The sequence below is a fragment of the Bifidobacterium ramosum genome (assembly GCF_009299505.1).
GTDB classification, from domain to species: domain Bacteria; phylum Actinomycetota; class Actinomycetes; order Actinomycetales; family Bifidobacteriaceae; genus Bifidobacterium; species Bifidobacterium ramosum.
Genome location: NZ_WBSM01000015.1, coordinates 1 through 43,524 on the forward strand (window position 1 = coordinate 1; position 43,524 = coordinate 43,524).

At 61.0% G+C, this 43,524-nt stretch carries 33 protein-coding genes and 1 pseudogene; 21 read left to right on the plus strand and 13 right to left on the minus strand.

What is annotated here, in order from left to right; translation table 11 throughout:
- Positions 1-114: 114 nt before the first annotated feature.
- A pseudogene (locus DSM100688_RS10920) lies at positions 115-630 on the plus strand (carbohydrate ABC transporter permease); the annotation flags it as partial.
- Positions 627-1,454 (plus strand): carbohydrate ABC transporter permease, encoded by an 828-nt coding sequence (locus tag DSM100688_RS10925; protein ID WP_152359130.1) that lies wholly within the window; start codon positions 627-629, stop codon positions 1,452-1,454. The pseudogene DSM100688_RS10920 and the gene DSM100688_RS10925, both read left to right, overlap by 4 nt.
- A gap of 145 nt (positions 1,455-1,599) precedes the next feature.
- On the opposite strand, the gene DSM100688_RS10930 is transcribed toward DSM100688_RS10925, so the two are convergent.
- Both DSM100688_RS10930 and DSM100688_RS10935 read right to left on the minus strand, forming a co-directional pair.
- On the minus strand, positions 1,600-2,793 hold the full coding sequence (locus DSM100688_RS10930) for a pyridoxal phosphate-dependent aminotransferase (protein ID WP_152359131.1): 1,194 nt from the start codon (positions 2,791-2,793) through the stop codon (positions 1,600-1,602).
- Positions 2,794-2,918: 125 nt separating this feature from the next.
- Positions 2,919-4,553, minus strand: a complete 1,635-nt coding sequence (locus DSM100688_RS10935; RefSeq protein ID WP_152359132.1) for a peptide ABC transporter substrate-binding protein — start codon at positions 4,551-4,553, stop codon at positions 2,919-2,921.
- 199 nt (positions 4,554-4,752) lie between these two features.
- Here DSM100688_RS10935 and DSM100688_RS10940 point away from each other — a divergent pair, with 199 nt between their 5' ends.
- The 6 genes from DSM100688_RS10940 to DSM100688_RS12160 all read left to right on the plus strand — a co-directional run bounded on the left by DSM100688_RS10940 (position 4,753) and on the right by DSM100688_RS12160 (position 10,865).
- The gene (locus DSM100688_RS10940; RefSeq protein ID WP_163146976.1) at positions 4,753-5,919 is read left to right on the plus strand and encodes a M24 family metallopeptidase; all 1,167 of its coding nucleotides are present in this window, start codon (positions 4,753-4,755) and stop codon (positions 5,917-5,919) included.
- 49 nt (positions 5,920-5,968) lie between these two features.
- Positions 5,969-7,327 carry a M20/M25/M40 family metallo-hydrolase gene (locus DSM100688_RS10945; protein WP_163146975.1) on the plus strand — a complete coding sequence of 453 codons (1,359 nt, stop codon included), beginning with the start codon at positions 5,969-5,971 and terminating at the stop codon, positions 7,325-7,327.
- A 23-nt stretch (positions 7,328-7,350) separates the two neighbouring features.
- Positions 7,351-7,905: an Lrp/AsnC family transcriptional regulator gene (locus DSM100688_RS10950; RefSeq protein WP_152359135.1), complete on the plus strand. Its 555-nt coding sequence runs from the start codon at positions 7,351-7,353 to the stop codon at positions 7,903-7,905.
- Positions 7,906-8,132: 227 nt separating this feature from the next.
- On the plus strand, positions 8,133-8,531 hold the full coding sequence (locus DSM100688_RS10955; protein ID WP_152359136.1) for a helix-turn-helix domain-containing protein: 399 nt from the start codon (positions 8,133-8,135) through the stop codon (positions 8,529-8,531).
- A 12-nt stretch (positions 8,532-8,543) separates the two neighbouring features.
- The gene (locus tag DSM100688_RS10960) at positions 8,544-9,095 is read left to right on the plus strand and encodes a PIN domain-containing protein (RefSeq protein WP_152359137.1); all 552 of its coding nucleotides are present in this window, start codon (positions 8,544-8,546) and stop codon (positions 9,093-9,095) included.
- A gap of 339 nt (positions 9,096-9,434) precedes the next feature.
- Complete coding sequence (locus tag DSM100688_RS12160; protein ID WP_420837506.1) at positions 9,435-10,865, plus strand: MFS transporter; 1,431 nt, start codon at positions 9,435-9,437, stop codon at positions 10,863-10,865.
- Between the two features lie 228 nt (positions 10,866-11,093).
- Here DSM100688_RS12160 and DSM100688_RS10975 read toward each other — a convergent pair whose 3' ends face one another.
- Positions 11,094-11,333 carry a hypothetical protein gene (locus DSM100688_RS10975; RefSeq protein ID WP_152359138.1) on the minus strand — a complete coding sequence of 80 codons (240 nt, stop codon included), beginning with the start codon at positions 11,331-11,333 and terminating at the stop codon, positions 11,094-11,096.
- A 176-nt stretch (positions 11,334-11,509) separates the two neighbouring features.
- On the opposite strand from DSM100688_RS10975, the gene DSM100688_RS10980 reads away from it, so the two are divergent.
- From DSM100688_RS10980 to DSM100688_RS11000, 5 genes are all read left to right on the plus strand, one after another.
- Positions 11,510-12,304, plus strand: coding sequence for a rhomboid family intramembrane serine protease (locus DSM100688_RS10980; protein ID WP_152359139.1), 795 nt, complete (start codon positions 11,510-11,512; stop codon positions 12,302-12,304).
- A gap of 1,152 nt (positions 12,305-13,456) precedes the next feature.
- On the plus strand, positions 13,457-14,551 hold the full coding sequence (locus DSM100688_RS10985; RefSeq protein WP_152359140.1) for an ABC transporter ATP-binding protein: 1,095 nt from the start codon (positions 13,457-13,459) through the stop codon (positions 14,549-14,551).
- Between the two features lie 82 nt (positions 14,552-14,633).
- Positions 14,634-14,930, plus strand: coding sequence for a transcriptional regulator (locus DSM100688_RS10990; RefSeq protein ID WP_240811862.1), 297 nt, complete (start codon positions 14,634-14,636; stop codon positions 14,928-14,930).
- A 611-nt stretch (positions 14,931-15,541) separates the two neighbouring features.
- Entirely contained in the window at positions 15,542-16,546 is a 1,005-nt protein-coding gene (locus DSM100688_RS10995) for a CPBP family intramembrane glutamic endopeptidase (protein WP_152359141.1), read from the plus strand.
- Positions 16,547-16,616: 70 nt separating this feature from the next.
- A complete protein-coding gene (locus DSM100688_RS11000; protein WP_152359142.1) occupies positions 16,617-17,990 on the plus strand; it encodes a THUMP-like domain-containing protein in 1,374 nt (457 codons plus the stop codon).
- A 322-nt stretch (positions 17,991-18,312) separates the two neighbouring features.
- Here DSM100688_RS11000 and crgA read toward each other — a convergent pair whose 3' ends face one another.
- The gene (gene crgA, locus DSM100688_RS11005) at positions 18,313-18,780 is read right to left on the minus strand and encodes a cell division protein CrgA (protein ID WP_152359143.1); all 468 of its coding nucleotides are present in this window, start codon (positions 18,778-18,780) and stop codon (positions 18,313-18,315) included.
- Positions 18,781-18,889: 109 nt separating this feature from the next.
- On the opposite strand from crgA, the gene DSM100688_RS11010 reads away from it, so the two are divergent.
- The 3 genes from DSM100688_RS11010 to DSM100688_RS11020 all read left to right on the plus strand — a co-directional run bounded on the left by DSM100688_RS11010 (position 18,890) and on the right by DSM100688_RS11020 (position 21,545).
- Positions 18,890-19,681, plus strand: coding sequence for a DUF881 domain-containing protein (locus DSM100688_RS11010; RefSeq protein ID WP_152359144.1), 792 nt, complete (start codon positions 18,890-18,892; stop codon positions 19,679-19,681).
- An 86-nt stretch (positions 19,682-19,767) separates the two neighbouring features.
- Positions 19,768-20,817 (plus strand): class E sortase, encoded by a 1,050-nt coding sequence (locus DSM100688_RS11015; protein WP_204316749.1) that lies wholly within the window; start codon positions 19,768-19,770, stop codon positions 20,815-20,817.
- Between the two features lie 83 nt (positions 20,818-20,900).
- On the plus strand, positions 20,901-21,545 hold the full coding sequence (locus DSM100688_RS11020) for an anthranilate synthase component II (RefSeq protein WP_152359159.1): 645 nt from the start codon (positions 20,901-20,903) through the stop codon (positions 21,543-21,545).
- 433 nt (positions 21,546-21,978) lie between these two features.
- On the opposite strand, the gene pknB is transcribed toward DSM100688_RS11020, so the two are convergent.
- From pknB to DSM100688_RS11055, 7 genes are read right to left on the minus strand one after another with little or no spacing between them, the layout of a single operon-like run.
- Entirely contained in the window at positions 21,979-24,225 is a 2,247-nt protein-coding gene (gene pknB, locus DSM100688_RS11025) for a Stk1 family PASTA domain-containing Ser/Thr kinase (protein WP_152359146.1), read from the minus strand.
- Positions 24,222-25,211 carry a serine/threonine-protein kinase gene (locus DSM100688_RS11030; RefSeq protein ID WP_152359147.1) on the minus strand — a complete coding sequence of 330 codons (990 nt, stop codon included), beginning with the start codon at positions 25,209-25,211 and terminating at the stop codon, positions 24,222-24,224. The genes pknB and DSM100688_RS11030 overlap by 4 nt, the downstream gene beginning before the upstream one ends.
- Positions 25,208-26,674 (minus strand): peptidoglycan D,D-transpeptidase FtsI family protein, encoded by a 1,467-nt coding sequence (locus DSM100688_RS11035; RefSeq protein WP_152359148.1) that lies wholly within the window; start codon positions 26,672-26,674, stop codon positions 25,208-25,210. Before DSM100688_RS11035 ends, DSM100688_RS11030 begins: the two co-directional genes overlap by 4 nt.
- Complete coding sequence (locus DSM100688_RS11040; protein WP_152359149.1) at positions 26,671-28,056, minus strand: FtsW/RodA/SpoVE family cell cycle protein; 1,386 nt, start codon at positions 28,054-28,056, stop codon at positions 26,671-26,673. The genes DSM100688_RS11035 and DSM100688_RS11040 overlap by 4 nt, the downstream gene beginning before the upstream one ends.
- Positions 28,053-29,714, minus strand: a complete 1,662-nt coding sequence (locus DSM100688_RS11045; RefSeq protein WP_152359150.1) for a protein phosphatase 2C domain-containing protein — start codon at positions 29,712-29,714, stop codon at positions 28,053-28,055. The genes DSM100688_RS11040 and DSM100688_RS11045 overlap by 4 nt, the downstream gene beginning before the upstream one ends.
- An 8-nt stretch (positions 29,715-29,722) precedes the next feature.
- Complete coding sequence (locus DSM100688_RS11050; RefSeq protein WP_152359151.1) at positions 29,723-30,256, minus strand: FHA domain-containing protein FhaB/FipA; 534 nt, start codon at positions 30,254-30,256, stop codon at positions 29,723-29,725.
- An 18-nt stretch (positions 30,257-30,274) separates the two neighbouring features.
- The gene (locus DSM100688_RS11055; RefSeq protein ID WP_152359152.1) at positions 30,275-30,976 is read right to left on the minus strand and encodes an FhaA domain-containing protein; all 702 of its coding nucleotides are present in this window, start codon (positions 30,974-30,976) and stop codon (positions 30,275-30,277) included.
- A gap of 550 nt (positions 30,977-31,526) precedes the next feature.
- Between DSM100688_RS11055 and DSM100688_RS11060 the strand changes: the two genes are divergently transcribed.
- From DSM100688_RS11060 to ilvA, 5 genes are all read left to right on the plus strand, one after another.
- On the plus strand, positions 31,527-33,992 hold the full coding sequence (locus DSM100688_RS11060; RefSeq protein ID WP_152359153.1) for a prolyl oligopeptidase family serine peptidase: 2,466 nt from the start codon (positions 31,527-31,529) through the stop codon (positions 33,990-33,992).
- Between the two features lie 224 nt (positions 33,993-34,216).
- Positions 34,217-37,006, plus strand: coding sequence for a YhgE/Pip domain-containing protein (locus DSM100688_RS11065; protein WP_152359160.1), 2,790 nt, complete (start codon positions 34,217-34,219; stop codon positions 37,004-37,006).
- On the plus strand, positions 37,003-39,357 hold the full coding sequence (locus tag DSM100688_RS11070) for a YhgE/Pip domain-containing protein (protein WP_152359154.1): 2,355 nt from the start codon (positions 37,003-37,005) through the stop codon (positions 39,355-39,357). The genes DSM100688_RS11065 and DSM100688_RS11070 overlap by 4 nt, the downstream gene beginning before the upstream one ends.
- 285 nt (positions 39,358-39,642) lie before the next feature.
- Complete coding sequence (locus DSM100688_RS11075; RefSeq protein ID WP_152359155.1) at positions 39,643-40,704, plus strand: alpha/beta fold hydrolase; 1,062 nt, start codon at positions 39,643-39,645, stop codon at positions 40,702-40,704.
- Between the two features lie 182 nt (positions 40,705-40,886).
- Positions 40,887-42,152 (plus strand): threonine ammonia-lyase, encoded by a 1,266-nt coding sequence (ilvA, locus tag DSM100688_RS11080; protein WP_152359156.1) that lies wholly within the window; start codon positions 40,887-40,889, stop codon positions 42,150-42,152.
- A gap of 152 nt (positions 42,153-42,304) precedes the next feature.
- On the opposite strand, the gene DSM100688_RS11085 is transcribed toward ilvA, so the two are convergent.
- Both DSM100688_RS11085 and DSM100688_RS11965 read right to left on the minus strand, forming a co-directional pair.
- On the minus strand, positions 42,305-43,060 hold the full coding sequence (locus DSM100688_RS11085) for an SIR2 family NAD-dependent protein deacylase (protein ID WP_152359157.1): 756 nt from the start codon (positions 43,058-43,060) through the stop codon (positions 42,305-42,307).
- A 282-nt stretch (positions 43,061-43,342) separates the two neighbouring features.
- On the minus strand, positions 43,343-43,524 hold a 182-nt coding region (locus DSM100688_RS11965), incomplete at its 5' end, for a hypothetical protein (RefSeq protein ID WP_205730653.1).

Consider the following 43,524-nt stretch of genomic DNA (forward strand, 5'->3'; position numbering starts at 1 on the left):
GCTCCGGCCAAGAAACAAACCGACAGTTGAATGACACCGACATGACGCATGTGTCAACCATGCCCCAGGACATACCGTCAACCATGCCCCGACACATGCGTCATTTAGGCCCCGAGACATTACATTTCCCCATTGAAGACAGGTATCGCTAATTCCGTTTTAACGATATTTGGATTAAAGCCGCTCGCGTGGTTGGCGGATGACAATCTGGCCCGTTGGTGCGTTATCATCGTGGCGGTCTGGGCTCAGGTCGGTTGGCATGCGACGCTGTATTTGGCATATATGCAGGCAATTCCGGCCGATCTCTATGAACAGGCTTTGGTGGACGGTGCGAATAGTCGTCAGCGTTTCATCCACATCACGCTACCGCAACTGACTCCGGCGATGACGGTTTCCATCTTCCTGCTCATGAATGGTGGATTAAAGGTATACGATCTTCCGTACACGCTAACCCAAGGTGGGCCGGGATACGCCACCAACACGATTACGCAATCCATTATCCTGCGAGGTATTGGCCAGTCCGAGTATGGTGTCGGGTCTGCATTGTCCGTATTGTTCACCGTTGCAACATTGATCATTTTGGTGCTGCAAATGAACATTTCTCAGCAAGTCGATAGGAGGTTCTCATGAATCGGGATTCACTGGCTAGAAAAGCGGTTCGGTCTATCTTGGTGCTGGCTCTGGCGTGCGTCTGCGCAGTGCCGTTATATTACGTGTTGGTTAGCGCATTCAAAGACAAGGTCGAGATGATGCGTAATCCTTTAGGACTGCCGTCTCATCTCAATCTCGACAATTTCATTCAGGCGTTTCAAAGTGACACTTTGGGAACGGCTTTTCTTAACACAATAATCGTTACGGTATTTGGGGTCATTATCCAAGTACTGATTGGGTCACTTGCTGCATATGGCATGACTCTTCACAAGAATGTGTTTACGGTCGTCATGGGTTTGGTGCTGGTCGTCGCGTTTGCCGTGCCGGCTCAGGCGGTGATGTTGCCGCAGTACCGAATGGAAGCGTCGCTGGGTCTTGTCGATACGTTGCTGGGCGTCATCGTGCTCTATGCCGGGGGATGCGTCTTCTGTTATTTCCTGATTATCGGATATATGACCAAGTTGCCTCGCGAATTGTTGGAAGCTGCTCGTATCGATGGAGCTGGTGCGTTCCGCACGTACTGGAGTGTGGTTCTACCTCTTACCCGACCCATTCTCGCCACTGTTGTGATTTTTCAGGCTCTGGGATCGTGGAATGACTTCCTAACTCCGAGCGTGTACTTGTCGACTCCGGACAAACGAACTCTGGTACTGGAGATCTATGCGGCGGCCTCGACTTACTCCACTAACTGGCCGCTGTTCATGGCCACGACGGTAATTGCTTTGACTCCAGCAGTTATCTTCTTCGTCTGCTGCCAGAAGTACATTGCGGCAGGTCTGGTTGCTGGAGCAGTGAAAGGATGACATGTCGCGGATGGGCCATTCATTGCGAAGTGCTTGTTTCACGTGGAACAGTGCAACTGGGCGTATGACTGATCCGAACTTCTGAAGGCTATTGGAGCCTGACTGCCGCCAGGCTCCAATAGGATGTCGTTTGTGCTGCTGATCGTCAGGCGATGCCTTTTATGGTTGCCAATTTGCGCAAGCTTGTGTCCATGCGTCGCAATGCCTCGTCATATAGCGCTTCGCTTGGCACGGCACCGTACATCACTCGCAGAAAACCTTCGCCAAGCGGGGTGAACCATGTGCCAAGGCCTACGCCCACTTGTGCGTCTTTAATCAGCCAATCACGTACTTCCTCGCTGGTGCCCAATCGACTGACGTTCATCCAAAAGTAGAAACCGCCTTCCGGCAACGGACATGATATGCCGGGAATGTCATCCAGTATGCGTTGCCCACGTTCTCGACGTGACCTCATGAGTTCCACCCAGTCGTTAGCATATTGCGGATCATTGAATGCGGCGGCGGCGCCGATTTGGGCGAAGGTGTTGGTTGGGCCGTGCATGTTGAAAATGGCGGGCTTGAGAATGGGAAACAGTTCTTTTGGCACCACCATGTACGCCACGCGATACCCTGTGAGGCCCATGTCCTTGGAGGTGCCGAACACGCTGATGGTGCGTTCGCGCATGCCGTCAAGCGTGGCGAACGTTACGTATTCTTTGTCGTATACCTGTCGCTCGAAATCCTGATCAACGACGGCGATGAGATTGTGCCGCTCGAGGATATCGGCCAGGCCGAGTAACTCTTCGCGATCGTAGACCGTTCCTGTCGGATTGTTGGGATTGGTCAGCACGATGCATCGAGTATGTTCAGTGATGCGTGATTCGATGGCATCGAGATCCAGATGAAAACCGGTTTCTTCGCGTACGGGAACAGGTACGTTGATGGCTCCGATCTGCAGGACGTCGTTGATGTTCTCGGAGAATCCCGGCTCGATGTTCAGCACCTCATCCCCCTGATTTGGCGTAACGCAGATGCGTATGCCGAGGTACAGTCCCATGGCGGAACTGGGAACTACCAGCAGTTCGGTTTCGGGGTCAACGTCGAGTCCGTTGAACGTCTTGAGCTTATGAACCAACGCCTCACGCAGTTCCGGTTCGGCATATCCATTGGCGAGGGAATAATGTGTCCGTCCTTCGTCCAGAGCATGCTTCGTGGCGTCGATGACGTGTGAAGGGAGGCATGGTTCCGGGAAAAAGAGATCGGCTCCGGTAAGGAGAATCTTCCGCTCCGGATCCATGGAGTCATAGGGTGTGAAGTCGGGGGAGACGATATGTCGCCATGACGGGTCGATGTTGAGCATGGTGTTTCCTTGAATGGCAATACGGTGGACGGTGAATGTTGGATATCAACAGACTGCCGTCATGGTCATATCCATGACGGCAGTGGAAGAGGATTTCGCCTTGCGGAAGAAAGGTTGTCTATCGACTACTTCTGCTTGGTGATCTGATAGTACATTGGCACGGAATCCCAGCCGAAGGTGACGTTGCTGACCTTCGAGGCCCAGACGCCGTCGACGTTCTGATACCACAGCGGCACTGCCGGCAGGTCCTCAAGCAGGATTTCTTCTGCCTGCTGGAACTTCTTGATAGCATCATCGGAAGAGGTGGATGCAGCTCCCTCGTCGATCAGTGCATCGAACTTCGGGTTGCTGTATCCCTCAAGGTCGCTGCTGGCGCCGGTGCGGTAGTTTTCATTGAGGAAGTTGAACAGCGACGGCCAATCCGCCTGCCAGCCGGCTCGAATGGCGCCCTTCAGCTTGCTGTCGAGGCGATCTTCGAGTGATGCGGAGAAGGTTGGATAGGGGTCGCCCTGCGCCTTGATACCCAATGTGTTCTTGATGGAATTGCACACCGCATCGACCCATGTCTTGTGTCCGCCATCTGAGTTGTAGGCAATGTAGAACGTCTCATCCCCGTAGTCGGAGATCTCGTTGGCCTGCTTCCATAGTTCCTGCGCCTTCTCCTTGTTGTAGGTCAGCACTTCACTACCTTTGAGAGATTTGGTGTATCCGTCGACGGCCGGTGAGGAGAAGTCCGTGGCTGCAGTACGGGTATTGTTAAATATCTTCTTGACGATGGTGTCGCGGTTGATCGCATAGGAAATGGCCTTACGGCGTAACGCTCCTTCTTCGCCGCTCCAGTGCTTGAGATAGTAGGGGATGCTGATCGACTGGAAAATAGCGGCTGGCTGGTTGACGCTATGATCGGGGAAATCCTTGGCGACGCTGGTGATAGCCGAGTCCGGGATGGTGTCGAGCACGTCAAGGTTGTCGGATTGCACGTCGGCGTAAGCGGAGTTCAAAGAAGTGTACAGCGTGAAGGTGATGCCGCCGTTCTTGGGCTTGCGTACACCCTTGTAATCGGGGTTGGCGACCAATTCGATCTTGGAATCATGCTGCCATGCATTGTCTCCGGCCATCTTGTATGGACCGTTGCCGATCGGATGTTCTCCGAATGATTTCATGTCTTTGAAAGCGACGGAGGGAACCGGGGCGAATGCCACATATCCTAGGCGCATCAGGAAGTCGGATTCCGGCTTGTTCAGTGTGACGGTGAAAGTAAGATCATCCTTCTTCTCTAAACCGGTAAGGTCGGAGTCTGTGGAGTCGGAATAGCCTTTGATATTGCTGAAGTAGGAAGCCGCTTGCAGGCCGTTGCTGAGTTTTGCCGTATAGTTCCATGCGTTGATAAACGAATCGGACGTCATCTTCTCGCCGTTGGTGAAAGTCCAGCCGTCCTTGAGCGTGATGGTCCATACGGTACTGTCATCGTTGGGAGTGATCGATTTTGCCGCATCGAGTACGGGCTTGCCGTCCTTGTCGTAGGTGACCAAGCCGGCGAACAGTTGGGTGGCGACCTTCGCGCCGCCGGATTCCACCGATTGCATTGGCGTCAGGGGATTCAGTGGTTCGGAACCGTTGGTCGTGATGACCGCGGTCTTGTCATATGACTCCGATGACGTGGTCTTGGTGTTGCTGGACGATGCCCCGCATCCGGACATTGCCAGAGTGAGTGCGGCGATCAGGGCCGTTGCCTTCGCCGCCTTGCTGATCCTGTTCATGTCCCTTCCTTTCTCTGATTGCGGACATGTGATAACCATATTCGAAAAATGCTATTCATTTGTTAACTAATATTGAAATTATGTTACGCATATGAAATATCATTATGATGATCGTGTCATGTTTGTAAGGAATAATGGAGATATGGCTTGCAAGGTGGAATGCGAACCACGGACACGGACCTTCCGAAAGGAGCATCGTATGGCAAAGGCGTTCATCATATACGCAAGCACGGCGTCGGCGGATATGCACCATCTCATCGCACATGACGTGCATGATCCGTTCATGTATATTCATACCGATGGAGGCGCGAATTATGTAGCGTGCAGCACGTTGGAAAGCGCGCGCATGCGCGATGTGCCCGGCGTGACCGTTATGCCATTGGAAAGCCTTGGCTTTGACGATTTCAAAGCGAAAGAGCCCGATGAAACCACCGCCGAACTTGATTGCTATGCTGAGGCTCTGCGACAAACAGGAGTGACTTCCGCTCTGATTCCTCCGACCTTCCCCACGCAAGCTGCCGATTTCCTACGGGCAAGAGGGGTCACTCTGACCGTGGATGAGGCGTTCTTCTCCGATGCCCGACGCTGCAAGACGCAATCCGAGTTGGAAAGCATCATGCGGGCTCAGCGAGCGGCAGAGGAGGCGACCGCCTACGTGTCTGATGCACTGTACCGCTCGGATGTTGCTGAGGACGGCGGACTGATTCTCGATGACAAGCCGCTGACCTGCGAGCATTTGCAGTATCTCGTTCGTCTGGCATATCTGAAGCATGGTTGCGACGACGGCGGCACTATTGTCGCACACGGTCCGCAAACATGCATCGGCCATTGCGCCGGCTTCGGACAAGTGTATGTCGGCGAGCCTGTCACCGTGGATATCGATCCGCGCGACCTTGCTCGCGGCTGCACCACCGATATGACGCGCACCTTCGTCAAGGGTGAAGTCAATGACGAACTGAAGTTCTACTATCGCCTGGTCAAAGAATCATATGACCGCACTCTCGCGGCGATCCGGCCGGGCATTGCCACGGCGGAGCTGCATCGTATTTCCTGCCAGCCGATGATTGAAGCGGGGCAGCCCACTCAGCTGACCAAAAAGCCCGGCGAATCATTGGTCGAAGGATACTTCCACTCGCTGGGCCACGGCGTCGGGCTGGAGGTGCACGAACCGCCATCGCTGAACCAGACCCCCGGCGAATTGGTTGAAGGTGATGTCATCGCCATTGAGCCGGGGTGTTATCGCCAAGGCTTCGGCGGTGTGCGACTGGAAAGTCTGGTGTTGGTGACGAAGGATGGCGGCAAACTGCTTGCTGATTATCCGTATGAGCTTACGCCTCAGCCGCTTGACGCCAAATACCAAGACTGAGCAGATGTGGAAGGTCCATCGAAAGGACCATTACAGAAAGGCGGATCTCATGACGATGGATCCACGCATTCTCGAGCAACGTGACAGCATCGTGGATCGATGGCGAACGATTTGCCGGTTCGCATCCACCGCGGATAACCTGCCGGAAATCCACCGCGCTGCGCGATGGCTGGAATCCCAGCTGCAGCCGCTCTTCAGTGAGGTTGGAACAATTCCGGTCGAAGGATACGGTCCGGTGGTATACGGCATTGAACGTGGCCGATCAGCGAAAACGCTCATGCTGTACAACCATTACGATGTGCAGCATGCTGGCGACGAGAAGCAGTGGATTCATCCGCCATACGAAGCGCAGATACATGACGGTGTCCTGTATGCCCGCGGCGCTTGCGATGATAAGGCCGATGTGGCAGGTCGCCTCGACTCCTTTCGATTGTGGAAACAGGAACATGGAGGAGTGCTTCCCTATACGGTGATCTATTTCGCCGACCCATGCGAGGAGATCGGCTCACCGGGATTGGAGAACGTACTGCGCGACCATGCTGAACTATTCCGATCTGACGCATGTCTCTGGGAAAGCTATTTGCGGGAAGAAGATGGCAGTCCGTCCATCGGATTCGGATGCCGTGGCTCGTTGAGCGTGCGCATTAGCGTGCGAGCGCTCAAGGATGGTATCCATCCGTCGTATGGCACGGTTGTGCGTTCGGCTCCTTTGGAGGTCATGAAGATCGTTGCCGGTCTGACGACGGATGATGGATTAGTCGCCGTGAAAGGCATGCGTGATCTTGCGATCAAGGCATCGCCTGAAGCCTTGCGGCGGGTTCGGCGCATCGGTGTGCCCAGTGAATCACTGCGTCTGAATGAATCCACCGATCCGAATCCGCAAGCTGATATGGATGAGCTGCGTCGTCGATTCATTTTTGAACCGGGAATGAGTTTGGCCGCGTACGATTTGGATTCCAGTAGTGTACGAAGCATTCCTCCGGAATGCTCGGCGCGAGTGCGGTTCAGTTTGGTGCCCGGCATGGATCCGAAACAGTGTCTTGCGCTGATTCGAGCACATGTGGCGCAGCGAAATCCCGATGCTGTCGTGGAAATGATCGATAGCATCGAACCGGCATATTCATCCCCCGATTCCTGTTTCGGTCAGTCAATCACAGAGGCCGCGCAATCCGCGTACGGTAAACCTCCGGTCATATACGACATCATGACTGGAGCCGGACCGGGCGCGATGTTCCTTAAATATCTGGGGGCTCCCATCGCGTCTCCGACAGGTACGCTGCGTCCGGACGGCAATATGCATGGCTACAATGAGCACGGAGCAGTTGAAGATTTTCTGACGCATGCCAACTTTACGTTGACATTGCTTAGAGAGTTGGAATCGCACGGATTTGGTCGTGGCGATCAGTAGTGTAGACACCAGATAGGGGCGGTATGACAGAGCAGACGAACGGAGATGGTGAGTCTTCAGCATTGGATATTCATGGTCTGTTGGAAGTGGATTATCCTCCGGCGACATTAGACGATACCGATCGTCGTCTGCTCATGCTGATGAATGAGGATTCATCGCGATCACAACGCTCTCTTGCCGGAGAACTCGGTATCTCTGCTCCCACTGTCGCTGAACGTATACAGCGACTGCAACGACTGCATGTCATCGAGCGGAAAGGGATCATCGCCAATCATTCTGCACTGGGTTATCCCATTCTTGTCGTCATGCCGATGAGCATCGAGCAGGATGCCAACCCTGCGCGTATCGTTACCGCCCTACGCGAGATCCCGCTGTTGACGGAGTTGCTGCTGCTGACCGGCAGTTACGACATGATGGCGCGGTTTATGGTGCGTGACCATAAACAGCTGCAATGGCTGTTGCTTGAGCGTGTATGGTCGATCCCGGGATTGCGACACGTTGAGACGATGATCAGTCTGGGATCGTTGTGCAGTCGTGACCAACTTGATGTTGCGCTTGGTGATGGAGTCGATAACTAAGTGACTGAGCCGTTGGAAGCTTGACGATGCCGTGCGTATGCCATCGAATCCAAGGTGCTAACCGTCAAAGATATTCCGGCATCCTCAAATTCAGTTCTTTCGAGGGGTCGCAGAACATTGCCGATGTGTTTGAATGCGATGTTCAATAGTGATTACTCTGATCACTTTGATCACTCTGTCCATTTTGACCACTTTATGATATCATGTAGAGGTCGAAAGGAACCATCATGAACATCGCGACAACCGCAACCACGACCAAAGGTGTAGCGCAGCTGTCCGACGGCAAGGGCAACGTGCTTGAACTGACCCCGGAGGAATACGAGCGTGCGCGTGAGGCCGTACTGAACGTCGCAGGGCAGGCTGCTGAGCACATCACCACCGGAGACGCGGCTAAGATCCTCGGCGTATCCCGTAGGACCGTCATGCGTATCCTTGATGGTGGCCTTATTCCGTACACCCGTCTCGGAAGCAAGACCTACCGGTATATGAAGCTCGATGACGTGCTGGAATACAAGAAACGTAGTGAACACGAGCGGAAGGCGGCCATGGACGAGATCCACGAGATCATGGACTCCGCAGACGTGTCCGACAAGGCGATCGCCGAATATCTCGCCCGGTTCAAATGAGCGGGGTGACGGGTGAAGGCATTCATCGACGCGAACGTATTCGTTTCCAAATGGATCTGTGATGTGACCCTCTCGGTGGCGGAGTCATCCCTTTGTGAATTGTCCTGGAGTTCGAAGGTGCTCGACGAGGCAAGGGAGCCTCTGAAACGTCTTCAGAAACTTGATGACATGACGGTTGACCGATACTATCGAGCGATGAACAGGGCTTTCCCGCAAGCCAACGTCGATGGGTGGGAGCCGCTGGAGCAATCAATCGTGCTTCCCGACCTGGATGACAGGCACGTCGTCGCGGCGGCGATGCAAGCGGGCGTGGATGTGATCGTCACATTCAACCTCAAGGACTTTCCTTTGGACGCACTTGCCGAGTTTGGGTTGCGCGCGGTGTCGCCGGACATGTTTCTTGTTTCCATCATTGATGGACATCCCGAGGAGACATTGCGTGTCATGAACGCGCTGGTCTCTTCGAAGAAGCGGCCTCCGCGTACCATGCAGGAGGAGATCCAACACCTCAGGGCCACCGGAGCGCCGCTGTTCGCCTCAAGACTCGAGGAATTCTTGAGCTGAATGGTGGAGTTGACGGACATACAGCCGATATGTCCGGTCGAATCGGCTGTATGTCCGTTGGGATGGATGGGCTGGGATGAAATGCGGCTCTCGTGTTGCGGAATTTTGCGGGGGGGGGGCTAGTATCGGGGCGGGCTTGATGAGCGGCTGTGCCGGCGGTGCCGGCGAGTCCGTTTCCTCGGTGTCTGCTGCAGCGGAGGTTGGCGTGGGAACGTCGCCGCCGAGGATGCTGAGGAATACCGAGGATGTCGGACGGTGCCGGAAACCGTCATATGACGTGACGCCGTGCGACGTCGCGGATAACGGAATGATGAGGGGGACATCATGCGTGGGCTGGCGATGCTAAGCGTAGCGTTGCGATGGGCGTTGGTCGGCATGACGCTGTCGATGCTGAGCAACGCGATTTTCGAAGGATCGGTGATCCCGTCCATTCTGCTCGTCGGCTTGCCCGCATGGGTGATCGCATTCCGCAGGACATTCGGCCTGATCATCGATTTCGCGTCGCCAGTCGCCGCGTGGATTGTACAATGTTGCGGCTCGTTCCGTTCGCTCGCCACCGCTGAGGGCGTCGAAGGCGCGCTCTGCCTCGCGGTCGCAGTCGTGCCAAGCGGCTGGCCGTACTGGAAATGGCTGTTGTTGGCCCTGTCCTGTCTGCTGCTCATGACCGGTCAGATCATCGACGTGGCCGGCGAAGTCTTTGAAGTGGATGCGGCGGCCGGTGACGACGATATGCTCGTGCGATACAGCGGATACGTCGGCGTGATCTCCAGCGTTGCCGGCACGCTGCTCGGTCAGGTCGCCGGATCGGCCATCGCGAACGCGTCGATCACGGCGATGCTGCTGACGTCCGCTGCGCTGTCGTTCGGCTGCGCGCTGACGCGATTCCGTACGCGCGATCTCATGCCGTCCAGTACGTTGCGCACAGCGGAGACAGTCGACGAGACGGCCGATGCGAACGCTGACGCAGACGACGTCATCGATGACGCCGGCACAGTCGCGGCGCCATCCGATACGTCCGATACGTCCGACGCGTCCGAGGATCCCTCCATCAAGGCCTCCACGTCGCCCGATCAGACCGACTGCTGCGGTCACGTTGAGCATGATCACGCCGATCGCAACGATGATGAGCGCGACCATCACACACATCACACATCCACCGAACGATCCGGCCAATCCGACGAACAAACCACGCGCCCGGCGACGTCACGGCCACGCCCATCGTCATTGACGACTACCAAACTGTTCGTCGCATCGTTACTGCTCGCACTCATCCCGTCATTGTGGACCAGCTACGCGCTGCTCGGCCTCGGCGCCACATACGGCGGCGACGCATTGACGATCCTGTATGCGTGCGGCGGCATCGGCAGCATCATCGGATCGTTCGTCTACATGCGCGGTTCGCATCGTCTCGGCATGCGTCGCATCGCTACGATCGGCATCGCCGCAACGGCCGTCAGCCTGATCATCGTGCTGATCCCGGCGCTGCCGGCCGCATGCGTAACCTGGCTGATCAACGGATTCGGCTACGGACTGCTGGCGCAGGCCGTGATCGTGTCGCGGCAGCTTCTGTTGCATGGCAACGATCTCGCCCGGTTCAGCGGACGGTCACGGTTCGCGTTCGCGATCGGCAGTGCGGTCGGTACGTGGGGAGGCTGGCTCGGCAGCGCGCACTGGCGGCTGCTTGCGGCGATCGCACTGGTACTGTGCGCCGGTTTCGTACCGCTGCTGCGCGCCATGCCGCACACGACCACGTCGTCGCATCGCGCATAGAGCAAGTGCAGCCAGGCGATCCGTCAACAAACGCAACGATCCCGTGCCGCCAACGTAATCAATACGTACACGGCACGGGATCCTCATATCACATCACCGATTCGACATCACAGACATCATGGAATGCACAAGCGACGCAACGCAACCGTCGTTCGTTGTCGTCCGTCGTCACCTATCCGCCGTCGCCGGATCATCGAATCGTCAACGCATCGGTATCAATACGGGAAATCAGGCCTCCGCAGCCGCGGCCGGCGCGGCCTCCTCGGCCTTCTCCGCCTCGTCATCGGCCTTGGCGGCGTCCTTGTTCAGACCAAGATCGACCGGCGACGAGCTGTTCTCCCACGGCTCCTCCCACGGATCGTAATCCGGGTTCTGCTGCTTGTAGATGTACAGGCCCACCAGGCCGGCGAGCAGAGCGCCGAACAGCAGCGCAAAGAACTTCCAACCGTTAGAAGACTTGTTCTCCATGACGGCTCCTTTCCCAATCGTGCGGCCGGCTTGCCCATCCAAGCCAACTCTGCTCTCCATCTTAGAACGCGGAATGTGACGATTGGGTGGATTTACACGGCCTTGGCCGCAAAGTCGCCGCCCGTGCGCCGGGCTCGTTGGCCGCTTGTCGGTCGATTGCCGGTAGAGTGAGACGCATGGCATATCACGGTTTCAGTCTGTTCCCCGGTTCCCCGACGCTGCGCGAACTGTTCGACAAACGCACGATCCGCTACCATTGGCGCGACAACGGACCGGTGATCACCACCGTGATTCTGCTGGCGTGCGTCGCCGTATGGGTCGTCGAGCTGCTGCTCGCGCTCGTATGGCCGGGCGGCCTGAGCGCGTTGCTTGAATTCGGCATGTTCCAGCCGATGCTCGCCACACGCCATCCGTGGACGTTCGTCACGTCGATGTTCCTGCACCAGCCGACGTCGATCCTGCACATCCTGTTCAACATGCTCACGCTGTGGTCGGTGGCGCCGGTGCTGGAACGCATGATGGGGCATTGGCCGTTCTTGGCGCTGTACATGCTGTCGGGCATTGGCGGTGGGCTCGGCATGATGGCGTGGGGTGTGATCTGGCCGGGCGGCGCGGGATGGCTGAGCGCGGCGTATGGTGCGTCGGGCGCGCTGTTCGGGTTGTTCGCGGCGATGCTGATCGTGTACCGTCGCGTCGGTGCGGATATCAGTTCGATGCTGGTGTGGATGGTGATCAACTTCGCGATGCCCGTGGTGGTGCGGGGGATCGCATGGCAGGCGCACGTCGGCGGGTTCCTGATCGGTGCGCTGTTCACGTGGCTGTTGGTGTCACCGAAACCGCGGTGGTCGCGCGGCAAGAGTCTGGCGTATCGGACGACGGTGTACGGTGTGGCCGTGTTCGTGCTGATGGTGGTGCTGGTCGCGGTGTGTGATTTGCGCAATCCGATGGTGATGGGGTTCCTGTTCGGGTGATGTGAGCGGCCGGGCGGGTGTGGGCTGCTTGGCTTGTCGCGTTGTCTGGCGCGTTTTGTGATGACGGACATACCGCCGATTGTGATGGCGCGATCGGCTGTATGTCCGTTTTTTGATGATTTGTTGGTGGGGTTGCAGGAGCGTGGGAGGGACTGCGGGGTCGCGGGACCATGGGGATGGGGCTGTGGGACTGCGAGACCGGTGGAACTGCGGTCCATCTCCGTGTTCCCTTGTCTGCTCGAGTTGTCCCTCTGTCCGCAGTCTCTCTCCTTAGCCCCGCTTTATCTTCTCAACGGACATACAGCCGATTTCGTGGGGTAAATCGGCTGTATGTCCGTTAAGGGGAGGGGAGGTGGGACATGGAGGAAAGCGATCGATAGTCGTCGTTTCGCTCCGACGGACATACAGTCGATTGAGAGTATGTAATCGGCTGTATGTCCGTTGAGATAGGGGTGGCATGAGAATGGGGAGGGGCGAGCGACGGCTGCGCGGTGAGCAGCAGGTACGTGACGGGTGTGCAGGAATTACACACATGTAGTTTTCCACAAAATGTGGAAAACAATGTGGATAACTTGGGTATAACTTCGAACAAACGGTGGATAAGTTGTGGCGGAAAACTGTGCGGTTATCCACAATCCTTGAAATTCCAACGTTTGTGGATTGTGGATAATGTGCACAACCAGTTATCCACATATCAACACATGCAGTTATGCACAAAATGTGGATAACTATGGGGATAACTGGTGGATAAGTGTCGAACCTGAGTGGATAACCGCCTACGTATGGTGGATAGTCTGTGGATAAGTTGTGGATAACTCCGAAAAACATTGGAATTGCAACATTCTCGTCGGTGGATAACTTGTTCCGCATATTGGAATATCGGAGCGTGCCAAAAGCGCGCAACGTATGAAGCGACGATCCGTTACTCGTTCTTGACTTTCCGTCGAGGAAAGTGTTATCCTTTCCATAACGGAAACAATCATGGTGATGCGCAACCCGTGAACGCTTCCGGACCGGTCAATCAATCGCACGATCGAACCGCACCGACACGCGGTACCGATCGTTCCTCTGCACACGAAACCCGTCCCGTTCGCATCTAGTTCACCGTATCCGCCGTCGCCCGTCGCCGGTGCCGAGCATAAGGAAGCCATCATGAACCGCAATACCCAGTCTCAAACCGCCGTTCCGGTCGCGCAACAAACCGAACTTCGGCAATCCAATCAATCCAACCGATCCCGGCAATCCGCCGCGGATGCGCTCTCCTTCCTCACCGCAGACCGTGAAGCCACAGCCGATCGTTACACGCTCCCCTTCTCCTTCGACCTGGTCATGTGCGTGTTCCTGGCTCTGATGCTCGCGATGTTCTGGTTGCTGCGCAATGACATATTCGTCTCCGATGACTTCGTGTTCGCGCTCACCATCGGAGGCATGATCGTTGCGCTGGCCGCGTCGGTCGTCGCGCTCATGCTCATATGGCGCAAACGCGGCGTCCACGCCGTCATCTGGCCGCCGACCCGTCTGACGGCGGTGTATATGGTGCTTGAATTCATCCTGGGGATCGTTACGGTCGGCGTCCTCGTGATCGCGCCGCTCGCCCACTGGCAGGCCGCGCTCGTCATCGTCGCCACCGCGCTCGTCACGCTGCTGCTCGAACGGCTGACCTACCGTGAGATCCGCCGTTACATCATCGCCGGCGGCTCCATGTCGCCGTACCTGCTGGAGCACAACCATCGGCGCTACGGTGCGAACGGGGAACTGTGGACCATGGCGCGATTCCGCGCGCTTCCCGACGACGAACGGCGGGCGGCCGCGCAACTGGTCGTCATGCCGCTGTGGTTCTATCCCTTCGTGGCCGCAGGGGTGGTGGCCGTGATCTGGGCCATCGGCGACGTTGCGGTAATGGTCTCGGCCGGGGCCTTCTCGTGGCATCATGCGATTGAAGCCGCATTCCTGGCATCGTGCGCGGGCGTGATGTTTGAGCGCGTCGTGCAATATGTACGCGACAACAATATGGACACCCGCATGCGGCCGCCGACCCGAGTTTGCTGGGCGCTGGCGATCGCCATGTGTGCGATGTGCCTCGTGCCCGTGTATACATGCGGATTCGTGGTCGGATACACGCTGCGACATGCGGAGGTGCCGGTGGGGGACCTGTTCATTCACGGCGCGGTGTTCGTGGTGCTGTTCTCGGTGCTCGGGTGGGTGTATGACCGCAAACAGCGCGACGCGATCGCGGCCGGAGTGTGATCGGCATGACCGGTATGATAAGGGTTCCGCGCCTGGGATGTCCGGGCGGGAACGACTATGAGCCGCGGAAAGGAGGTGCATCGTGAGCGAACCGCAGTTCAACGAGGTGATCCATGCGCCGATGCGCCTGCGCATCTGCGGCATGCTGCACAGTGCGGGCGAGATCGAGTTTGCGGCGATCCGCGACATGCTCGGTGTGAGCGACGCCGTGTGCTCCAAACATCTGAAGGTCTTGGCGGAGAACGGCTACGTCACCCTCGACAAGCGTCCGAGCAACCGCAACGGCCATGACATCACTTGGGTGTCGCTTACCGATGAAGGTGCCGAGGCCTTCGCCTCCCACATCGCTGCCCTCCAGCTCATCGCTGGTATGGCGTGACGTGGTGGACGGTACAGTTTGCCGATCGAGAGGCTGAATCCGCGATTCGTCGGGATCGGTTTGCCGATCGAGAGACGAGCGCTTGCATCATCGGCACCTTCACCGACCACATGTATACCCCCGAACCGGATGATCCGGATGGTGACGCAACGGAGATTCGCCTCTCAATCGTCAAACTGACCGGTACGCGGGCCCGAACCAGCCTCTCGATCGTCATACTCCTGGCAAGCGTATGAAATCGAAAAGGCTTTCTCCACACTCAGAGGCAGATTTCCCCGTCGTGCAGGGGTCTTTCTTCAAAGTGAGAGGCAGTCGCTCTGTGCGTTCGGCCCTGTTGGGGATACGGACAGGCTCGTACGGGGGCATCTGAATCGGTGTTGCACGGGAACGCTGCCTCTCAGTTCGGAGAAAGACCTGCGCAACGTTCACAATCTGCCTCTCAGTTTCAAGAAAACCCTGCATCACGGGTTCTTGGTGCCGCAAATCCCACGACCGGCCTTCCCACACGCCTCATTCGCCATCCGCCCTCAACAGGTGTTGACACCAGCACATCCCACGCGCATCCGCGCCGCATACTGAAACCGCACCCTCACTGCAAAGGAGCCACTCCCATGACCGAAGCAACCACCACCCATGCCAACGACATCAATCGCCCAACCATCCTTACCGCCCGCGAACGCCGTTCCCGCATGCGCGCCTTCGTCGGTCGCAACGCCGGCCTCGTACTGGTCTACATTCTGGTGCTCAACCTTCCCGCCGTGCCGGCCGGCATAGTGTCAGCGATATCCGCCGCATCCTCGCCGGTCGGCCCGGTGCCGCATCTCGACGGCACCATGGTCGCCATCGCCCAATGCGTCGGCATGGTCGCCGCGCTGGCTGTCCTGCTCGTCATTCGTCGCGCGCAAGTCACCGATCGAGCCTTTTGGCTCGGCGCCCCGGATCGCCGCCGTATGACTCCCGGCCGTTTCGCCGCGTTCGTGGCGATCGTCGCCACCATCGGCGGGGTGACGGAAGTCGGTACGGCCGCGTTGCAGTCGTGCTTCGCCCTGTTCGGCATCTCGCTCACTTCGGCCTCCGTGAATGCCATCAACGCCACGATGAACGAATCATCGCTCATGATCGTTGCAGTGGTGGCGCTCGCGCCGGTCATCGAGGAGGTGCTGTTCCGAGGCATGGTGATGGGCGGTTTGCGTGCGCGCGGCAAGATATTCGCGATTGTCACCACGGCTGTGCTGTTCGGGCTGATGCATGGGGATCTGCTGCAGGGATTGTTCGCGGCGTTGGGCGGTGTGCTGCTCGGTTATGTCGCGATGGAGTATTCGCTGGTGTGGGCCATGGCGCTGCACTTCGTGAATAACGGAGTGCTGAGTGTTGGCCTGACGCAGGTGATCGGACTGCTGCCGGATGCGGCGCAGGATCCGGTGTATTATGGGTTCCTTACGGTGACTTCGCTGATCGGATTGGGAGTGCTGTGGCTCCGCCGTACCGAGATCCGCGACTATATTACGGCGAATCGGTCCCCGCGCGGCAGCTATGTTGGATGGACGTCGGCGCGGTTTTTGCTCATGGTGCTGTTCTGCGTCATCGGTTCTTCTGCTGGTTTCTCACTGATGTGACAGTGATATGCGGTGGATGGACGTGTGCCGGAAGGGCGGGCAATCCCGGGCGGCGGATACGCTGGGACGCATGCTGATGTCGCCTGAAACCGCCCGATTCGTGTCCGAACATCGTCGTGATAATGTGCGCGATCTGGCGTTGCACGCCAAGCGCGCGGATGGGTTGGATCTACCGTTTGCGCTCGACCAGATCGCGGGATGGCAGACGGCGCGAGGCAAACTGCCGGAATGGGCGGCGTGCGAGGGGATCGTGTATCCTCCGCATATTTCGATGGAACAGTGCTCGTCCGAGTTTACCGCGCGGTATAAGGCGGAGGTCGCGCGGCGCATCGCGGGGGAGTCGGAACCGCAAGGGCTCCCCTCCGTATGGGGAACTGTCGGCGATAGCCGACTGAGGGGAGAGGAGGGACGTCCCGTTGCTCCCCTCATTCAGTCTGCGACTGACAGTTCCCCTCGGAGAGGGGAGCCAGGGCGGCCGGCCGCTTCCGCCACTCAATTGGTCGACCTGACCGGCGGATTCGGCGTGGACTTCTCGTATATGGCCCGGGAGTTCGCGCAGGCGACGTATGTGGAACGGCAGGAGCATTTGTGCGAGCTTGCCGAGCATAATATGCGGGCTCTGGGATTGCATAACGTGACGGTCGTCAACGGCGATGCGGAGATGATGCTGCGCGACGAGACCGCCACGTTGATCTTCGTCGATCCGGCACGTCGTGACGAGCACGGCGGGCGTACGATCGCCATCGAGGACTGCACGCCGGACGTGCTCGCGTTGCGTGATCGGCTGCTCGCCGCTGCGCCGCACGTTATGATCAAACTGTCGCCGATGCTCGACTGGCGTAAGGCCGTGGCGGACTTCCACGGTGCGGTCAGCGAGGTGCATATCGTCTCTACCGGTAACGAGTGCAAGGAACTGTTGCTCGTTCTTGATCGTCGCATCAATACGATAGTCCACGTATACTGCGTCAACGACGCCGACCGACTGGACTACGACTACGATCCGGCAGACACTGCATCGTCCTCAGCGACCGCCCGTTCCCTCGGCCTCGCGCCGCTGCCGGAGCCCATCACCTACCTGTACGAGCCGAACGCGTCGATCATGAAGGCCGGCTGTTTCGCCCTCGTCGAAGAGCGCTACGGACTCACGCAGATCGGCCCGAACAGCCACCTCTTCATCACCGGCGCGTCCCGGCCGATCGCCAATTTCCCGGGTCGTCGGTTCTCCGTCGACGCCGTTACCACGATGGGCAAAAAGGAGCTGAAAACCACGCTCGCCGGTCTCACCAAGGCCAACGTTGCCGTACGCAACTTCCCGCTCACCGTCGCTCAGTTGCGCAGCAAGCTCAAACTGTCCGACGGCGGCGACACGTACCTGTTCGCCACCACGCTCGCCGGTTCCAAGCACGTCATCCTGCGCTGTTCCCGACTTCCGGCTGGTGACTGACGGCTGACTAACGACCGTCACTCACGCGAGACCGTAACTCAGCACTAACTCACACTTCTCATTGAGTTACGGTCGTCTACGCTCCGTAAAACGACCGTAACTCAACATGAGTGACATGATCTTGTTGAGTTACGGTCGTTCGGAGGGCGTATGGAGACCGTAACTCAATGAGAGATGCGTGATATTGCTGAGTTACGGCCTGCGACGGCAAACGACGACGAACGACAGAACGACGAACGACACCGGAAACGAACAACGGGAGCCTGCAGAAGGCTCCCGTTGCGAAGAGTGATGCCATGACAGGATGGCACGAGGGGAAAACTCACCGCCACCACATGGTCATGATGAAGCCGACCATGATGATCGCAAACGCGATGAGCAGGTTCCACGCGCCGATGTTCGGAATCGGGTAGTTGGTGGTCAGGTAGTACACCACGGCCCAGATCAGGCCGATGATCATGAGCGTGCAGAACAGCGGCACGAACCAGCGCGGATTCGACTTGGTGCCCTTGATCGTCTCCTCGACGCGCTTCGTGTTCTCCGCCTGACGCGCCATCATGCGCTGCATCTGCGGGGTGAGCGACTTCTTGTCGGCGGTGGCGTTGAGCACGGCCTCCACCTGATCCATCGGAACGCCGTAATCCTCGTCGTCCTTGTCATCCGTGGCGGTTGCGGCGGCCTGACCGTCGGCATCGGCGCCGGCAACGGTCTTGGTGTCAGCGGCCGCGGTCTCGTCCTGCCAGTCCTTCTGTTCTTCCGCGTCGTTCTCGTGCGGCTGTGTATCTGCCATCAGCGTAGTCTCCTTTAATTTAGGCTAAAAGTCATCATAGTGGTTAGACTCGAAACTGGCGAATATACCGCCGGATAGTAGCTGGAAGTGCGACAGTGCGGAGGAAGTCATGGCGAGACACACCGGCAAGCACGGCGCGAAGCGTTCGTCGTGGCTGAGCGGCGTCGCCGTGTTCCTTGTGGTCGCGCTCAGCGGCTTTCTGCTGGCGACCAATGTGCGCGTCAATCGCACCACGTCGGTGTCGTCGGATACGGCCGATCTGATCGAGCAGCGCGTCGAACGCGTCAATCAGTTGCAGGATGATGTGAAGCAGCTCAGCTCGCAGGTCGACACGTTGAAGAACTTCGCCAGCGACGACGGCAATGGCTCGGCCGACGGCACGACGACCAACAGCAACGGCAATGAGGATGCTGGCTCGGGCACGATGCTCAGTGCCGTTTCGGGCGCGGGCGTCACGGTCACGCTCAACGACTCGCCGCTGTGGGAGAGCATGGTTGACAACTCCGGTTCCGCCGCGAACATCAACGATTACGTGATTCATCAGGAGGATATCGAGTCCGTGGTGAACGCGCTGTGGGCGGGCGGCGCGAGGTCGATGATGATTCAGGATCAGCGCGTGCTGTTCAACTCCGCGGTGATCTGCCAAGGCAACGTGCTGCTGCTGCAGGGCCGTAAGTATTCGCCGCCGTACACGGTGTCGGCGATCGGCCCGACGGATGCCATGATGCGGTCGCTGGAAACCTCCAAGGCCATGAAGGTCTTTCAGGAGTATGTCAGCGCGTTCGGCATCGGGTATAAGGTCGAAGCCAAGGACAATCTTGAATTTCCGGAAACCGCGGCGCTTTTGCAGTCGCTGAAGTACTCAAGCGTCGTCGAGACGCAGAAATCGGACGAACAGTGAGACATGCGAATACTGTGAATCAGAATGGCGGCTTTGGATCCGATCGTCGGCAAGGCGGCTCAGCAACCACCGCGCGCCGCGGCTGGCTGTGGCAGGCGCTAGGCATCGTCGCGGAACTGCTGCTGACCGCCGCCGCGATCTGCGCGCTGTACATCGTGTGGCAGATGTGGTGGACCGGCGTGCAGGCCGAGCACACGCAGATGGAGACGCGGCAGTCGGTGAACTGGTCGTCGCCGGCCAACGGCGATACCACGAAGATCGCGAAGGCACAGCAGGGCGAGCCGCCGGTCGAACCGGAGTCCGCGAACGAAGGCGATCTCATCGCCACCGTATACATTCCGCGATTCGGACAGAACTGGGAGCGCAATCTCGTGCAGGGCACGACGCTCACGCAGCTCAACAAGCACGGCCTCGGCCACTACGACGACACACAGTGGCCCGGTCAGGTCGGCAATTTCGCGATCGCCGGCCACCGCAACGGCTACGGCCAGCCGCTCGGCGACGTCGACAAACTGCAGGACGGCGACGCGATCGTCATCCGCACACAGCACTACTGGTACGTCTACCAGTACACAAGCCATGAAATCGTACTGCCGACCGAAGTGCGCGTGATCGCGTCGAATCCGCAGGATCCCGGCGCAACGCCGACCAAGCGCATGATCACGATGACGACATGCGAACCGAAGTACTCCGACCCGATCTACCGTTGGATCAGCTACGGCGAACTGAAATACTGGGCGAAGGTCGACGACGGCACACCGCAGGAGCTCGCGACGAGCGACGCGAGCGGCGGCGTTGCGTTCACGAACAATCAGGATGCGTCGCCGGTCGCGCAGTTGGATTCGCTGATTCCGGTGATCCAGATCGCGGCGATCGCGTACGCGGTGCTGTTCCTTGCGGCGCTGGCGGCGTGGCGGTTCCCGGTGCTGCGTGCGATCCGCGCCGGCGAGCGTCGCCGCCCGGACGCGAGCATCTACGGCTGGCTGCTGCGGCATCAGCCGGGCGTGCTGCCGATCCGCGCGTTGCTGCTGGTGCTGCTGATGTTCATCGCGTCCGCCGCGTTGTTCCAGTGGGCGTTCCCGTGGGCGGCCGCGAACATTCCGTACCTGCAGCAGATGTCCAATTTCACGGTCTGAGCTGTCGCGCGATACCGCGTTGACGTACACTGAGCCACAGTATTGCACTGTGGCTCTTCGTGTAAGGAGACGGGATGACCGGCATGACAGATTCGGCGCGCATTCTGGTGGTCGATAATTATGATTCGTTCGTGTATACGATCGTCGGGTATCTCAAGACGTTGGGTGCGACGGTGGACGTGGTGCGTAACGATGCGATCGACGCTGCCCAGCCTGGCGTGCTCGACGGCTACGATGGCGTGCTGATTTCGCCCGGCCCGGGTGCGCCGGCCGAGTCGGGGGCGAGCGAGGATGTGATTCGGCTGTGTGCGGCCGAGCGCAAGCCGATGTTCGGTGTGTGTTTGGGATTGCAGGCGTTGGCCGAGGTGTTCGGTTGCACGGTGGATCATGCGCCGACGATCATGCACGGCAAGACGAGTTTGGTCGAGCATATCGATGACGAGATTTTCGAGGGCGTGGCAAATCCGATGACCGCGACGCGGTATCATTCGCTGGCGGTGGAGCCGTCGAGCGTGCCGGACGAGCTCGTGGTGACCGCGTGGACGCAGGGCGACCACATCATCCAGGGCATCAAGCATCGCGATCTGCCGATGTATGCGGTGCAGTTCCATCCCGAATCGGTGATGACGCAGGATGGCTACCGTCTGCTCGCGAACTGGCTGAAGGTGTGCGGTCAGCCGAGCGCTGTCGCCAAGTCCGCCGGCCTCCAGCCCAAGGTCAACAAGTAATTCCCCCTCCACCCGCCGAACGGATATCCATCAACCTCAACTTCGGCGGATATCCCTCAACCACAACGGGTCCCTCACCCTCAACGGACATACAGCCGATTGCGCTGTCGGAATCGGCTGTAAGTCCGTTGAGAAAAACTGTAAGACCCTCTCTTAAGCTCCCCTCTTTCTGTACATGGCGTCTTCTCCTAACGGACATACAGCCGATTACCCCACCCAAATCGGCTGTATGTCCGTTAAGGGGAAGGGCCTCGTTACCGTGCAGCGTGCCTGAACATCCATCACGCACCAACTATCACGCTGAACATCCATCGTACGAAACCTATTCCGCACCAATACAAAAACGGACATGCAGCCGATTCTGATGGTGCAATCGGCTGTATGTCCGTTGAGGGATTAGGGGGTTGGGGTTAGACGGAGCAGCGGCGAGCGGTTAGTTCCCAGTGGTCGTGCCGCCGGAATTGTTCCCGGTCGTGCCCGAGTTGCTGTTGCTGCCGGAGTTGTTCGTGCTCGAGTTGTCGTTGCTGCCGGAATTGTCGTCCGACCCGTTGTCGTCCGACCCGTTATTGGAGTTGTTGTCGGTCGTGCCAGCCTTGGTCGTGACGGTCACTTCGGTGCCCTTGGCGACCTGCTTGCCGGCGTCCGCGATGCTCTCCACCACGGCGGTGGCGTCGGTCGGTCCGCTGGCCTTCGGTGTGAGTCCGGCCGCGGTGATCATCGCTGCGCAATCCGCGTACGTCTGCCCCGCGTAGCAGGACGGCACGGTCACCGGCTGCGGTCCCTGCGACACGGTGATCGTGACGGTCATGGACTTGTCCACCGCCTCGCCGGCCGACGGATTCGTGCTGATCACGGTACCGTCCGGCACGGTGTCGTCGTACGCCTTCTCGATGGTCTGCATGGTCAGGCCCATGTCGGTCAGCGTCTTCTGCGCGGCGGCGATCGGCTGGTTGGTCACGTCCGGCATCTTGGCCTCGCCGCTCGACACGATGAGCGTCACCGCGGTGCCCTTCGGCTGTTCGGAACCGATCTCGGGATCGGTCTTCACCACGTTGTTCTGCTCCACTTCGGCGTCGTCGGTGTACTGCACGCTCGAGTTGACCGTAAAGCCCGCGTCGACGAGCTTCGCGCGCGCCTCGTCCTGCGTCATATCACGCACGTCGGGGATGCTTACCGTCGCCGGGCCGGTCGAGAACCACACCTCGACGGTGGTGCCCTTGTCGACCTTCTTGTCGCCCGTCGGATTCTGCTTGGTGACGGTGCCTGCCGGCTTGTCCGACGTCGAGTCATCGGTGATCTTCGCGACGAGTCCGAGCTCTTCAAGCTGCGACCGCACCTTGTCGCGCGTCACGTTCGACATGGACGTGAAGTCCGGCACGGTGACCTGTTCGTCGGCGACGGACGTGCCGCCGTGCGTCACGAAGTACACGCCCAGCAGGATCGCGATCAGCGCGACCACGCCGATCACCGAGCCGATGATCACGCCGCGCTTCTTCTTGCGTCGCGCCTGTTCGGCCTCCGCACGCTGTTCGGCGCGCGACTTGACTGCGGAACCGGCCGCCGCGCCCGCCGGGCGCATCGCCGACGGCACGACCTCGAACTGCCCGGTCACCGGGTTGAACGCCTGCGTGGCCGTCGTCTCGCCGACGCCCGGCGTCGCGCCGCCCTGCAACCCGGCACCCGGCACGCCTGCGCCCACGCCCGCACCCATCGGCACGGTCGCGCTCAGCGGCATCGTCGCGGTCTGCTCTTCGGCCTGCTTGCGCGCCTTCACGTTCGCCAGATCGGTGAGCGGGTTGAACGCGGCCGCCACCGGCATGCCGCCGTTCATGAACGTCAGGATGTCGTTGCGGAACTCGGCGGCCGTCGCGTAACGATTCTGCCGGTCCTTGGCCATCGCCTTCGCGCAGATCGAATCCCACATCTTCGGCAGTCCGGGCACCACGGCGGACGGCGGCGTCGCCACTTCCGACACGTGCTGGTATGCGATCGCCACGGCCGAGTCGCCGGTGAACGGCGGCCGCCCGGTCAGCATCTCGTACAGCACGCAACCGGCTGAATACAGGTCGGAGCGCATATCGACGGTCTCGCCGCGCGCCTGCTCCGGCGAGAGGTACTGCGCGGTGCCCACCACGCCCTGCGACTGAGTCATCGTCGCGGCGGAATCGTCGAGCGCACGCGCGATGCCGAAGTCCATGACCTTGACCACGCCCTGCTCGGAGATCATGATGTTGCCGGGCTTGATGTCGCGGTGGATGATGCCCATGCGGTGCGAGTATTCGAGCGCCGAGAGTACGCCGAGCATGACCTGTTCGGCGTCGCGCTGCGACAGCGCGCCGTTCGCCTTGATGATGTCGCGCAGCGTCTGTCCCTTGATGTACTCCATCACGAGGTACGGCAGCCGTTCCGTGGTGCCGTCCTCGGCTGTGACCGTCTCCTCGCCCGAATCGTAAATGTTCACGATGTTCGGATTGTTCATCTTCGCGACCGACTGGGCTTCACGGCGGAAACGCGACAGGAAGATCTGGTCGTTCGCCAGATCGGCGCGCATGATCTTGACGGCGACGGTGCGGCCGAGCCGCGTATCCAACGCCACATGCACTTCGGCCATGCCACCGTGACCGATCGACTGGCCGAGCTGGTAACGGCCGTCGGCAAGCGATTTCGGCATGATGCTCATTCCTGTTCCTTCCGTGAGGTCCGCAGTTCGGATGCGGTGTTATCCAAGCTTGAAGCGTCCACTGCGCGCAGCAGCGTGTTGACCGTGTGCGGCAGGCTCACCACGCGGCGCGGCATGCGGCCGGGGTTGACGAACGTGTCCTCGCTGGCCGCGGTCTCCTGGTCGAGCAGCCGGCGTTCGATGCGCGCGAGCGTACGCGAGACGACCAGCGCGTCTTTCGGCCGGTCGAGCGGGTCCTTCGACAGCATCGACATGACGAACTGCCGCAACTGCAGGTCGATCGTCTCCGGCAGCGGCGGCACGGGATCGTTGACGTGCGCGGCGGCGATGTCGACGGGCGTCGCACCGGTGAACGGGCGATGTCCGCACAGGCCTTCGTACGCGACCACGCCGAGCGAGTAGATGTCGGACTGCGGCGTGGCCTGCTTGCCCTGTGCCTGTTCGGGCGAGATGTACTGCGCGGTGCCCACGACCATGCCGTCCTGCGTGATCTGCTCCTGATTGGTGGAGTACGAGACGCCGAAGTCGGTGATCTTCACCTCGCCGCTGTCCGACACCATGATGTTGGCCGGCTTGACGTCACGGTGGATCACGCCGTGCGAGTGCGCGACGAACAGGCCGCGCGCGGTCTGGATGAGGATCGGCAGCAATTCGGTCGGCGGCATCGCGCCGCGTTCGTGATACAGATCGGCGAGCGACTTCGACGGCACGTATTCCATGATGAGGAATCCGATGCCGTCATGCTCATAGTATTCGAACAGCGCGGCGATGTTCGGGTGCGCGAGATTGGCGGAATTGTGCGCCTCCACGCGCAGCCGTTGGAGTTTCGCCTCGTTGCCGGACTGGTCGGAGCGCAGCGCCTTGATGGCGACCGGGCGGCCGAGCTGAATGTCGTACGCCTTCCACACTTCGCCCATGCCACCCTGTGCAAGCCGTCGGTCGAGACGGTATCGGCGGTGGATGAGCTGTCCTTCGATCAGTTTCACTGCTTCAGCGCCTCCTCAATCAGCGACTTCATAATCGGGCCGGCCACGAGCGAGCCATACAGGTCGGTGTTGTGCACCACCACGGATACCGCGACCTTCGGGTTGTCCGCCGGTGCGAAGCCGATGATCCAGCCGTCGATCGCCTGGTTGGCGCTGCCGATCTGCGCGGTGCCGGTTTTCGCGGCGACCTTCACGCCGTCGATCTGCAGCTCCGGATACTCCTTGGTGATCACCGACTCCATCGCGGTCGTGAGCTTGTCGGCCGTGCTGGTGCTGAACGTCTTCGACATAACCTCCGACTTGGTTTCGGAGATGACCGACAGATCGCTGGACCGCACGCGGTCGACGAGCGTCGGTTTCATGAGCACGCCGTCGTTCGCCACGGCGGACGCGATGAGCAGGTTCTGCAGCGGCGTGGTCAGGTTGTCGCCCTGACCGATGGACGCCAGTGCGATGCGGTCGTCGGATTCTCCGCTCGGGAACTTCGCCGCGACGGACGTCATCGGCGTGCCGGTGGACGTGGTGCCGTCCACGGTGATCCTGCTGCCGTAGCCGAACTTTTCGGCCATCGCGTTGATCTTGTCCGCGCCGAGCGCGACGCCGAGCTGCGCGAACGCGGTGTTCGACGAATACGCCAGCGCGTCCTGCAGCGAGATCTTGCCGTTGGTGCCGGCGCCGGCCGTGCTCGAGTTGATGAGGTCGGTGGCCGTGCCGGGCAGCGTGTATGTCGCGCCGGCCGGGATCTGCGTGTCCAGATCGTATTTGCCGCTTTCGAGCGCCGCCGCCATCACCACGGTCTTGAACGTGGATCCCGGCGGATACAGCTGGCTGATCGTGCGGTTGAGCATCGGGTTGGCGTCGTCGCCGACGAGCTGCTGGTACGCCTTGTTCGCGTCGGCCGTGTTGTGCGTGGCCAGCGTGTTTGGGTCGTAGCTCGGCGTGCTCGCCATCGCGAGGATGCGGCCGGTCTTCGGCTCGTTCACGACGACCGCGCCGTCAAAGTCGCCGAGGAGCTTGTACGCGAGGCTTTGCAGCTTCGGGTTGATCGACGTTTCGATGGTCGCGCCCGTGTTTTCGCTGCCGGACAGCACGGACTTGAACCGCTCCCAGAACAGCGCGTCGGATTCGCCGTTGAGCAGTGTGTTGCGCGACGATTCGATGCCCGGGCCGGCGCCCTGCGACACGGAATAGTATCCGGTCACCGGCGCGTACACGGTGCCGTCGGCGTAGGAACGCTGGTATTTGAACGAGTCGTTGGATGCTTCCGATTTGGCGAGAACGGTGCCGTCGGATGCGAGAATCGAGCCGCGCGGCACGCCATACGTATGGTAGATGGCGCGCGCGTTGCGGCCGTCCGCATTGAGTTCGTCGGCGCGCACGGCCGTGATGATCGTCGTGGACAGGCCAAGGATCACGAACAGGACGAGCACTGCCGTGAACAGTTGACGAAGCGACTTGTTCATCGGGTATCACGCTCCTTCTGCAGTTCGTGGTCGCGCAGTGCGGCCAAGGCTTCGTATTGGAAGGTTTCGGACAGGTCGGCGGGCGGTTCCGGTTTGTTCGCCGAGTTCGAGATGACGACGAGCAGCGCCGCGAGAATGTAGTTCGCGATAAGCGACGAACCGCCGGCCGCCATGTACGGCAGGGTCATGCCGGTGAGCGGGATGACGAGCGTGACGCCGCCCACGACCGTGAACACCTGGAACGCCATGGTGAACACGAGTCCGGAGGCGAGCAGCTTGCCGAAGCCGTCCTTGATCTTCATGGCCGTGATGAATCCGGACGCGATGATGATCAGGTAGATCACGAGCACCGCGAGCAGGCCGGTCAGGCCGATCTCCTCGCCGATGGACGTGTAGATGAAGTCGGAGTTGCCGTACGTGGTGAGGTTCGGATAGCCCTGGCCGATGCCGGTGCCGATGATACCACCCGACGCGAGGCCGAAGATGCCGGTGACGATCTGCCACGAACCGCCGAAATGCTTGTTGTACTGCTCGTCGCTGAACGGGTTGAGCCATGCGTCCACACGCGAGCCGACGTGGCTGAAGATCGACGCGGCGAGCACGGCGCCCGCAGCGAACGCGATCAGACCGATCACGATCCAGCTTTTGCGGCCGGTGGACACGTACAGCATCGCGACGAACATCGCGAAGAACATGAGCGAGGTGCCCAGATCGTGCTGCATGACGAGCACGCCCATCGACACGCCCCAGATGATGATGATCGGGCCCATGTCCTTGATGCGCGGCAACTGCAGGCCGAGAACCTTCTTGCCGCCGACGGCCAGCTGGTCGCGGTGGTCGAACAGGTACGCGGCGAAGAAGAACGCGAGGAACAGCTTCGCGAATTCGGCCGGCTGGATGGTGCCGCCCGGCACGCGAATCCACACGCTTGCGCCGTTGATGTCGATGCCGAGGCCCGGCACCATGGGGGAGAGCAGCAACAGCAGGCCCACCACCATGCTCACGTACGAGAACCGACGCAGGATGCGATAGTCGCGCATGCCGACGATGATCGCCCCGGCGAACACCAGCGCCACGATCAGCCACAGCAGCTGTTTCGTGCCGACCGTGGCGCCGGACTGCTGGTCGATGCGTGCGATCATCATCGTGCCGATCGCGTTGAGCATGAGCACGCACGGCATGATCGACTGGCTGGCGTACGGCTGGAACCGAATCGTCAGCCCCCACAGCACGAGGAACATCGCGGCCGCGACGCCGAGCAGGATCGCGTACTGCTGCGGGAACGTGCCTGCGGTGCGTTCGAACATCTGGAAGAACGCGATGAAGCTGATGGCCATCGCGAACAGCAACAGTGAGATCTGACGCAGTCTGGTTTGAATCATTGCGCGTCTCCGTTGCTGTTGTTCGATGAGTTGGTCTTGGATGTGGTCGAGTCGCTCGAGTCGTTCGATTTATTCGACTGCGATGATGACGAGTTGTTGGATGACTTGGACGAGTCCGTCGACTTGTCGTTGTCGTTGTTGTCGATCGCGTCGTCGGCCGCGCCGAAGCTCGGCGTGCTGCCGTCGGTACTCGTGTTCGCCTTGTCCTTGTCCCGTTCCTGTTCGATGGACGTGACGCGCGAACGGGCCTGGTCAAGCGAGTCGACCGCGATGCCCTGCGCGATCTGGTCCTGCCACGACTGCGGCAACGTCGACACCTGTACGTCGGTCCGTTCGACCTCGTGCGACAGCGAGACGCCGAACAGATCCGTGTTCACGCCCTGATAGATCGTGATCACGCCGTCCGCGTTACCGAGATAGTACTGGGTCTGGCTCCACGCGTACGCGCCCCAGCCGCATCCGGCCAGCGCCGCCAGCGTGACGATCACGACCATGGTCGTCGCCAGTCTGCCGCGATGCCGCCGCGTGCGTGTGATCATGCGCTGTTCGGCCTGTTCGTGGTGGATGGCCTTGGCCACTTCCGGGTCGTTCGGATCAGTGGTGAGCCGGCCGTCGGACTTCTTGATGACCGGAATCTCGCCCGTGTCGGGCATCTCGCGTTCGCCGTTCGCTTCGCGTACGATCGACGGCTGCACGAGCCGCGGTGCGACCTTCTCGTCGGATTCGCCGCCGTCGGTTTGCGTGAGCGCGGCCGCACGTTCGGCGGGGGAGGGGTGATCCTTGCGCAGTGCGGGCGCGGTGGCGACCGGCGCGTTCACGATGTCCGCGATCGGTTCGAGGCTCGCGCTTGCCGCGCCGCCGACCAGCAGCGTCTGATGCGGCAGATCGAATGCGTTGGCGTCGAGCGCCAACGTCGCGTCCGCGATCACCGCGGTGACGTTGTCGGTGCTGCCGGCCTTCAATGCCATGCCGACCAGCTTCTGCGCGCACGCCTCCTGATCGGTGCAGTCGGCCATCACCTGTTCGATCGTGGAATCCTCAAGCACGCCGCACAGGCCATCCGAGCACAACAGCCAGCGATCCGCAGGACGGGCCTTGCGGATCGCGATATCGGGGCGGGGATCGATGTCGAAGTCACCGAGCACGCGCATCACCACGTTGCGCTGCGGATGGTTCTTCGCCTCCGCTTCCGTGATGCGGCCGGTGTCGATGAGGTGCTGCACGTAGCTGTGATCGTTCGTCATGCGCGTCAGTTTGCCGTCGCGCAGCAGGTACGCGCGCGAGTCGCCGATGTGCGCGAGCACCCAGTATCCGGCGACGAGCACGACCGCCACGACCGTGGTACCCATGCCCGACAGCTTGCGTTCGCGCTTCGCTTTGCCGACGATCGCGTCGTGCGCGGCGATCACCGAGGATTCGAGCATATGCGCGACCGTCTGGATGTCGCCTTCGACGTCGTCGTGTTCGATGTGTACCAGCGAACGGATCGCGATCGTCGATGCCGTGTCGCCGCCCGCATGGCCGCCCATGCCGTCGCAGATGGCAGCCAGATGTTCGCCGGCGAACGACGAATCCTGGTTGTTGGAACGTACGGTGCCCACATCCGAAACGGTGGTGGAGTAGAGGAACAGGTTTTGCGAGGCTGCGGAATTCGGCATACCGACGATCACCTCAATTCGAAGGTGGTAGCGCCGATACGCACCGGGACGCGGGCGGAAAGAATGGTGGGATTGGTGATCTTCTGACCGTTGACGACCGTGCCGTTCGTGGAATGCAGGTCTTCGATGGCCCAGGCGCCGGTGGCGGGGTCCTGATAGACGCGGGCGTGATGCGAGGAGACGAATTCGTCGTCCAGCACCACGGTGTTCGTTGCGGAACGGCCCAGCGAGATCGAGTCGCCGGTCAGCGGCACCGATGCGCCGGCCAGCGGGCCGTCGATGATGACCAGCAGGGTCAGATCGTTGCCTGATTCGGGCATTTCGCTCGTAGGCGTGCGCACCGGCACCGCCGACGACGTGGCGACCGGCGCGGGTGCCTGCACGGCCTTGCGCGCGAGACGCTCCTTCTTCCGGTGGGTGCGTGATGCGCGCGGGCTGTACGCTTCCATGTCCTTGTGCAGCGAACGCATGGCAAGCCATACGAACACCCACAGCAAGGCGAGGAATCCGTACTTAAGGATCGCGAAGGTGAGTTCAGTCATGAAGCAGCCTCCCTCGCGTTACTCCTGATCCTGCGAGGAGGCCCAGTAGAGGATGCGTGTGCGGCCGATGGTGATCGTGTTGCCGTCGAGCAGCGTGGCGATCGGTACCTGATGGCCTTCGATGTACATGTGGTTCGTGGAGCCGAGATCGCGCGCGATCACGCCGTTCGGGGTGATGTCGATCTCCATGTGTCGGCGCGAGATGCCCGGGTCGTCGATGATGATGTCGCAGCCGGAGCCGCGGCCGATCACCGTCTTCTCCTTGGTGAGCAGGTACTGGTTGCCGTTGATCTCGAGCATCGGGTCGGACTGCGACTGCTCGTCGGTGGTGACCGGAACGGCGTTGCCCTGCACGGATTCGGAACTCAGGTTGAAGTTGCCCTTGGTGAGGTCGAGATCTTCCTCGAAGATCACCACGACCGGGCCGACGAACGCGTAGTGCTGGCTCTTGGCGTACTGGGTGAGGTTGTCGGCCAGTTCGTTGGCCAGGGTTTCGGAGCCCCACTGTTCGATGCGGTCGAAATCGGGGGTGCTCAGCTTGAAACGGTATTCGTTCGGAGCCACGGTGCGATCGCGGCCCACCGGCATCGCTTCGGCGTCGATTTCGCGCTCGAGAGCGCTGGAAAGGTCGACGGGCTGCAGGTCCTTGGACCCGAACTTGGCGAACACGCCATTGACCGCGCCTTCTACACTTTTCTCAAAACGGTCGAGAACGCTCATGGTGATCCCTTTCTAATATCTTCCCCCATCCTACGCGGCAGTGGGGAATTCAGCCAAAATTCACCGTGAAACGCGGCCCATCATCGCATAATTTCCACGTCAGGTGGCAGCTCCTCGCACTTCAAGTGGCGTCTCCTTGCACCCTCAGGTGGTGTCTCCTTGCACCGTGGCCGTGTTGCGGTGCCATTCCCATCCTCGCGGCCTTCTCTCCTTCAACGGACATACAGCCGATTTATAGGGCGGAATCGGCTGTATGTCCGTTGAAGGGGAAAGGAAACAGTGCAAAGAACGATCCCAATCCCCACGTCCGTCTTCCTCTCTCCGTCTTCTCCCTTCTCTCCTCTTCTTTTCTCTCTCCTCTTCTTTTCTCTCTTCTCTTTCCTTTCTTTCTTCTCCCGTTCCCTTTTCCCCTCCTTACGTTTTTCTTTCTTTTTCTAACGGACATACAGCCGATGAAGTGGGGTAAATCGGCTGGTTGTCCGTGAGGGATGGAGTACATACGGTGGGCACGTTACCATCGCGTGCCATTGACCGCAGTACAGTCATAGCCATGACTGAAACGACATCGATGCAGACACTGATCAACCAATTCCCGCGTTTGCGTGCGCGTACGCTGCGCTTCGGCTGCGGCGCGCCGCGTTCCGCGCGGGTGATCGGCGACGGCAGCCGCGCCCTGTTCCTGCGCTCCGACGGTTCCGAAGACCTGGTGACCGCACTGTGGATGAGCGTGGTCGGCACGGACGCCGACGGCAATGAGACGCACCGCGAAGTGCTGCTCGCCGACCCGCGCGACCTGCTGGCCGACGCGGACAGCGAGGACGTGCCGGCCGAGGAGAAGGCCCGCCGCGAACGTGCCCGCGAAGGCGGCTCGGGCATCGTCTCGTACTCCGTCGACTCCGCAGGCCGTCGCGTTGTGTTCACGATCAACGGTCGTCTGTTCCTCACCGAAATCAACGCCGACGCCGACGGCAACCCCGCCGCCCGCACGCGTCAGCTCGCTCCCGCCCAACTCGACACCGACGACCAGTGGATCTATGGCCCGGTGCTCAACCCGCGCATCAGCCCGGACGGCAATCACGTGCTGTACACGACCGGCGAACATCTCATCATCATCGACATCGCCGACTGGGACGAGGCACAGGCCGCGGCCGATCGGCCGGCCGGCGAACTGGCCGACGGTGTGTTCGTCGCCGCGGACGATGCCGAGGCCGCGCTGCTGGAAGGTACGATCGCAGCGGCGGATGGCGAGCCGGTGGTCGGCGACCGGATCGGCTCGATCTGGGGCGTTGATGACAGTGATGACGACACAGCCGAACACACGTGGAAGATCGGCCTCGCCGAATTCGTCGCCGGCGAGGAGATGGACCGCTATGACGGCTTCTGGTGGGGTCCCGATTCGCGGCACATCCTCTTCGAATCGTTCGACATGTCGCCCGAGCCGATGTGGTACATCAGTGACCCGGCGCACCCCGACCATCCCGCGGACGGCCGCCACTATCCGCGCGCGCTGACCCGCAATGCCGACACCTATCTCACCGTCGCCACGCTGTCGTTCGACGATGACGGCCACTACCACGGCGTCTCCGGCGCGTCGGTCAGCTGGGACCGCACGACGTACGAATACATCGCCGCCGTCAGCTGGTCCAAGGGCCGCAATCCGCTCGTGCTCGTGCAGGACCGTTGCCAGCGCAACGATCAGGTGTTGTCCGTCACCGTGGACGGTGACGACGCGGGCGTGACGCGCGTGCTCGCAACGCATCATAACGACCAGTGGATCGATCTGGTGCCCGGCACGCCCGCGTACACGCCGGACGGCCGTCTGCTGTGCTCGCTCAACGACATGAGCACGGACACGAACCGACTCACGGTCGACGGCGACGCGTTCACGCCGGCCGGCTGGCAGGTGCGTGGCGTGCTCGACGTGACCGATCATGACGTGCTCGCGCTCGTGCAGCGCACGCCGGAGAACGCGCCCACGGTGCCGGCCGAGTGGGCCGCTGCGGCGGCCGACGAACGGCACTTCGGCGACCATGACGCGCGCAGCTTCGACGTGGTGAGCATCGCCTACGACGGCACGATCACGCCGGTCACCGATGCGCCGGGTTCGTGGACCGCATCGCGCGGCGGCAACGGCATCGTCGTGTCCGGACGCGACATGACGCACGCCAAGTCGCGGATGCTGCACAACGGCCACGAGATCGCGAACCATGCGGCCGAACCGGGATTCGCGCCGAACCTCACGTTCACGCGGCTCGGCGAGCATCGGCTGTACACCGCGATCATCGCGCCGAGCGCCGAAAGTCCGTACGCGCATGCCGAGCAGCTGCCGGTGCTCATGAAGCCGTACGGCGGTCCTGGCTTCCAACAGGTCATCGCCAGCCAGGCGTTCTACTGGGAGGCGCAGTGGTGGGCCGATCAGGGCTTCCTCGTGGTGACGGCCGACGGCCGCGGCACCACCGGCCGTGGCCCGAAGTGGGATCGTGAGATCTTCGAGAACATGAAGGACGTGACGCTGGCCGATCAGGTTGAGGCCGTGCACGCGTTGCCGGATGCGATCGCCGCGCTGAACGCCGACGACGCGGCCATTCCCGCGCCGGATCTCGACAAGGTGTGCATGATCGGCTGGTCGTACGGCGGTTTCCTGTCGGCGCTGGCCGTGCTCGACGCGCCCGACGTGTTCAAGGCCGGCTGCGCGGGCGCCCCGCCGACCGACTGGACGCTGTACGACACGCACTACACCGAGCGCTATCTGGGACTGAACCCGGAGGTGTACGCGTACAACGGCATCGTGCAGGACGCGCCGAAGCTCGAACGCGCGCTCATGCTCATCCACGGGTTCGCCGACGACAACGTCACCATCGCGCACAGCCTGCGTCTGAGCCAGGCGCTCATGGCCGCCGGCCGTCCGCACACCTACCTGCCGCTGACGGGCATCACCCACATGACCAACGACGAGACGGTGGCCGAGAACCTGCTCACCCTCCAGCGCGACTTCCTGCGCAACGCCCTCGCCTGATCGCCGCCCCCTCTCGCGTGGCAGGAATCGCTCGTTGAGCCGCGGCTCAACGAGCGATTCCTGCCACGCGAGAGGGATGCTAGACAGATCGGTGCCGGATATCGCATTCGTGTTCGCGCATATCGCAATACGTCCCGCGCGCCCCGCATATCCCCGAGACTGGGCACCGCCGCGGCATATAGTGGGATTGACATAACCAGCCGTGGCGTGAAAAGAGGATGAGCGTGCGCACGATTTGGAGGATCTTCACCCGCGACTTCATGCGCATCGTCCGCAATCCCGTCGCACTCGTGGTCACGCTCGGCGTGGCCATCATCCCCTCGCTGTACGCATGGTTCAACATCCTCGCCAACTGGGATCCGTACTCGGCCACCGGCAATCTGCAGGTCGCCGTCGCCAACGACGACGCCGGCGCATCCAACGACCTCGTCGGCACGCTCAACGCCGGCAAGCAGGTTGTCACGCAACTCAAGAAGAACCATTCCCTCGGCTGGCGCTTCGTCAGCGAGGAGCAGGCCATCCAAGGCGTGCAGTCCGGCGAATACTATGCGGCGATCGTCCTGCCGAAGGACTTCAGCGAGAACCTCGTCGGCGCGGTCACCGGCTCGAAGAACAAGCCGCAGATCAAGTACTACGTCAACGAAAAGAAGAACGCGATCGCCCCGAAGATCACCGACACCGGCGCGACCACGATCGACTCGCAGATCAACGAGACGTTCGTCTCCACCGTCGCCGAAACGGTCGCAAAGACGATCACCGAAGCCGGCAACACGATCGGCGACGCGGCGAACGATATGCAGGACGACACGATCGGCGACCTCGACGCCGTACTCGCCGATCTCGACGACGTGCAACGGTCGCTGACCGGCCTGCAGTCGACGATCGACCAGTCGACGGGCACGATCGACAGCGCGAAACAGAATGTCAAGGATCTCAAATCCACCATCGCCGCCGCGCGCCTCGCGTCCGGCAACGCAAGCACCCTGCTGACCCAGGCGCAGACCGGCACGCAGGACTTCTCCACGCAGCTCGTTGGCAAACTCGACGACGGCTCCGCGCAGCTGTCGAACCTCGCCGTCACCGCGAACCAGGCCGCCGGCACGATCACCGGCACATTCAATCAGGCACAGAACTCCGTCGACACCGTCACCGACGCGATCACCAAGCCACTCGACAGCATCGCCGGCACGGTCGACGACCTCAAGTCCGCGCTCACCGGCGCCGGCCTACCCGAAGACACCACCGACCCGATCGGCCAGCGCATCTGGAAACAGATCAACGCCATCGACAAGGCCGTCACCCAACAACAGGAACAGATCAGCACGTTCCACAAGGACACCACGCAGTTCATCGCCAGCGGCAAGGACGCGACCGGCAACCTCTCCGGCGCACTCACCGACACCGCGACCGGCGGCATCACCACGCTCAACACCGCGCGCGGCACCCTCACCGGCACGATCATGCCGAACATCACCGCATCACTGAGCAGTTTCTCCGCGCTCAACGCCACCCTGACCGGCACGCTCACCTCGCTCGACTCCACGCTCGACCAGACCGGCGGCCTGCTCGACCAGCTCGCCACCACGCTCGCGCAGACCAAGAAAACGCTTGGTACCACGAAGACCTCGCTCGCACAGGTCTCCGCCGACATCACCACCGTGCGCACCGACATCGCCGCGCTCGACAGCTCCGCCGCATACCAGAAGATCCGCGACGCGCTCAACCTCGACAGCAAGGGCTTCGGCGAGTTCATGGGTGCGCCGGTCTCGCTGCACACGAACGTCGTGTACCCGGTCGACAACTACGGCTCGTCGGTCACGCCGTTCTACACGAACCTTGCGCTGTGGGTGGGCGGTTTCGTGCTCATCGCGATCTACAAGCTCGAGGTCGACCGCGAGTCGCTGCGGCATGTGACTGCCACGCAGGCGTATCTCGGCCGTTGGCTGCTGCTCGTGACGGTCGGGTTTATGCAGTCGATCATCGCGTGCGTCGGCGACCTCGTGCTCGGCATCCAGTGCGAGCATCCGCTGTTGTTCGTTCTTGCGGGCGTGTTCTGCTCGTTCGTGTACATCAATATCATCTACGCGCTGGCCGTCGCGTTCCGACACATCGGCAAGGCCGTCGCGGTCATCCTCGTCATCATGCAGATCCCGGGCGCGTCCGGCCTGTATCCGATCGAACTCATGCCCGACTTCTTCCGCGAACTGCATCCGTGGCTGCCTTTCACGTACGGCATCAACGCGATGCGCGGACCGATCGCGGGCATGTACGCCAACCATTACTGGCTCGACATGCTGCACCTCGCGTACTATCTGCCGGCTGCGCTGTTCGTCGGACTGGTGGTGCGCCGGTACGCGATGAACCTCAACGCGCTGTTCGACCGTCGCCTCGGCGACACTGACCTGATGATCACCGAACACAATTCGATGGTCAATGAACGCGTGAGCCTGACGCGCGTGTTCCGCGCGGTGTCCGACAGCGCGGACATGCGTGCGGTCATCAAGCGGCGTGCGCACCGGTTCTTTGCGATGTATCCGCGCATGATCGTCGCTGGTCTGGCGTTGTTGACCGTGTTGCCGGTGATTTTCCTCGTGCTGCTGTTCGTGCTGCCAGCGAAGATTCCGATGCTGACGGCGTGGATTGTCTCGATCATCGTGATCGATGCTTATCTGATCGTGGTCGAGTACACGCGCGAAAGTTACGCGCGCCAGCTCGGTGTGAGCGCGATGAACGCGGACGAGTTCCGCGACGTGATGCTCAACGGATACGTGTGGCGGCGGCCCGGCGGCCGGCATGAGGGTCGGCATGCGGCCGGCGGTGCCGGTACTGCCGCCGTCGCGTCCGGATGGCACTGGCATGACGGTCACCACGATCATGGCGAACGGCCGCGCGTGGTCGATGCTGATCCCGACATCAACGAAATCACGCAGGAGCTGCCGCTGTTCGGTACGCGGCACCGGGCCGCCATCGGCAACGATAACGACGGCGATCGGACGGAAGGAGACGCACGATGAGGAACATCTGGCGCATTTTCGTGCGCGATATCCGTCAGGCCACGCGCAACGTGATCGCGATCATCGTCGCAGTGGGACTGGTGATCGTGCCCGCGCTGTACGCGTGGTACAACATCGCCGCCAGCTGGGATCCGTACGGCAACACGAAGGCGCTGAAGGTCGCCGTCGCGAACGTCGACCAAGGTTACAAGTCCGATCTCATGCCGGTCACCATCAACGTGGGCGAAACCGTGACGAACGCACTGCGCGCCAACCACCAACTCGACTGGCAGTTCGTCGACAAGGACGAGGCCATCGACGGCGTGCATTCCGGTACCTACTACGCCGCGCTCGTCATTCCGAAGAGTTTCAGCGCCGACATGATGACCCTGTTCTCCGACAAGGTCAAGCACGCGACGCTCGAATACTATCTCAACGAGAAAATCAACCCGATCGCCCCGCACATCACCGATCAGGGCGCGTCCACGGTCGCCACAACCATCGACCAGACCTTCGCGAAAACGCTCGGCGAAGTCGCGATCAGCCTCGCCTCGAGCGTCGCCGACTACGCGCAAAGCCCCCAGATGACGCAGTATGTGACGAACGCAACTGAGCATCTGTCGTCGATGTCGTCCAAACTCACCAGCACGGCCGCGCAGATCGACGCGTATTCGTCGCTGCTCGGCGCCGCGAACGACATCATCTCGTCCACCGACAAGCTGCTCGGCTCGACCGGTTCGGGCGCGAGTGATACCAAGAAGGCCATCGCGCAGGCGAGCGACGGCGTCGGCAGCCTTGATGCAGCTCTGTCCGGCGCAACCAGTGGCGTTACAACCGCGCTTGACCAGGCCGACGCATCATATGCCACGATCGCCAAGCAGATCGATGCCGCGTTCGACGACGTAAACGAGCAATCCGGTCAGGTATCCTCCAAACTCACCGACCTCCAGACCAAGGTGCAGGAACAGGCCGACGGATTCGGCACCTACGCATCCGCATTGGAATCGCTCGCGCAATCCCTCGCCGACCAGACCGGCACGACGATCGGCGAACAGGCCGTGGCCGACGTGCAGGCCGCGCTCAACGCAGCCGCCGCGAAGGCCCGCGACGCGCAAGCCAAACTTTCCGACGCGGCCGCCACGCTCGGCGACGCGGCGAAGCAACTTAACACCGGCACCGCCGACGCGGCTGCCACCCGCACGCAGCTCAAAGCCAAAATCGCCGCGGCACGGCAGTCCGTCAGCGGACTCAACGATGCCTACGCCACCACGCTCAAGCCGCAACTCGACGCGCTCTCCTCATCCATGAGCGACGTGGCCACGCAAACCGGCACCGTGGTCGACGGGCTGAGTGCCACCATCAACGCCGTGTCCGGCCTGTCCGGCAGCATCTCCGGCAACATCAGCGACATGCGCACGGCCCTCGGCGACGCGTCGACCGCACTCACCAAGTCGGCGAAGAAACTCGACAACCTTGCGTCAACCATCACGTCCACCTTGTCGGGCGGCGTGCCGGACCTGTCGTCGCTCACCGACGATCCCGACACGCTCGCCACCGTGCTGAGCGCGCCGGTGAGCGTGAACCGCATCGCCGTGTACCCGATCGCGAACTACGGTTCCGCGATGACGCCGTTCTACACGGTGCTGTCCATCTGGGTCGGCGCGATCATCCTCGTCGCCATGCTCAAGGTGTCGATCTCCGACCATGAGAAGGCGAAGATCCTCGGGCTCGGCAACGAACTGCCGCTTGGCGAGACGATGGGCCTGCGCGAGGCGGTGATCGCCGGGCGTGCGGCCGGACCCGCCGCCGCGCTCGACGTGCTGCTCAAGCCGCGGCCTGAATCGCCGGGCAACGCGAGCCGGTTCGGGCTGAAACTGTATCAGGAGTATTTCGGTCGGTACATGATCTTCGGCCTGCTCGCGCTGCTGCAGGGCACGCTCGTATGCCTCGGCGACCTGTTGTATCTCGGCGTGCAATGCGACCATCCGCTGCAGTTCCTGCTCACCGGATGGCTGGCGGCGCTGGTGTTCTCGTCGTTGATGTACACGCTCACCGTCTCGTTCGGCGACATCGGCAAGGCGATCGCGGTGGTGCTGCTCGTCGTGCAGGTGGCCGGTACGGGTGGCACGTTCCCGCTCGAGACGTTGCCGCCGTTCTTCCAGATTTTGTCGCATTGGCTGCTGTTCCCGTACGCGGTGGACGCGATGCATGCGGCGATGGCCGGCTCGTATGGCATGGAGTATTGGGTGTCAATGGGCAAACTGGCGCTGTTCCTCGTGCCGGTGGTGCTGCTCGGGCTTGTGCTGCGCAAGCCGGTGATTCGCCTGAACGATTGGATCATCCGCAACCTCGAAAGCACCAAGGTGATGTGAGGCTTTGTGCGTGTGGCGGTTTTGCGTGAGTGCGTGCCGCTTTCTTCAAACTGAGAGGCAGTTATGCGGCACGGTACGGGTCTTTCTCCAAACTGAGAGGCAGCCTTCTTTGCCGTCTTGCCGTTATCGCACCCCCTAACGTGGATTTCCATAGCGTATGGAGGCGTCGTTCTCGAAACACCTGCCTCTCAGTTTGGAGAAAGACCGGTGCAGCATGAGAAAAACTGCCTCTCAGTTTGCGTTTTACCCAGTTTGACGCGTCGGCATATTGGGTAGCATGGTGGCATGAACGTGAACTTGATCGACGAGAACCGCTACGCCGACGAAATGCGCGAGAAGGTACTGCCGGCACTGGCGCAATGCCGCGCCGAAGGATGGATGACCCCGGCCGAATCCGACGGTTTGGCCGCGCTGCCCGGGCGATCCGCCGGCAAACTGCACTATGTCTGCTACGACGCCGCCAAATTCGACGCGCTGCGCGAGGATGGCGCCACGGGTCTGTTCCGCGGTGCGGTCGTCATCTCGCACGGCTTCACCGAGTTCGCTAAAAAATACTCCGAGCTCATCTGGTATTTCTTGCTGTCGGGCTACTCGGTCTGTCTCATGGAGCATCGCGGCCACGGCCATTCCGCGCGCGACGTGGACGACGACTGGCTGGTGTGGATCGACGACTGGCATCGCTATGTCGCCGACCTCGCCAAATTCGCCGGCACGATCGGCAAGCAGTACGCCGACGGCCAGCCGCTTAACCTGTTCTGCCACTCTATGGGCGGTGGTATTGGCGCGGCCGTGCTCGAACAGCATCCGACGCTGTTCGACAAGGCGGTGCTGTCATGTCCGATGATCGCCCCCGCCACCGGTGTTCCGAACTGGCTGGCCCGCGTGCTTGCCGAGGTGATGTGCGGTGTCGGCCTTGGGCGGCATGCCGTGTTCGGCCAAGGCCCGTTCACGCCGGAGTTCAAGCCCGAGGAGCATGTCGGCGCCTCGCAGCCGCGCGTGCGTTGGTTCCATGAATGCCGTTGCGAGGACGAGTGCTGCCAGACCAACGCGGCCGCCTTCGAATGGGTGCGTCAGGCGTTGCGGCTGTCGCATGCGGTGCTCAAGCCCGCCGCCTGTGAGAATATCGAGACGCCGATCCTGTTGTTCCAGGCTGGCCGTGACATCTGGGTGCTCAACGAGCCGCAGAACCGGTTCGTGACGAATGTGAAGAACGGCGGCGGTGACATCCGACTGGTTCGGTTCCCTGATTCGCTGCACGAGATCTTCAGTATGCCGAACGATACGCTGCATCCGTATCTGACGCAGATCCTTGCGTTCTACGAGTCGTCGGAGATCGCGTCGCTGTAGTCCGGCAGTCCGTTGCGGTTTGTTACCCTGTGATCCGATCGATCGTCTCGCGATCGTCGCATACGTTGCCGGTACGTGATAGTCGTGCATGCTGGCCATGCTCGTCGTCCGTGCCTGTCGTCCGTCCAATGAAACGGACACCCCGCCGCATGATGGCCGCGTACGCGCATACAATACGCACTATGGAACAAAAAGACGTCCTCAAAGCACTGCAGCGTGACCATGCGGCCGAACTCAAGCTCGCCGCCGAACGGTTGAAGGGGACCGCTCGTCACACCGAAATCATCCCCTCGCCGATCCTGTCCGAGATGACCGGCCACAAGATTCTCCTCAAGCCGGAGAACCTGCAGGTCACCGGTTCGTTCAAGATCCGCGGTGCATACAACAAGATCGCGTCGCTGTCCGACGAGGAGCTTGCCCGCGGCATCGTCACCGCGTCGGCCGGCAACCATGCTCAGGGCGTCGCTTATGCGGCCCGCGAACGCGGCGCGAAGGCGACGATCTGCATGCCGACGATCACCCCGCCGCTCAAGGTCGACGCCACCAAGGCGTACGGCGCCGACGTGGTGCTCTACGGCGACGTGTTTGACGAGGCCGCCGCGCACGCGCTCGAATTGAGCGAGCAACAGGGCATGATCTACGTGCCGCCGTTCGACGATTACGAGGTGATCTGCGGCCAAGGCACGATCGGTCTGGAGATCCTCGAAGATGTGCCGGACGTGACCGACGTGGTTGTACCGCTCGGCGGCGGCGGCCTTGGCGCGGGCGTGGCGTTGGCGATCAAGACGTTCAAGCCGGATGTGCGCGTGATCGGCGCGATTCCGGAGGGTTCGCCGGCGTGGAAGGATTCGCTGGCGGCCGGTCGCGTGACTCCGGCCGATCAGGTGGTCACCTCCGCCGAGGGTGTGGCCGTCAAGCACCCGGGCGATTTGCCGTTCGCGTTGCTCAACGAGTTCCTCGACGATATCGTGACCGTGACCGAGCGTGACATCAACGAGATGATCCTGCTCATGCTCGAAAAGCACAAGCTGGTGGTCGAGGCGGCGGGCGCGGTGTCGCTGGCCGCGCTCGAGCACCTGAACCTGCGTTCGCGCAAGTTCGCGTCCGCGCCGGGGCCGCATGTGGTGGTGCCGATCATGTCGGGCGGCAACATCGATACCGTCACGATCGGCGCGGTGATTCAGAAGGGCATGATCGCGCGCGGCCGCATCATGAACTTCGAGGTCGAGCTGCCGGATATCCCGGGTCAGCTGGTCAAGGTCGCCACGTTGCTTGCGCAGGAGCGTGCGAACGTGATCGCGCTGGATCACGACCAGTTCAAGGCGTCCGGCCACTACACGAACGCAGTATCGCTGAGCGTCACCGTCGAGACGAACGGCCCGGATCATATCGACCGCGTGCTCGCCGCGCTGCGCAACGCCGGCTTCCAGCCGAAGCGCATCTACTGACGTTTCGCGTCATTGTATAGGCTCCCCTCGCTGAGGGGAGCTGTCGGCGCAGCCGACTGAGGGGAGCGGCGCGATCAGCATCTGCTTCTACGCCGCTTTCTAGCACTGTGCGGTCAGCTCGTACCAACACCGACCGCACATGTCGCCCTGCGTTACCGTTCCGCCGCGATCGTCTCGTCCACGAGCTTCGGCAGCGCCACCGCGATGTCCTCACGGATCAGCCGCGTCGCCAGCCGGTCGTACTGCGTACGTCCCATGTTCATAATCGTGATCGGCACGCCGGCCTGCGCGGCCACCGGCACCAACGATGCCGCCGGGAACACTTCCAGTGTCGATCCGATCACCCAGAACTCGTCCGCTTCGGTGACGCGCTTCATCGACTTTTCCGTTGCGCCGTCCGGCAACTGTTCGCCGAAATACACGACGTCGGTTTTGATGAGCCCGTTGCAGGGCATGTTTCCGTTGTATGGCAGTGTGCGGTGACAGTGCGGGTCCGGCTCCTCATCCAGTTGCGCCATGATGTCGGCCGTGTCGTATTTCGCGTGGCACTTCATGCAGTGCGATGTGCCGATCGTGCCGTGCAGGTTCACGATCACATCCGGCGAATTGCCGGCCTTCTCGTGCAGCGCGTCGAAGTTCTGCGTGGCGAGCAGCGTGAGCAGTCCGGCCTGTTCCAGTTTGACGAGTGCCTTGTGTGCGGTGCCGGGCTGCGCGTTCCATACGGGCGATTCCTTCTGCCATCGCCACGAATACTCGCGCTCTTCCTTATTGGTGAGGAACGCGTCGATGTCGTAGACGCTCATTTGTTCGGGATGCTTGGTCCAGACGCCGTCCGGGCCGCGGAAGTCGGGGATGCCTGCGGACGTGGAGATGCCCGCGCCGGTTAGTACTGCGATTTTTTTCGTCATAACTATAGGTATACGCCGGTTGCGTTTCGGTTGGGGGATTGCGGTGTGCGCACGTGTGTGCATGTGTATTGATGATGAACGACCGTTGACTGGCGGCTGAAATGTCACGACACGCCGTCCGTGGGATGATTTGGGACATTGAAACGGTGATTTTGGGGTTTATGATGGCCGTATAAGGCACGAAAAGCCTATTTGCGACACGCCGAGAGAACCGTGTGTTTTCAACGGTTCTCGGCTTTGCTGCGCCCGCCGGTTTGCGTGGATGAGGGTGTGGGTGTAAGTTTATCTCTTGCTGCCGGTCAGCGAGTGGTTCTCTTCCTTGAGGATGCGAACTGATCGTGTGGTGGTGGTTTGAGAACTCAAGAGCGTGTTTGTACTACTTTTTAGAGTCAATGTTTTGATTGCCAGTCCGCTTGCCTCCTCTGGCCGTTTCGGCCGGGGGTTCTGCGAGAGCAGGTGATGGT

Coding starts and splice junctions, on each gene's coding strand:
- DSM100688_RS10940 (WP_163146976.1), top strand. CDS start 4,753: ATGGCAAAGGCGTTCATCATATACGCAAGCACGGCGTCGGCGGATATG.
- DSM100688_RS11075 (WP_152359155.1), top strand. CDS start 39,643: ATGAACGTGAACTTGATCGACGAGAACCGCTACGCCGACGAAATGCGC.
- DSM100688_RS11000 (WP_152359142.1), top strand. CDS start 16,617: ATGCTGATGTCGCCTGAAACCGCCCGATTCGTGTCCGAACATCGTCGT.
- DSM100688_RS11070 (WP_152359154.1), top strand. CDS start 37,003: ATGAGGAACATCTGGCGCATTTTCGTGCGCGATATCCGTCAGGCCACG.
- DSM100688_RS11035 (WP_152359148.1), bottom strand. CDS start 26,674: ATGAACAAGTCGCTTCGTCAACTGTTCACGGCAGTGCTCGTCCTGTTC.
- DSM100688_RS10980 (WP_152359139.1), top strand. CDS start 11,510: ATGGCATATCACGGTTTCAGTCTGTTCCCCGGTTCCCCGACGCTGCGC.
- DSM100688_RS11040 (WP_152359149.1), bottom strand. CDS start 28,056: ATGATTCAAACCAGACTGCGTCAGATCTCACTGTTGCTGTTCGCGATG.
- DSM100688_RS11010 (WP_152359144.1), top strand. CDS start 18,890: ATGGCGAGACACACCGGCAAGCACGGCGCGAAGCGTTCGTCGTGGCTG.
- crgA (WP_152359143.1), bottom strand. CDS start 18,780: ATGGCAGATACACAGCCGCACGAGAACGACGCGGAAGAACAGAAGGAC.
- DSM100688_RS10925 (WP_152359130.1), top strand. CDS start 627: ATGAATCGGGATTCACTGGCTAGAAAAGCGGTTCGGTCTATCTTGGTG.
- DSM100688_RS11045 (WP_152359150.1), bottom strand. CDS start 29,714: ATGCCGAATTCCGCAGCCTCGCAAAACCTGTTCCTCTACTCCACCACC.
- DSM100688_RS10945 (WP_163146975.1), top strand. CDS start 5,969: ATGACGATGGATCCACGCATTCTCGAGCAACGTGACAGCATCGTGGAT.
- DSM100688_RS12160 (WP_420837506.1), top strand. CDS start 9,435: ATGCTAAGCGTAGCGTTGCGATGGGCGTTGGTCGGCATGACGCTGTCG.
- ilvA (WP_152359156.1), top strand. CDS start 40,887: ATGGAACAAAAAGACGTCCTCAAAGCACTGCAGCGTGACCATGCGGCC.
- DSM100688_RS10995 (WP_152359141.1), top strand. CDS start 15,542: ATGACCGAAGCAACCACCACCCATGCCAACGACATCAATCGCCCAACC.
- DSM100688_RS10955 (WP_152359136.1), top strand. CDS start 8,133: ATGAACATCGCGACAACCGCAACCACGACCAAAGGTGTAGCGCAGCTG.
- DSM100688_RS11055 (WP_152359152.1), bottom strand. CDS start 30,976: ATGAGCGTTCTCGACCGTTTTGAGAAAAGTGTAGAAGGCGCGGTCAAT.
- DSM100688_RS10930 (WP_152359131.1), bottom strand. CDS start 2,793: ATGCTCAACATCGACCCGTCATGGCGACATATCGTCTCCCCCGACTTC.
- pknB (WP_152359146.1), bottom strand. CDS start 24,225: ATGAGCATCATGCCGAAATCGCTTGCCGACGGCCGTTACCAGCTCGGC.
- DSM100688_RS10985 (WP_152359140.1), top strand. CDS start 13,457: ATGAACCGCAATACCCAGTCTCAAACCGCCGTTCCGGTCGCGCAACAA.
- DSM100688_RS10935 (WP_152359132.1), bottom strand. CDS start 4,553: ATGAACAGGATCAGCAAGGCGGCGAAGGCAACGGCCCTGATCGCCGCA.
- DSM100688_RS10950 (WP_152359135.1), top strand. CDS start 7,351: ATGACAGAGCAGACGAACGGAGATGGTGAGTCTTCAGCATTGGATATT.
- DSM100688_RS10975 (WP_152359138.1), bottom strand. CDS start 11,333: ATGGAGAACAAGTCTTCTAACGGTTGGAAGTTCTTTGCGCTGCTGTTC.
- DSM100688_RS11020 (WP_152359159.1), top strand. CDS start 20,901: ATGACAGATTCGGCGCGCATTCTGGTGGTCGATAATTATGATTCGTTC.
- DSM100688_RS11050 (WP_152359151.1), bottom strand. CDS start 30,256: ATGACTGAACTCACCTTCGCGATCCTTAAGTACGGATTCCTCGCCTTG.
- DSM100688_RS11060 (WP_152359153.1), top strand. CDS start 31,527: ATGACTGAAACGACATCGATGCAGACACTGATCAACCAATTCCCGCGT.
- DSM100688_RS11085 (WP_152359157.1), bottom strand. CDS start 43,060: ATGACGAAAAAAATCGCAGTACTAACCGGCGCGGGCATCTCCACGTCC.